The organism is Streptomyces sp. NBC_00286, assembly GCF_036173125.1.
Classification (GTDB): domain Bacteria; phylum Actinomycetota; class Actinomycetes; order Streptomycetales; family Streptomycetaceae; genus Streptomyces.
This window is the reverse complement of sequence record NZ_CP108054.1, coordinates 2,459,643-2,514,899: the sequence shown is the minus strand read 5'-3', so window position 1 is coordinate 2,514,899 and position 55,257 is coordinate 2,459,643. Positions and strand designations below refer to the sequence as shown.

General features: G+C 69.9%; 58 protein-coding genes and 1 pseudogene (2 of these 59 running past the window's edge). 36 read left to right on the top strand and 23 right to left on the bottom strand.

What is annotated here, in order from left to right:
* Both OHT21_RS11390 and OHT21_RS11385 read left to right on the top strand, forming a co-directional pair.
* Positions 1-246, top strand: the end of a protein-coding gene (locus OHT21_RS11390) for an SPFH domain-containing protein (RefSeq protein WP_328768156.1). Its footprint begins 1,467 nt before the window's first position; the window shows 246 of its 1,713 coding nt (coding positions 1,468-1,713); its start codon lies off the left edge, out of view; it ends in the stop codon at positions 244-246.
* The gene (locus OHT21_RS11385) at positions 243-1,568 is read left to right on the top strand and encodes an SPFH domain-containing protein (protein WP_328768155.1); all 1,326 of its coding nucleotides are present in this window, start codon (positions 243-245) and stop codon (positions 1,566-1,568) included. The genes OHT21_RS11390 and OHT21_RS11385 overlap by 4 nt, the downstream gene beginning before the upstream one ends.
* A 566-nt stretch (positions 1,569-2,134) precedes the next feature.
* On the opposite strand, the gene OHT21_RS11380 is transcribed toward OHT21_RS11385, so the two are convergent.
* From OHT21_RS11380 to OHT21_RS44640, 4 genes are all read right to left on the bottom strand, one after another.
* Complete coding sequence (locus OHT21_RS11380) at positions 2,135-2,701, bottom strand: GNAT family N-acetyltransferase (RefSeq protein WP_328768154.1); 567 nt, start codon at positions 2,699-2,701, stop codon at positions 2,135-2,137.
* 74 nt (positions 2,702-2,775) lie between these two features.
* Positions 2,776-3,714: a MerR family transcriptional regulator gene (locus OHT21_RS11375; RefSeq protein WP_328768153.1), complete on the bottom strand. Its 939-nt coding sequence runs from the start codon at positions 3,712-3,714 to the stop codon at positions 2,776-2,778.
* A 33-nt stretch (positions 3,715-3,747) separates the two neighbouring features.
* Positions 3,748-4,638, bottom strand: a complete 891-nt coding sequence (locus OHT21_RS11370) for a class I SAM-dependent methyltransferase (RefSeq protein WP_443050344.1) — start codon at positions 4,636-4,638, stop codon at positions 3,748-3,750.
* On the bottom strand, positions 4,556-5,032 hold the full coding sequence (locus tag OHT21_RS44640) for a hypothetical protein (RefSeq protein ID WP_443050343.1): 477 nt from the start codon (positions 5,030-5,032) through the stop codon (positions 4,556-4,558). The genes OHT21_RS11370 and OHT21_RS44640 overlap by 83 nt, the downstream gene beginning before the upstream one ends.
* A 311-nt stretch (positions 5,033-5,343) precedes the next feature.
* Between OHT21_RS44640 and OHT21_RS11360 the strand changes: the two genes are divergently transcribed.
* Positions 5,344-6,138, top strand: coding sequence for an LppX_LprAFG lipoprotein (locus OHT21_RS11360; RefSeq protein WP_328768152.1), 795 nt, complete (start codon positions 5,344-5,346; stop codon positions 6,136-6,138).
* 283 nt (positions 6,139-6,421) lie between these two features.
* Here the strand turns inward: OHT21_RS11360 and OHT21_RS11355 are convergent, their stop codons facing one another.
* Positions 6,422-7,168 (bottom strand): SDR family NAD(P)-dependent oxidoreductase, encoded by a 747-nt coding sequence (locus OHT21_RS11355; RefSeq protein ID WP_328768151.1) that lies wholly within the window; start codon positions 7,166-7,168, stop codon positions 6,422-6,424.
* A 499-nt stretch (positions 7,169-7,667) separates the two neighbouring features.
* Between OHT21_RS11355 and OHT21_RS11350 the strand changes: the two are divergent.
* Positions 7,668-8,090 (top strand): annotated as a pseudogene (locus tag OHT21_RS11350) (MFS transporter); the annotation flags it as partial.
* Positions 8,091-8,151: 61 nt separating this feature from the next.
* Entirely contained in the window at positions 8,152-8,544 is a 393-nt protein-coding gene (locus tag OHT21_RS11345) for a thiamine pyrophosphate-dependent enzyme (protein WP_328768150.1), read from the top strand.
* A gap of 112 nt (positions 8,545-8,656) precedes the next feature.
* Here OHT21_RS11345 and OHT21_RS11340 read toward each other — a convergent pair whose 3' ends face one another.
* The 4 genes from OHT21_RS11340 to OHT21_RS11325 all read right to left on the bottom strand — a co-directional run bounded on the left by OHT21_RS11340 (position 8,657) and on the right by OHT21_RS11325 (position 12,301).
* Positions 8,657-9,724: a maleylacetate reductase gene (locus tag OHT21_RS11340; RefSeq protein WP_328768149.1), complete on the bottom strand. Its 1,068-nt coding sequence runs from the start codon at positions 9,722-9,724 to the stop codon at positions 8,657-8,659.
* Between the two features lie 72 nt (positions 9,725-9,796).
* The gene (locus tag OHT21_RS11335; protein ID WP_328768148.1) at positions 9,797-10,471 is read right to left on the bottom strand and encodes a nuclear transport factor 2 family protein; all 675 of its coding nucleotides are present in this window, start codon (positions 10,469-10,471) and stop codon (positions 9,797-9,799) included.
* Between the two features lie 63 nt (positions 10,472-10,534).
* Positions 10,535-11,329 (bottom strand): aldehyde dehydrogenase family protein, encoded by a 795-nt coding sequence (locus OHT21_RS11330; RefSeq protein ID WP_328774044.1) that lies wholly within the window; start codon positions 11,327-11,329, stop codon positions 10,535-10,537.
* Positions 11,330-11,413: 84 nt separating this feature from the next.
* Positions 11,414-12,301 carry a LysR family transcriptional regulator gene (locus OHT21_RS11325; RefSeq protein ID WP_328768146.1) on the bottom strand — a complete coding sequence of 296 codons (888 nt, stop codon included), beginning with the start codon at positions 12,299-12,301 and terminating at the stop codon, positions 11,414-11,416.
* 71 nt (positions 12,302-12,372) lie between these two features.
* Here OHT21_RS11325 and OHT21_RS11320 point away from each other — a divergent pair, with 71 nt between their 5' ends.
* The 3 genes from OHT21_RS11320 to OHT21_RS11310 are packed head-to-tail and all read left to right on the top strand — an operon-like array spanning position 12,373 to position 14,932.
* Positions 12,373-13,578, top strand: coding sequence for a thiolase family protein (locus tag OHT21_RS11320; RefSeq protein WP_328768145.1), 1,206 nt, complete (start codon positions 12,373-12,375; stop codon positions 13,576-13,578).
* Complete coding sequence (locus OHT21_RS11315) at positions 13,575-14,270, top strand: 3-oxoacid CoA-transferase subunit A (protein ID WP_328768144.1); 696 nt, start codon at positions 13,575-13,577, stop codon at positions 14,268-14,270. The genes OHT21_RS11320 and OHT21_RS11315 overlap by 4 nt, the downstream gene beginning before the upstream one ends.
* The gene (locus tag OHT21_RS11310; protein ID WP_328768143.1) at positions 14,267-14,932 is read left to right on the top strand and encodes a 3-oxoacid CoA-transferase subunit B; all 666 of its coding nucleotides are present in this window, start codon (positions 14,267-14,269) and stop codon (positions 14,930-14,932) included. Before OHT21_RS11315 ends, OHT21_RS11310 begins: the two co-directional genes overlap by 4 nt.
* On the opposite strand, the gene OHT21_RS11305 is transcribed toward OHT21_RS11310, so the two are convergent.
* Positions 14,926-15,720 (bottom strand): VOC family protein, encoded by a 795-nt coding sequence (locus OHT21_RS11305; RefSeq protein WP_328768142.1) that lies wholly within the window; start codon positions 15,718-15,720, stop codon positions 14,926-14,928. The two genes, OHT21_RS11310 and OHT21_RS11305, sit on opposite strands and share 7 nt — an antisense overlap.
* Positions 15,721-15,987: 267 nt before the next feature.
* Between OHT21_RS11305 and OHT21_RS11300 the strand changes: the two genes are divergently transcribed.
* Positions 15,988-16,815, top strand: a complete 828-nt coding sequence (locus OHT21_RS11300) for a sulfurtransferase (protein WP_328768141.1) — start codon at positions 15,988-15,990, stop codon at positions 16,813-16,815.
* 94 nt (positions 16,816-16,909) lie between these two features.
* On the opposite strand, the gene sepH is transcribed toward OHT21_RS11300, so the two are convergent.
* Both sepH and OHT21_RS11290 read right to left on the bottom strand, forming a co-directional pair.
* Positions 16,910-17,977 carry a septation protein SepH gene (gene sepH / locus OHT21_RS11295; protein WP_328768140.1) on the bottom strand — a complete coding sequence of 356 codons (1,068 nt, stop codon included), beginning with the start codon at positions 17,975-17,977 and terminating at the stop codon, positions 16,910-16,912.
* A gap of 486 nt (positions 17,978-18,463) precedes the next feature.
* Positions 18,464-19,783: a D-arabinono-1,4-lactone oxidase gene (locus OHT21_RS11290; protein ID WP_328768139.1), complete on the bottom strand. Its 1,320-nt coding sequence runs from the start codon at positions 19,781-19,783 to the stop codon at positions 18,464-18,466.
* A gap of 152 nt (positions 19,784-19,935) precedes the next feature.
* Between OHT21_RS11290 and OHT21_RS11285 the strand changes: the two genes are divergently transcribed.
* Positions 19,936-21,063, top strand: coding sequence for a ferrochelatase (locus OHT21_RS11285; protein WP_328768138.1), 1,128 nt, complete (start codon positions 19,936-19,938; stop codon positions 21,061-21,063).
* An 8-nt stretch (positions 21,064-21,071) separates the two neighbouring features.
* Entirely contained in the window at positions 21,072-21,884 is an 813-nt protein-coding gene (locus OHT21_RS11280; RefSeq protein WP_328768137.1) for an inositol monophosphatase family protein, read from the top strand.
* 292 nt (positions 21,885-22,176) lie between these two features.
* Here OHT21_RS11280 and OHT21_RS11275 read toward each other — a convergent pair whose 3' ends face one another.
* Positions 22,177-22,347 carry a hypothetical protein gene (locus tag OHT21_RS11275; RefSeq protein WP_328768136.1) on the bottom strand — a complete coding sequence of 57 codons (171 nt, stop codon included), beginning with the start codon at positions 22,345-22,347 and terminating at the stop codon, positions 22,177-22,179.
* 403 nt (positions 22,348-22,750) lie between these two features.
* Between OHT21_RS11275 and OHT21_RS11270 the strand changes: the two genes are divergently transcribed.
* From OHT21_RS11270 to OHT21_RS11255, 4 genes are all read left to right on the top strand, one after another.
* Positions 22,751-23,404, top strand: a complete 654-nt coding sequence (locus tag OHT21_RS11270) for a response regulator transcription factor (protein ID WP_010983842.1) — start codon at positions 22,751-22,753, stop codon at positions 23,402-23,404.
* A 6-nt stretch (positions 23,405-23,410) separates the two neighbouring features.
* Positions 23,411-24,664, top strand: a complete 1,254-nt coding sequence (locus OHT21_RS11265; RefSeq protein ID WP_328768135.1) for a sensor histidine kinase — start codon at positions 23,411-23,413, stop codon at positions 24,662-24,664.
* A 402-nt stretch (positions 24,665-25,066) separates the two neighbouring features.
* Positions 25,067-25,363: a DUF4193 domain-containing protein gene (locus OHT21_RS11260; RefSeq protein ID WP_005481602.1), complete on the top strand. Its 297-nt coding sequence runs from the start codon at positions 25,067-25,069 to the stop codon at positions 25,361-25,363.
* A gap of 13 nt (positions 25,364-25,376) precedes the next feature.
* Complete coding sequence (locus OHT21_RS11255) at positions 25,377-26,276, top strand: hypothetical protein (RefSeq protein WP_328768134.1); 900 nt, start codon at positions 25,377-25,379, stop codon at positions 26,274-26,276.
* Between the two features lie 78 nt (positions 26,277-26,354).
* On the opposite strand, the gene OHT21_RS11250 is transcribed toward OHT21_RS11255, so the two are convergent.
* Positions 26,355-26,813, bottom strand: a complete 459-nt coding sequence (locus OHT21_RS11250) for a DUF3093 domain-containing protein (RefSeq protein WP_328768133.1) — start codon at positions 26,811-26,813, stop codon at positions 26,355-26,357.
* 58 nt (positions 26,814-26,871) lie between these two features.
* Between OHT21_RS11250 and OHT21_RS11245 the strand changes: the two genes are divergently transcribed.
* From OHT21_RS11245 to OHT21_RS11210, 8 genes are all read left to right on the top strand, one after another.
* Entirely contained in the window at positions 26,872-27,456 is a 585-nt protein-coding gene (locus tag OHT21_RS11245) for a PaaI family thioesterase (protein WP_328768132.1), read from the top strand.
* On the top strand, positions 27,453-27,980 hold the full coding sequence (dut, locus tag OHT21_RS11240; RefSeq protein ID WP_328768131.1) for a dUTP diphosphatase: 528 nt from the start codon (positions 27,453-27,455) through the stop codon (positions 27,978-27,980). The genes OHT21_RS11245 and dut overlap by 4 nt, the downstream gene beginning before the upstream one ends.
* Before the next feature lies 1 nt (position 27,981).
* On the top strand, positions 27,982-28,752 hold the full coding sequence (locus OHT21_RS11235; protein WP_328768130.1) for a DUF3710 domain-containing protein: 771 nt from the start codon (positions 27,982-27,984) through the stop codon (positions 28,750-28,752).
* Between the two features lie 195 nt (positions 28,753-28,947).
* Complete coding sequence (locus OHT21_RS11230; RefSeq protein ID WP_328768129.1) at positions 28,948-29,649, top strand: ABC transporter ATP-binding protein; 702 nt, start codon at positions 28,948-28,950, stop codon at positions 29,647-29,649.
* Between the two features lie 111 nt (positions 29,650-29,760).
* Positions 29,761-30,621: an ATP-binding protein gene (locus tag OHT21_RS11225; protein WP_443050342.1), complete on the top strand. Its 861-nt coding sequence runs from the start codon at positions 29,761-29,763 to the stop codon at positions 30,619-30,621.
* Entirely contained in the window at positions 30,618-31,301 is a 684-nt protein-coding gene (locus OHT21_RS11220) for a response regulator (protein WP_189324733.1), read from the top strand. The genes OHT21_RS11225 and OHT21_RS11220 overlap by 4 nt, the downstream gene beginning before the upstream one ends.
* A 161-nt stretch (positions 31,302-31,462) precedes the next feature.
* Positions 31,463-31,861, top strand: coding sequence for an OB-fold nucleic acid binding domain-containing protein (locus OHT21_RS11215; protein ID WP_328768128.1), 399 nt, complete (start codon positions 31,463-31,465; stop codon positions 31,859-31,861).
* A 3-nt stretch (positions 31,862-31,864) separates the two neighbouring features.
* A complete protein-coding gene (locus OHT21_RS11210) occupies positions 31,865-32,590 on the top strand; it encodes a DUF3159 domain-containing protein (protein ID WP_165342140.1) in 726 nt (241 codons plus the stop codon).
* A 221-nt stretch (positions 32,591-32,811) separates the two neighbouring features.
* Here the strand turns inward: OHT21_RS11210 and OHT21_RS11205 are convergent, their stop codons facing one another.
* A complete protein-coding gene (locus OHT21_RS11205) occupies positions 32,812-33,489 on the bottom strand; it encodes a potassium channel family protein (protein WP_033318827.1) in 678 nt (225 codons plus the stop codon).
* The gene (locus tag OHT21_RS11200; RefSeq protein ID WP_328768127.1) at positions 33,489-34,160 is read right to left on the bottom strand and encodes a potassium channel family protein; all 672 of its coding nucleotides are present in this window, start codon (positions 34,158-34,160) and stop codon (positions 33,489-33,491) included. Before OHT21_RS11200 ends, OHT21_RS11205 begins: the two co-directional genes overlap by 1 nt.
* 410 nt (positions 34,161-34,570) lie before the next feature.
* Between OHT21_RS11200 and OHT21_RS11195 the strand changes: the two genes are divergently transcribed.
* On the top strand, positions 34,571-36,622 hold the full coding sequence (locus tag OHT21_RS11195) for an APC family permease (protein WP_328768126.1): 2,052 nt from the start codon (positions 34,571-34,573) through the stop codon (positions 36,620-36,622).
* A gap of 111 nt (positions 36,623-36,733) precedes the next feature.
* Positions 36,734-38,074 carry a class I SAM-dependent RNA methyltransferase gene (locus tag OHT21_RS11190; protein WP_328768125.1) on the top strand — a complete coding sequence of 447 codons (1,341 nt, stop codon included), beginning with the start codon at positions 36,734-36,736 and terminating at the stop codon, positions 38,072-38,074.
* A gap of 137 nt (positions 38,075-38,211) precedes the next feature.
* Here OHT21_RS11190 and OHT21_RS11185 read toward each other — a convergent pair whose 3' ends face one another.
* Together OHT21_RS11185 and OHT21_RS11180 are read right to left on the bottom strand one after the other, a co-directional pair.
* The gene (locus OHT21_RS11185) at positions 38,212-38,610 is read right to left on the bottom strand and encodes a PIN domain-containing protein (protein WP_328768124.1); all 399 of its coding nucleotides are present in this window, start codon (positions 38,608-38,610) and stop codon (positions 38,212-38,214) included.
* Positions 38,607-38,924 (bottom strand): hypothetical protein, encoded by a 318-nt coding sequence (locus OHT21_RS11180; RefSeq protein ID WP_328768123.1) that lies wholly within the window; start codon positions 38,922-38,924, stop codon positions 38,607-38,609. Before OHT21_RS11180 ends, OHT21_RS11185 begins: the two co-directional genes overlap by 4 nt.
* A gap of 172 nt (positions 38,925-39,096) precedes the next feature.
* Between OHT21_RS11180 and OHT21_RS11175 the strand changes: the two genes are divergently transcribed.
* Both OHT21_RS11175 and OHT21_RS11170 read left to right on the top strand, forming a co-directional pair.
* Positions 39,097-39,792, top strand: coding sequence for a type 1 glutamine amidotransferase domain-containing protein (locus tag OHT21_RS11175; RefSeq protein WP_328768122.1), 696 nt, complete (start codon positions 39,097-39,099; stop codon positions 39,790-39,792).
* Positions 39,793-39,856: 64 nt separating this feature from the next.
* On the top strand, positions 39,857-40,777 hold the full coding sequence (locus tag OHT21_RS11170) for an NAD(P)-dependent oxidoreductase (RefSeq protein WP_328768121.1): 921 nt from the start codon (positions 39,857-39,859) through the stop codon (positions 40,775-40,777).
* A 540-nt stretch (positions 40,778-41,317) separates the two neighbouring features.
* Here the strand turns inward: OHT21_RS11170 and OHT21_RS11165 are convergent.
* The 3 genes from OHT21_RS11165 to OHT21_RS11155 are packed head-to-tail and all read right to left on the bottom strand — an operon-like array spanning position 41,318 to position 43,836.
* Positions 41,318-42,043, bottom strand: coding sequence for an FAD:protein FMN transferase (locus OHT21_RS11165; RefSeq protein WP_328768120.1), 726 nt, complete (start codon positions 42,041-42,043; stop codon positions 41,318-41,320).
* A 10-nt stretch (positions 42,044-42,053) separates the two neighbouring features.
* Positions 42,054-42,485, bottom strand: a complete 432-nt coding sequence (locus tag OHT21_RS11160) for an FMN-binding protein (RefSeq protein WP_328768119.1) — start codon at positions 42,483-42,485, stop codon at positions 42,054-42,056.
* A gap of 13 nt (positions 42,486-42,498) precedes the next feature.
* Positions 42,499-43,836, bottom strand: a complete 1,338-nt coding sequence (locus tag OHT21_RS11155) for a ferredoxin reductase family protein (RefSeq protein WP_328768118.1) — start codon at positions 43,834-43,836, stop codon at positions 42,499-42,501.
* A gap of 155 nt (positions 43,837-43,991) precedes the next feature.
* Here OHT21_RS11155 and OHT21_RS11150 point away from each other — a divergent pair, with 155 nt between their 5' ends.
* From OHT21_RS11150 to OHT21_RS11130, 5 genes are all read left to right on the top strand, one after another.
* Positions 43,992-44,699 carry a response regulator transcription factor gene (locus OHT21_RS11150; protein WP_328768117.1) on the top strand — a complete coding sequence of 236 codons (708 nt, stop codon included), beginning with the start codon at positions 43,992-43,994 and terminating at the stop codon, positions 44,697-44,699.
* A complete protein-coding gene (locus OHT21_RS11145) occupies positions 44,696-46,144 on the top strand; it encodes a sensor histidine kinase (RefSeq protein ID WP_328768116.1) in 1,449 nt (482 codons plus the stop codon). Before OHT21_RS11150 ends, OHT21_RS11145 begins: the two co-directional genes overlap by 4 nt.
* 66 nt (positions 46,145-46,210) lie before the next feature.
* A complete protein-coding gene (locus tag OHT21_RS11140; RefSeq protein WP_165342390.1) occupies positions 46,211-46,867 on the top strand; it encodes a GntR family transcriptional regulator in 657 nt (218 codons plus the stop codon).
* Positions 46,868-46,872: 5 nt separating this feature from the next.
* Complete coding sequence (locus OHT21_RS11135) at positions 46,873-47,961, top strand: 4-oxalomesaconate tautomerase (RefSeq protein WP_328768115.1); 1,089 nt, start codon at positions 46,873-46,875, stop codon at positions 47,959-47,961.
* 25 nt (positions 47,962-47,986) lie between these two features.
* Positions 47,987-48,937 carry a catechol 2,3-dioxygenase gene (locus tag OHT21_RS11130; protein WP_328768114.1) on the top strand — a complete coding sequence of 317 codons (951 nt, stop codon included), beginning with the start codon at positions 47,987-47,989 and terminating at the stop codon, positions 48,935-48,937.
* 14 nt (positions 48,938-48,951) lie between these two features.
* On the opposite strand, the gene OHT21_RS11125 is transcribed toward OHT21_RS11130, so the two are convergent.
* The gene (locus OHT21_RS11125) at positions 48,952-49,887 is read right to left on the bottom strand and encodes an alpha/beta hydrolase fold domain-containing protein (RefSeq protein ID WP_328768113.1); all 936 of its coding nucleotides are present in this window, start codon (positions 49,885-49,887) and stop codon (positions 48,952-48,954) included.
* A gap of 230 nt (positions 49,888-50,117) precedes the next feature.
* Here OHT21_RS11125 and OHT21_RS11120 point away from each other — a divergent pair, with 230 nt between their 5' ends.
* The 4 genes from OHT21_RS11120 (at position 50,118) to OHT21_RS11105 (ending at position 54,215) form a co-directional block, all read left to right on the top strand.
* Complete coding sequence (locus OHT21_RS11120; protein WP_328768112.1) at positions 50,118-50,876, top strand: FHA domain-containing protein; 759 nt, start codon at positions 50,118-50,120, stop codon at positions 50,874-50,876.
* Positions 50,877-50,956: 80 nt separating this feature from the next.
* Positions 50,957-51,352 (top strand): TOBE domain-containing protein, encoded by a 396-nt coding sequence (locus OHT21_RS11115; RefSeq protein WP_328768111.1) that lies wholly within the window; start codon positions 50,957-50,959, stop codon positions 51,350-51,352.
* Between the two features lie 76 nt (positions 51,353-51,428).
* Positions 51,429-52,214, top strand: a complete 786-nt coding sequence (gene modA, locus OHT21_RS11110; protein ID WP_328774043.1) for a molybdate ABC transporter substrate-binding protein — start codon at positions 51,429-51,431, stop codon at positions 52,212-52,214.
* A gap of 24 nt (positions 52,215-52,238) precedes the next feature.
* Entirely contained in the window at positions 52,239-54,215 is a 1,977-nt protein-coding gene (locus OHT21_RS11105) for an ABC transporter permease (RefSeq protein WP_328768110.1), read from the top strand.
* A gap of 14 nt (positions 54,216-54,229) precedes the next feature.
* Here the strand turns inward: OHT21_RS11105 and OHT21_RS11100 are convergent, their stop codons facing one another.
* A protein-coding gene (locus OHT21_RS11100; RefSeq protein WP_328768109.1) for a molybdopterin oxidoreductase family protein crosses the window boundary here: on the bottom strand, positions 54,230-55,257 show its 3' end. The gene runs 1,132 nt beyond the window's last position; the window shows 1,028 of its 2,160 coding nt (coding positions 1,133-2,160); the start codon falls outside the window, past its right edge; its stop codon occupies positions 54,230-54,232.

Genomic DNA, 55,257 nt, shown 5'->3' with positions numbered 1-55,257 from the left:
GTCGGCGAGCGCGGCGAGGAACTGTTCAGCGAGGCGGACATGGCCGCCATGCGCGGGCAGCTCGCCGCGATCGGCGACCGTATCGCCGGCCGCGAGGACGAGATAGTGGTGCTGCTCCAGGCCGAGCGGCCCACCGTGCCGTCGGCCGACGGCGGAGCGCCGACGGGCTCTTCGACCGGCCAGGAGACCGCCGAGCAGGCGAAGGCGTCCGAGGTTCCCGATTTCTCCGAGGAGGCCGGTCAGTGAGTGCCGCACGTATGAACCGCAGGTCGGTCATCTCCGAGGCGGTCGCGCCCTGGAGCGATATCGCCCAGCTGCTGCGCGGCGGCGAGGCCGGCACGCTGATCCCGGTCATCATCCCCCGCCACCGGCGCAGGCTGTGGTGGATGCTGCCGCTGTGGCTCGGCCTGTTCGCGCTGCTCATGGGCGTGATGCTGTCGCTGCGCGAGGCAGACTCCGACGGCTCGGCGGACTTCGCCTACGGCGCACTCGCCGGGCTCGCCTACGCGGTCGGCGGCCTGCTCCTGATCATCGGCGCGCTGTGGTGGTGGCGCTCCTCGATCGTCGAGATCGAGCAAGGCACCAACGGTGTCCTGACCCGCTACGGCGCGGTCACCCGCACCCTGGACGCCGGCCGCCACTACCTCTGGCACCCCTGGTCGAGGGTGGACTTCGTGGTCGACACGGCCACCGAGATCCCGTACTCCGCCCCGGTGATGGCCTGCCCGACGCAGGAGAACGTCCCGCTGCGGTCGATCGAGTTCTTCCTGAAGTTCCGCATCACGGACGCGGTCCGGTTCGTCCGCACGATCGGCGCCGGCAACTTCGACCTGGTCCTGTCCAGCGCCGTCCAGGACGCCATCCGCCAGCGCGCCCGCAAGATGCGCACCGAGCGGGCGTACGACCTGCGCGGCTCGGACGTCGCGGACATGCAGGAGCTGCTCAACCGGCAGCTGGACCGCTACGGCGTGCGCATCACCGGCTCCAACATCCCGGACGTCCAGCTGCCGGCCCAGTACCAGCAGCACCTGGCGACCAGGGAGCGGGTGGCCAAGGAGCGCACCGCGTACGAGCAGGAGTGGGGGCTGACCCGCAAGCGCCGTATCGACAGCCTCGGTATGGACATCGAGCGGGCCAAGAAGGTGCGCGACGCGCGCATCGTCGAGGTGAAGGCCGCGCTCAACAACGCCCGCGAACAGGTCGCCCAGCTGTTGGAGGAGCAGGAGACCAACGCCCAGCGTGTGCGGTTCGAGATCGAGACCCGCGGTCGCAGCGGCCTGATCTCCGCCGAGAACGAGGCCCGCGCCCAGCGCGCCCTCGCCAAGGCCTACCGCGACAACCGCGCGGTGCTTCAGTACGAGCTGGCCCGCCGCCGCCTCGAAGTGGGCGCGGAGCTGGCATCGAAGGCACCGCAGCCGGTGGTCGTACGCACCGACGGCGGCAGCGGTGACACCTCGGCGCTCTCGACGCTGCTCGCCGCGCAGCTGCTGCCGCGGATGACGGCGCTGCCCGCGGCTCCGACGCGGTACTTCGAGGACGGGCAGCCGGACGGGGACGACGACGCCTGAGGCGAGCGTCACCCGCCACGCTCAACCCGGCGGCTCCCGGCTCCAGGCTGTCCTCGGAGCCGGGAGCCGCCGTTGCCGCCGTTGCCGCCGTTCTCTCGGGCCCGCCCCTGGACAGCTGTCGGCGGGCAGGGGACATCAAAGGATCCCAAGATGATTCGGCCGGGCCCTTCGTGACGTAACGCCGACCTGCGAGGGGGCGTACGCACCGAACGCGGCGGCCGCCGCGCCAAGGGCTGGTCGTTCCGCGGCCTCTGTGACCTGACCCTATGAGGGAGGGCTGGGGCTTCCCCTTCTGGTGTGTTCGGAGCACCCTCGTGAGGGGAGCCGAGTCCGGGTCAGGAGGCCCGCGATGCAGGCTTATGTGGCTATATGTGCACCGCCGCCGGTCGCAGATCGCCGTGATGGACGAGGGCGGCCGGACGACGGTGAACCGGAATGTGCCCAACGGGCGTGAGCCGGTGCTGGGGGTGATCGGCGATCTGCCGGTGGGCACGCCGGTGCGTTCGAGGCCGTGTTCGTCTGGGGCTGGCTGATCGAGCTGCTCCAGGATTACGTAATCGATGATCTCAGGCACTCGTGCGCCGTATGTGCAGGTGGCCATCGCGGGGGAAGGAGGGCGGTGCCGCGGGCAGGATGGTGTCGAAGTCGTAGCGGCTCTTCTGCGCAACCCGGCACGATGCCAGGTTGTCCACCTGGTGCAGGAGTTCGAGACGCTCCAGCCCGTCGGCTTCGAAGGTGTCGAAGGCCCAGCTGGTGAGTGCCTCCAGAGCGCGGGGGGCCACTCCCCGCCCGCGAGCGTGCGCCGCGGTCCAGTAGCCCACTTCGGCCGCCGGTTTGCCGGAGGTGACTTCCTTGAGGACCACGTTGCCCACCAACTGTTCGCGAACTGAACCGGGTTGTGCCTCAAGGACGGCGAAGCCGAACCGGTCCCCCGCTGCCCAGCCCCGCTGCTGGGCCTGCACCCACCGTGCCCCGTCGGCATCGTTGTCCACGACAGAGATCGCCCACTGGCGCAGTGCGGGATCCCGGCTTACCTCGACCAATGCGGCAACGTCCTCCATGCGCCAGGGGCGAAGAACGAGAGCGGGAGAGGCCGGCGACGCGGCCACCTGAAGTACGACGGGGGCACTCATCAACCGATCATATGCGGCGGCGTTTTCACCCGACGCCAGCCGCGTCCAGCCTATGCCGCCTTGCGACCGCCCCGTCACTGCTGTGTCCGGACGCGCAGAGCCTCGACGGACCAGTCGAACACCGGCGCCAGACTCTCCGGGGCCGGCCAGCCGTTGACCACTGCGAGCAGCTGGAGGTACCGCTCCCTGCGGGGGTCATTCACGCTCTCCAGCCGAGTCGCCAGCCGGCGGCGAAGCTCGACGTCGTCGGGGCGGCCGAGGAGGTACGCGTAGTGCGCCGTGAACGCCGCGACGATCGGATCGGCCTGGGGCGAGGCCGGGTCGATGCCTGCGGTCAGGGCCGGGCCGGCCTGGTCACGGACGGCTGCGGAAATGTCGCGGCGCGGGCCCATCATGTCGCTTCGGGCCTGCTCGGCTGCCTGGTCCTCGGCCATCCGCCGCATGACGGCGCGGAAATCCGGGTCCAGGGATATTTCGACCAACTCCACCCACGCCTGGACCTGTTCCGCCTCCAGGTTGTCGGGCAACTCGGGGGTCATCGAGCGCATGACCCCCGCGAATGCGGGGGCGGCGTCAAGACCGCCGAAGACGGCGTCGAGGAAATCGCCGATCAGACGTCGGCGTTCGTCCTCGGAAAGCTGGGCCAGCCGGTGCATGAGTTCCGTCTCCTCAGGTGTGGACCCGCGCTCGGCCACCGCCGTCAGCACCGCGCGCCGCAGGCGCAGGACGCGGATCTGCACTGCCAGTGCTTCGGCGTGCGCCGCGGCGACCTCGGGAAGCGAGAGCTCGCGGTCCAAAACCTTGCGGATCGTGGGAAGGTCCAGTCCCAGCTCGCGCAGGGTCCGCACGAGCTCCAGGCGTGCGACGGCGTCGATGCCGTAGAGGCGGTAGCCGGCCGGGCTACGGTCCGTCGGCGCCACGATTCCGCGATCGGAGTAGAACCGAATGGTCTTGACCGTGAGACCGGTCCGCCGAGCGAGCTCGCCGATCGAGTAAAGCGTGTCGCCGTCCATGCCCCCACCTTTGTGTCTCCCCCTACTGGAGACTCAAGTCCCTTCGCCTGCCAGCAGGCAACCACTCCTCATCCACAAGTCTTGACAATTCCTCGTTGTCCGCGCCCCCGGTCGGCATGCGCGCTTGTCTTTCGGCCGGCAACTGCGCCAGTTCCGGGGCCTGTTCGGCCTCTCGCCCCCAAGAGGCCCAGTCGGGGCGGCCCGGCACGCCGAGCGGCCCGGCACGCCGCGCCGCTCGGCCGCACGTCGGCCCACCTCGCCGGTGAGTGCGGACAGGGCGGCGTCTTCGGGCAGGAAGTGGTCCGCATTGACGAGTACGCCGCCGGGGCGCAGCAGTTGGTGCAGTTGTCCGTAGACCTCCAGGAGGCTCTTCTCCGGGAGGTAGTGCAGCGCCGTGCTGGACACCACGGCGTCCAGGGGACGGCTCAGCTCCAGCGCCTCGATCCAGCCGTCAGTCCCGATCACCGTCTCGACCAGTCGGATGGTGCTGCCGTAGGAGGCGCGGCCGAGGGCGAGCAGGAGTGGATCAGCATCCACCCCGACGACCTCCCAGTGCGGGTGCGTGACGGCGAGCCGTGCGGCCAGACTGCCCGGGCCGCAGCCCAGATCGGCGACGAGGGGGTTTGCCGCGCCCTGCCCGGCATGTGCGACTACGTCGGCGATCACTGTGAAGCGTTCTTCGCGCCCGATGGCGTAGTGCTCCTGCTGCGCGTCCCAGCTGTGGATCCATCGGTCGGCTGTCTCCGTGCTCATCTTCACCATCGTGGGGCGTCTGCTCCTTGCCGGTCGGTGGGAGTCGCGCAGGCCCGGGCACAGGTGCTCGATGTGGTGCACGGCCTGGTCAGGGGGTTGGGCGACGTGGTCGTCGTACAGGCTGTAGACGGTGCGGCGGTCGCCGCGGCGCCCGGTGACCAGACCGAGCATGCGCAGCGCCCGCGGAGACCGCGGCCTGCTCCATGCCGACGGTGGCGGCCAGTTCTCCGACCGGGTACGGGGAGTGCCGCAGGGCGGTGAGGGTCAGCAAGCGGGAGGGCGGGGCCAGCGCCTGCGGGGTGGCGGCGACGGAGGAGGCGGTGGCGTCGTCGGACTTCGAGACCTGTTGCTCGACGGGGTTGCCCGACCCTTCACTCCGGATCACCCCCTGAAGTCCGGCCGTCAGATAACGAAGAACGTAAATGTAAATGAAAACGATGTCCATCTGGCTTGGAGGCCAGGACGCCAAGTGAGCCAGCGCGACCTCGAGGGACCGCCGCTGTTGCGGCCAGTCCTCCTCCGGGCCCGCCGCCAGCACCGCGTACTGCGTGCCGGTCGCGGTCATGAAGGCGCGGTAGACGACCTGGCGTCGGGTGCCGTCCTGGCTGTGTAGGCGTACACCAGTTCGGCCGCGGGCGGAACCTGAAGGCGCCCATGTGCTGGGGGAGCTGTCCGAACTCGATCCCGGCTGACGACTGATGGCTGATGGTCCGACTCGGGTTCGGGAGAGCGTTCCGTCGCACCCGATGTCACGTCAGGACCGGGTAAGGACAGGGCGTCGAGGCCGAAATCCCGGGGCCCCTCACCGGTTTCGTGCGAAGATCTCCAGGCCCTCTCGGGCTCCACCTGCCGCTGTACCGATTCCTCGGAGAACCCATGCGCCGCGCCCGTCTCGTCTCCGCCGCTGTGCTCCTGTTATGCACCGCGTGTTCCAGCGGTGCGGACCGTGACTCGGGGGAGGGGGCGAAGAAGGCCGTGGATCATGGGGCGGCGGTGCGTGCTGCGATCGAGAGGACGAGCGCGGACAGCGCTCGCGTGGAGGAGAAGATCGAGCTGCGGTCCACCGACAGCCCCACGACGTACGTGCTCACGATCGCCGGTGCCTTCGATCTGGCGGGTGACCGGGGCCGGCTCACGGTGGAGATCGAGGACAGCGGCATGGACCCCGTCGAGGAGGTCTTCGTCGGCGACACCGTCTATGTGCGGGGCTCGCAGGCGGTGGACGAGGGCGAGTGGGCCTCGGCCGACCGGAGCGAGGCTCTGAGCCGCTACTTCCTGCGGGCGCCGCTGAACGACCCCGAGCACCTGCTCCGCCAGATGAAGGCGATGCGGCAGGTGTCGAACGAGGGCGAGGAGCAGGTGAACGGCGCCCCTGCGGTGCACTACCGGGGCACGATCGACCACGCCACCGCGACGTACCGGATGACGACGCAGACGAAACAGGGCATGGACAAGCTGCGCAAGAAGCTGGGCGACGACATGCCCGTCTACGCGGACGTGTGGGTCGACGGGAAGGGGCGCGCCGTCCAGGCCCGGCTGTCCTTCTTCGGCGGGATGAGGGCCATGACGACGATGACGCTGTCGGACTTTGGGACATCGGTGAAGGCCGAGGCGCCGCCGGCCAGGCTGGTCGTTCCCGTGACGGTGGGCGAGGACGTCCTGCTGGCCTGAGAGGGGCGAGGCCAGCGCGGGGGCCCCTGGATGACAGTCAGGTTGAAGGGGGCGGCGACGGGGACGACACCGCCAGCCTGCGGCTGCGCGGACCGGCTTGCCGCGTGCCTGAGTTCTCACAGCCGGGATCTGCGGTACGCCAAACCTGGCAGGGCCCGCTTGCGGGAGGTGCGTCGAGGGCGGGGACGCTGTCGCCGGACGTGCTGCCGGTCTCGTCCGCCTGAGTGCCTGCCGGTCGGAGGGCAGCCGACAAGCGATGGCAGCCCACATCCAATGGCTCGTCTCAGCGGCGCGTGCTGCCGCCGTCCGCGGCGATGATCTGCCCCGTGATGAACGCGGCGTCGTCTGAGGCGAGGAACGCCACGACGCCCGAGACGTCGGCCGGCAGCTGCACCCGCTTGATGTTCTGGATCCGTACGGTCTGCTCGAAGAAGGACTCGCTCGTGTTCTCCACGGCCGTGGCCGTCCGGACGAGGCTCGCCGCGACGCCCTTGACGGTGATGTGGTGCGCGGCGAGGTTGGCGGCCAGGACGGAGGTGAGTCCGTTCAGCGCGCCCTTGGAAGAGACGTACGAGACGAAGGGAGGCGGCGGAGTCCAGTAGCTCGAGGATGTGATGTTGACGATCCGTCCTGAGCCGGATGCCTTCAGGTCCGGCAGGAACGCCCTGGAGGTCAGGAAGGCGCCGTCCACGTTGACGGCGAAGGTGCGGCGCCACTCGTCGTAGGTCACGTGGTCGATGTCGGCCGGCAGAACAACGGCCGCGCTGTTCACCAGGATGTCGGCGGCGCCGAGTTCACTCCGGACCCGCGCGGCGAACTCATGGATCGCGTTTGCGTCCGAGATGTCGATCTTGTCGCTGAAGAACCTCCGGCCGGCTTCTGTGACGAGTTCTCGCGCCTCGTCGGCTGGATCGACGTCCGCGACCGCGATGTCCGCTCCCTCCGACGCGAGCCTGCGGGCGATCTCCTGCCCGATACCGGCGCTGCCCCCGGTCACGACCGCGGTCCTGCCCGTCAGTCTCCCAGCCATGGCTCATCTCTCCTTGGTCAGCGCTCGAACGGAACCGGAGCGGGTGCGCAGCCCATGCGGCGACCGGCGCCGGTAAGGCTGTCACTCATGGATGGTGCGCATCGAGGCCGCCGCTGACTGGTGGCTGTTCGTCTAATGAACATGCCCATTGAGCGTGACGGAGCTCACTCCCTAGCTTGTCGCTGCTCGGCAGGCCGGGGGTCACGAGGCCGAGCGTCCGGAATCAGATCCGGAATGAGTTGTGGTCGAAGAGCTACGCGGAGGCCACTCCGCAAGGGCTCCTGGGACGGTTCGGCAGCGGTGTTGCCGGGGTGGCCGAGACAGAAGCATCCGTACCGAGGTCCGGCGGCGAACGCCGGTGCCACAGCTGCGCGCTGCGCGCAAGGAGTCACCCATGGTTCAGATCGATTCACCCAGTGCGACATAGGGCGAGGGTGGGAGATACACCCTGAGCTCAGGCACGCTGGCCGCGGTGGTGCTCGCCGTGTGCCTCGCGCAGATGGCCCTTTCCGTCCCGGCCCTCATCAACGGGTTGATCCAGCAGGACCTCGCCCCGACCTCGGCCCAACTCACGTGGATCACCGACGCGTTCATGCTTCCCGTCGCCGCGCTGGGACTGGGCTTCGGCGTGTTCGGTGACCTGTTCGGCCGCAAGCGCTTGCTCGTCGGGGGCACCGCGCTCATCGTCGTGGGCTCGGCTCTCGCGGTCCTGGCGCCGGGCGCGGGCACCTCGAGCGACACCCGGGTGACGTGGCTGATCCTCGCCCAACTCCTCAACGGCATAGGGGCCGCGGCCGTCTTCCCGACGAGCCTCGCCATGGTGGCGGCCGGCACGCACACCACGGCAACCCGCGCGCGTGGCGTGGCGGTCTGGGCCGCCGCGCTCTCGGTCGGCGGCTTCCTCGGACCGCTGCTGGCAGGCGTCGCCGGCAAGATCGAACTCGGCTGGGCCGGGAACGCGAACTGGCGCTGGGCCTTCGTCGGTGGCGACGATCCTCGTCACCGGCGACGGCGCGGTCGGCTACAGCCTCGCCGAGTTCGACTCCCTCGTCCGGGCGGGACTCCCGGTGATCGTGATCGTCCTCAACAACCAGGCGTGGGGCGCCACTCTGCACACCCAGCAGTTCCTCTTCGGCCAGGACCGCGTCACCAACAACCGCCTGGAGAACGGCTCTTACAGCGGCGTGGCACGAGCGCTGGGAGCGGACGGCGTCGAAGTCCGTGAACTCGACCAGCTTCGCCCGGCGATCGAGGCCGCCCTCGCGGCCCGCCGGCCGGCCTGCATCGACGTACGAGTGAGCCTCGGGCCCATCCCTCCGGAGGAGCGCGTCCTGAACGGCGGAGCTCCGTTCGGCGGCGTCGAGATCGACGCATGAGCCACTACGCCCGCCGACCAGGCCCCGCCCCCTGATCGCAGCGCTTCCTCGGGCCCTCAGGGGCGGTCCCGCCGGACCGCCCCTCCAAGCGTGGAGCCACGTGGCAGTGGCTTCAGTTGACCGGTTCGCCGGCCCAGGCCGCCTTCAGCAGCGCGGTCAGGTTCTCGTCGGTGACGGGGGCCGGGTTGTTGGCCGGGATCGCCTTCATGATCGGCGTCAGCGCCTTGGCGATACCGTCCTCGGGCATGCCGTAGTGGCGCAGCGCCCGCGGCGCGTCCAGCACCTGGCGCAGGGCGGCCAGCCCGGCGCTCGCCGTCCGGGTGCGGAAGACCGCGCCGAAGGCCTCGGCGATACGTGCCTCCGCCTCGGGGGCGTACGGGGCGTTGAAGCCCAGTACGTAGGGCAGGACGGTCGCGTGGGTCTGGGCGTGCGGGAGGTTGAACATGCCGCCGAGGACGTGGCAGATCTTGTGATGCATCCCGGAGCCGGCCGAGGCGAACGCGACAGCGGCGAGGTAAGCGCCGTACAACGTCTGCTCGATGCCCTCGACGCTCGTCGAGTCGTCGGCCACCGTCGGCAGGCCGGTCGCCAGCCCGCGGATACCTTCCTGCGCCAGCGCCCGGTCGATCGGGTCGGTACGCGGCCCCCACATCGAGTCCACGCAGTGCGCCAACGCGTTCAGGCCGCTGGCCACGGTCATCTCGCCGGGCAGCGTGGTCAGCAGACCGGCGTCGTACACGACCGACGCGGGCAGCACCTTGCCGTCCACACCGGTGGTCTTGGTCTCGCCCTCGGTCAGGCCCCATACGTTGGTCGCCTCGGAGCCGGCGTACGTGGTGGGTACCGCGACGATCGGCAGCCCGGTGCTCATCGCAACGGCCTTGGCCAGACCCGTGGTCGAGCCGCCGCCGACGCTGACCAGGATGTCCGCGCCCGCGTCGGCCGCGGCCTGACGGGCTCGCCGGGCGACCTCGACCGGTACGTGCATCACGACCTCCTCGTGACGCAGCACGACCGGGATCTCCTTGGCGATCGGGTCGGCCAGTTCCTTCTCGCGGTCCGACGCGATCAGCATGACCCTGGAACCGCCGAGCGCCTCGACCTCCGCCGCCACGGCGACGGGCGACTCCCCGGCCGCGAACACCACCCGCTGGGGAAGCGTCTCGTGTGTGAACCTCATCGCCTGCTCCTTCGGTGGCTCTTCGGCCGGGTCGACTGCATGCGGATGACGGACTGCATCTGACGGACTGCATCAGTCTCCGGCCAGCCATTGCGCGCCTTCGGAGTAGAGCTGCTCGACCGCCGGGCCGGTGAGGCCGGGTAGTCCTTCCCGCACCGTGAAGCCCGCCTTGGTCTGCAGGTAGGCCAGGTGCCGGTAGCCGGTCGGGAAGCGGTTCAGCAGCTCGGGATCCAAGGTCAGAGAGGCAGCGGGGTCGACGACGTCGAGCCGGTCCTTCTCATAGATCGGCTGCCGGCGCACGAGGGTCCAGCGCCCCTCGTGGCGGGACAGGAAGTCGTAGAAGCGGCCGGTGCAGACGACATCGACCTCGACGCCGTCGATGTTCGCGCGCTGATTGATCGTCATCTTCGTCTGGGCGATGGCCCGGTCGCCGGCGATGTCCGCGGTGTGGCCACCGAGGAAGTGGAGGATGCTGACTCCGTTCTCGAAGCCTTCGCGGCTGGCCTTGATGAAGTCGGTGGCGCTTCCCTGGAACCAGGTGGCGCTCATCCGGCCGTCGCGCGGATGCCAGACCGTGGCGAAACGGCTCCACTCCCCGGCATCGCGCCACAGCACCCAGTTCTCGATGAGCTGCCGGATCTCGTGGCGGTCGTTGTCGGCCTGCGACACTGTTCGATCTCCGATCGGATCTTGTTCTGCGGGTTGCCCAGCTTCTGCGGATTGCGCTTCTGCGGTGTGCACAGCCATGCAAGCAAGGGCCGGGGTCCGGCGCACGCCGTGTCACGTGCGCCGTACGACCTCGTCGCCTCGTCAGATGGGGTAGTGGCGGGACCCGGACTGGATGGTGATCCAGCGCAACTCGGTGAACTCCTCCAGCGCGGCACGGGAGCCGAATCGGCCCCAGCCGCTGGCACCGACCCCGCCGAAGGGCATCTGGGGTTCGTCGTGCACGGTGGCGCCGTTGATGTGGCAGATGCCGGACTTGATGCGGCGGGCCACGTCGAGCGCCGCGGCCGCGTCCTTGCCGAAGACCGAGGCGGAGAGCCCGTACTCGGTGTCGTTGGCGACCGCGACGGCTTCGTTCGTCGAATCCACCTCGATGATCGAGACCACAGGTCCGAAGGTCTCCTCGCGGTAGATGCGCATGCCCGGCATGACTCCGCCCAGCACGGTCGGCCGCACGAAGAGGCCGTCGGCCGTGCCACCGGTCAGGACTTGCGCACCCTTGTCACGGGCGTCTTCGATCAGCGCGATCACATGGTCGCGGGCGTTGGCGTGGACCAGCGGACCGATCTGTGAGCTGGGGTCGCTCGGGGGGCCGACGACGAGCTTGGCGGCACGATCGGCGAGACGGGCGGAGAGTTCGTCGGCGACAGTCCGGTCGACGATGACCCGCTCGGTCGACATACAGATCTCGCCCTGGTTCATGAAGGCACCAAAGCTGGCCGCCGCCGCGGCCTCCTCCAGATCCGCGTCGGGAAGCACCAAGAAGGGCGCTTTGCCACCGAGTAATGCACCCGCACCCGCCCAACCGCCGGAGGCACCCCGCGGGGAACTGCGCGACCAGCCACGACGGACCGTCAGCCGCCCGACCGCCGGAGGCACCCCGCGGGGAACTGCGCGACCAGCCACCACGCACCCGCACCCGCCCAACCGCCGGAGGCACCCGCGCCACAGTCCAACCCCGCTTCAGAACATCGCCCGAATGATCCCCACGGTCCGCTCCAGATGCGGCTCGGAGCGATCGGCCCGGTGCGCGACGGCCAGCTCCACGCGCGCGTCGGCCCCCGCCAGCGGCAGGTAGGCAACCCCGTCAAGCGCCAGCGCGGTCACCGGCTCAGGCACGACGGCAACGCCGAGCCCCCCGGCCACAAGCGTGACCAGCGTCGAGGTCTCGCCGACCTCATGGCGGATGTGCGGCTCGACGCCCGCATCCCGCAGAAGGCCCAGGACAACGTCGTACATCACCGACCGCCGGTCAGCAGAGTGCACGATCAGATCGGCACCCGCCAGGTCCACGACCCGCAACCGTTTCCGGCGAGCGCGAGCGAGGGAATGGTCGACCGGCACAGCCACGACGAGCCGGTCCCGTCGCAGCGTATGCACGGTGAGGGAGAGGTCCGCCGCCACAGGCCGCAACAGCGCGACATCGATCGCACCGGTCCGCAGCGCCTCGACCTGGTCGGGCGCGAGCATCTCGCCGCGAAACGAGAAGTCGACGCCGGGCAGCTCCTCCGTGAGCTGACGCGAGAGCGCAGGCAGGACGCTGTACGTCGCCGAGCCCACGCACCCGATCGCGAGGTGCCCCACCGAGCCGGCGGCGACGAGCCGCGCGTGATGGGCGGCCTCGTCGACGTCGGCGAGGACCGCGCGCGCCCGCTCGAGGTAGGCCCGCCCGGCCTCGGTGAGGTCGACGCGGCGTGTGGTCCGGTGGAGCAACTCGACGCCGAGCTCGGCCTCGAGCTGGCGGATCTGCTGGGACAGCGGTGGCTGGGCCATGTGCAGCCGCTCGGCGGCACGGCCGAAGTGGCGCTCCTCGGCCACCGCCACGAAGTACCGCAGGTGGCGCAGATCCATATCTCATCCATATCAATCAGCCCGGATATGCGTACTTCAGAATATCGCCACCCAGGACTAACGTCGCTGCCATGAGCGCATTCATCTACGCCGCGACGCGGACACCCTTCGGCCGCTTCAACGGCGCGCTGGCCGGCGTCCGCCCCGACGACCTCGCCGCCGCCGCGATCGCCTCGACGCTCGCCAAGGTGCCGGGCCTCGACCCCGCCGCGATCGGCGACGTGGTGTGGGGCAACGCCAACGGCGCCGGTGAGGAGAACCGCAACGTCGGCCGCATGGCGGCGCTGCTCGCCGGCCTCCCGGTGAGCGTGCCCGGCACCACCATCAACCGCCTCTGCGGCTCGAGCCTCGACGCGGCCATGACGGCCAGCAGGACCATCGAGTCCGGCGACGCCGACGTGATGCTGACCGGCGGCGTGGAATCGATGACGCGCGCGCCGTGGGTGCTGCCCAAGTCGGCGAAACCGTTCCCTGCCGGCGACGTCACCGCGGTCTCCACCACGCTCGGCTGGCGCCTGGTCAACCCGCGGATGCCGAAGGAGTGGACGGTCAGCCTCGGCGAGGCCAACGAGCAGCTCCAGGAGCGCTTCGGCATCTCCCGCGAACGGCAGGACGAGTTCGCCGCCCGCTCCCACCAACTCGCTCACCAGGCATGGGAGTCGGGCTTCTACGACGACCTGGTCGTAACAATCGAAGGCACCGACCTGACCCGCGACGAGGGCATCCGAGCCGGATCCACCCCGGAAGTACTGGCCGGGCTCAAGCCGGTCTTCCGCACACCGGAACAAGGCGGCACCATCACCGCGGGCAACGCCAGCCCCCTCAACGACGGCGCCTCCGCGGTGCTGCTGGGCAGCGAGAAGGCCGCGGCCACGATCGGCGCCGACCCCATCGCCCGTATCGCCGGCCGCGGCGTGATGGCGCTGGAGCCGCAGGCCTTCGGCTACGCCCCGGTCGAAGCCGCCAACCGCGCGCTGGCCCGGGCCGGAATCGGCTGGGACCAGGTCGGCGCGGTCGAACTCAACGAAGCCTTCGCCGTACAGTCGCTCGCCTGCCTCGACGCCTGGAAGATCGACCCCGCCCTCATCAACCAGAAGGGCGGCGCCATCGCGATCGGCCACCCGCTGGGCGCCTCGGGCGGCCGCATCCTCGCCACGCTCGCCAAGGTCCTGCGCGAGACGAGGCAGCGCTACGGCGTCGCCGCGATCTGCATCGGCGTCGGCCAGGGCCTGGCCGTCGTACTCGAGAACTGCGACACGACGGAGGCGGCGAAGTGAGCCGGGCGGAGATAGTCGAATGCGCAGACGCCGCGGTCGCCGGCATCGAGGACGGATCCACCATTCTCGTCGGCGGCTTCGGCCTGGCCGGAATGCCGTTCGACCTGATCGACGCCCTGATCCGGCAGGGCGCGAAGGACCTCACCATCGTGTCCAACAACGCCGGCAACGGCGACGTAGGACTGGCCGCGCTGCTGGCCGCCGGCCGCGTGCGCAAAGTGCTCTGCTCCTTCCCCCGCCAGGCCGACTCCTGGGTCTTCGACGGCCTCTACCGCGAGGGCAATATCGAGCTCGAGGTGGTGCCGCAGGGCAACCTCGCCGAGCGGATGCGCGCGGCCGGTGCCGGCATCGGCGCCTTCTACTGCCCGACCGCGGTCGGCACACCGCTGGCCGAGGGCAAGGAGGTTCGCGAGATCGACGGCCGTATGTACCTGCTGGAGTACCCCATCAAGGGCGACTACGCGCTGATCGGCGCACACATCGCGGACACGATGGGCAACCTCGTCTACCGCAAGACCGCCCGCAACTTCGGACCGGTCATGGCCACGGCCGCGACCACAACGATCGTCCAGGTCGACCAGGTCGTCGAACCCGGGAAACTCGACCCCGAGGCCATCGTCACCCCGTCCATCTACGTCGACCGCATCGTCCAGGTGACGGCCCGTCACTACACCGTCCAGGGGGCACGATGACCACCACATCAAGCGATCAGGCGCGCACCGACCACCGGCTCTCCATGGACGAACTGGCCGCCGTCATCGCCCGCGACATCCCGGCCGGCTCCTTCGTCAACCTCGGCATCGGACAGCCCACCAAGATCGCCGACCACCTCCCGGCCGACTCCGGTGTGGTCCTGCACACCGAGAACGGCATGCTCAACATGGGCCCGAAGGCCGAGGGCGACGCGGTCGACCCCGACCTGACCAACGCCGGCAAGGTCCCGGTGACCGAGCTGCCGGGGACGGCGTACTTCCATCACGCCGACTCCTTCGCCATGATGCGCGGCGGTCACCTCGACGTCTGCGTCCTCGGCGCCTACCAGGTCGCCTTCAACGGCGACCTCGCCAACTGGACCACCGGCAAGCCCGACGACATCCCCGCCGTCGGCGGCGCCATGGACCTCGCGATCGGCGCCAAGGACGTCTACGTGATGATGACGCTCTTCACCCGCTCCGGAGAGCCCAAGCTCGTACCGAAGTGCACCTACCCGCTCACCGGCGTCGGCTGCGTCAGCCGCGTCTACACCGACCACGGCGTCTTCGACGTCGGCCCCGAGGGCGTACGAATCCGCGAGACGTACGGCATCAGCGCCCCCGAACTCGCGGAGCGGCTCGGCATCACGCGGTCTCAGTAGTTCGTGCGTACGAGGGAGAACGTCGCCCCCTCCGGGTCCGCGACCGTGGCGATGCGCCCGTGCGGAGTGTCGCGCGGCGTTTTCAGGACGTGGCCGCCCAGGTCGATGACATCGGTCAAGGAGGCGTCCACGTCGGCGACTTCGAAGTACGTCATCCAGTGCGGGCCCCGGTCGCGCGGCAGGGCGTGGCCCACGCCGTGGATGCCGGCCACCGGGCGGCCCTCGACGTGCAGCGTGATGTAGTCGAAGTCCGGGGAGACGACCGGCTCTTCCTCGTAGCCGAAGACCGTGTCGTAGAACTTGGCGACGCTCGCGGAGTCGCGCGTGACCAGCTCGTTCCAGGCGGGCGTGCCGGGCACCTCGGTGATGCCCGTACCGAGGTGGCCCGCGGTCTGCCAGATGCCGAACACGGCGCCCGTGGGATCGGAGGCGATGGCCATACGGCCGGCGTCCCCGAGGTCCAGGGGGCCGACGCCGACCGTGCCGCCGCAGTGCCGAACCGATTCCGCCGTCAGATCCACGTCGGCCGAGGCCAAGTAGGGCGTCCAGGCGAGCGGCGGATGACGGTCGGGCGGCAACTGCCCGATCCCGGCCACCTCATGGCCGTCGAGCACGGCACGTACGTACGGGCCGAGCTGCTGGGGCCCGGGCTGGAACTTCCAGCCGAACAGTGCTCCGTAGAACTCCTGGGTCGCGGCCATCCCGTGCACCATCAGACTCACCCAGCACGGTGTGCCGGGTGCGTGTGCGGTGGCGTTCAGGCCGGACGGCCCCCGTGACTCGGTCATCGTCACTCTTTCCTCGGCGCCTGAGGGCGCCGGCAGCTTCACTTCCGCTTCCGAACGCGCGAACCCCCGCCGCGCCCCGAGCCTGCGGCGCATGGCTGGAGGATGCCTGATGTGCTGTGTCCCATCCGTATCCCCGCGGTTGCCTGGTGGTGTCGATCGGCTGTACAGCCTGTGTCCAGGCCCGTACGCCGTGTGCTCGGGCCGGTCCGGCGGGCAGAGTAACCGGACCTGGACGATGCGGCCACCCCGTACGCAAGGATGGTGGCCATGAACGCCATCATCTCCGCAGCCGAACTCGCGAACGCCCTGGCCGGACCGCAGCCGCCGGTGGTGCTCGACATCCGCTATCAACTGGGCGGCCCGAACCTGCGTTCCGCATACGAGGAGGGGCACATTCCGGGTGCCGTCTTTATCGACCTGGACTCGGAACTCGCAGCTCCGGCAGGGAAGGGCGGCCGCCATCCGCTGCCGGACATGGAGGTCTTCGGGGCGGCCATGCGGGCGGCCGGTGTCAGTGCGGACCGCGACGTCGTCGCGTACGACGGCGGGCTCGGCTGGGCCGCCGCGCGCGCCTGGTGGCTGCTGCGCTGGACGGGTCACCCGTCGGTGCGTGCCCTTGACGGCGGACTCGCGGCCTGGGACGGCCCCGTCGAGGCCGGTGTCCCGTCTCCGGTCGCCGGTACGTTCCTGCCGTCGCCCGGCGCGCTGCCGCTGCTCGACGCGGACGGAGCCGCCGCCCTGGCCCGCACCGGCCTGCTCCTGGACGCACGTGCCGCCGAACGCTACCGGGGCGAGGTCGAGCCGATCGATCCGGTCGCCGGCCATATCCCCGGCGCCGTCTCGGCACCGACCACGGAGAACGTGACGGAATCCGGCCACTTCCGCCCGGCCGCCGAACTCGCCGAGCGCTTCAAGTCCCTGGGCGCGACCGGCACTTGCGAAGTCGGCGTCTACTGCGGCTCGGGGGTCTCCGCCGCCCACGAGATCCTCGCCCTGGAGATCGCGGGCATTCCGGCAGCGCTGTACGCGGGCTCCTGGTCGCACTGGTCGTCGGACCCGAGCCGCCCGGTCGCGACGGGCCCCGACCCGCAGTAGACCGGCTTCGGCCCGCAAGAGGCGCACGGCAGCGAAAAGGGCTCGCCCGTAACCGGTGCGAGCCCCAGCCGCGTACATCGTCTGCTTTCTACCCCTACTCCTGCTTCTTGCGACGCGTCCCGAAGACGATCTCGTCCCAGCTCGGCACCGCCGCTCTTCGGCCCGGGCGGACGCCGTCCGCCTCGGCCTGACGGTCGGTGGAACCGACGAGCCGTTCGCGGTGGCTGGCCACCGAGCGTGGCATGAGGACATCGGCGTATGCCGAACCGGCCGAGGCCGCGGGAGCCGGGGGCTCCTCCTCCTCGGGCTCCGGGGTGGGCTCCTCCTCCGCCGCCGGCATCTCCGTGGGCGTGGCGGGGCGTTCGGGCACCACCATGTCGCCGCGGAAGCTGGGCACCGCCTCCAGGAGGCTGGTGAGCGAGTCCCGCTCGCCGTTGGTGCTCTCCTCCGGAGGCTCCGACGACTGGGCCGGCAGGACGGGACGTTCCGTCTGACGTTCCAGGGCGCGGTCCATCGGGTGCTCGCGGTCGCGCGGCAGCCGGGCGATCCGCGGCACGAACGGGAAGCTGGGCTCGGGCGAGGCGAGGTCGTCGTCGGACTCGCCGATCAGCGAGCGCGCCTCCTCGTCCACGGCCTGTACGAGCCGCCGTGGCGGGTCGTACGTCCAGCTCGCCGAGTGCGGCTCACCCGCGACGCGGTAGACGAGCAGGACCTCCCAGGTGCCGTCGTCACGGCGCCACGAGTCCCACTGCACGGTCTCCTTGTCGGCGCCGCGCAGCAGCAGCCGCTCCTGCACCGCCTCGCCGAGCTGGGGCCCGGCGGTCTCGCCGGGCCGACGGACCGGGGTCTTACGCGCCCGCTCCGCCATGAAGGCGCGCTCCGCGAGCACGGGGCCCTCGAAGCGGCGGACGCGATCGACGGGGATGCCGGCGAGTTGGGCGACCTCTTCGGCGGAGGCGCCTGCGCGTATACGCGCCTGGATGTCTCGGGGGCGGAGATGGCTCTCCACCTCGATCTCGATCTGGCCGAGGCGGGGACGGTCGCCGCGAACGGCGGCGCGCAGACGCTCGTCGATCGGAAGCGTGTACTCCGTCGCGTCGGCAGCCTTCAGCACCAGCCGTGTGCCGTCATTTGAGACGGCCACGACACGCAGTTCGGGCATGGGGACCTCCCGGGTGGTGCCTGCCGACGTCACGTGCGTCGCTGCTTCCGCTAGTCGAGTGTGGCCTGCCCGGGTGCAGCCTGCCACAACCTTGCCTGTTTGCCCGGCGTGTCGGGTGCTGGCCCTGGATCGCCGTTATGGCACGGTTACCTATTCGCAACGCTAAGTGACAAACTCCGTCACCCTGTGCAACGAGCCCCCTCACGGCGGTCCTGGAAGGCCCCGGACGCCCTGGCGGGTGTCCGGACCCAGGGCTCGCAACAGTACTCCATTCGGGCCACCTGCGTGGATCGGCACGCCGCCCAACTTCTCGCAGGGGTCGGGACTTGGCCACGGGGGACGCCGTTCCGGCGACCACGGTGCGTGGCGGTCTTCGCGCGATCTTCACGACTGAAGTTGATCGTTCCGGCGCCGAGTTGCTCCTGAGATACCGCCAGAGCTCGCTCGTTCTCGCGAAGTTGGCGATGTTGCGCCTCCAGGGTCCGACTACGGCCCCAACACCCGCCGCAAGTAGTCGTTCCCGAACCGCCGGTCCGGGTCGAGCCGGTCCCTGAGGGTGGTGAACTCGTCGAAGCGCGGATAGATCCCGATGAAGTGCTCTGCCGTGCGCGTGTGCAGCTTGCCCCAGTGCGGGCGCCCCTCGTGCGCGGTGAAGATCCGCTCGGCGGCCGTGAAGTAGGCCCGGTGCGGGGTGCCTTTGTACATGTGGATCGCGATGTACGCGCTGTCGCGGCCGGACGCCGTGGAGAGCGTGATGTCGTCCGCGGGCGCGGTGCGCACCTCTACCGGGAAGCTGATCCGCAGGTGAGAGCGGTCGATCATGGCCCTCAGTTCGCGCAGCGTCTCGACGAGGGCCGCGCGCGGGACGGCGTACTCCATCTCTGTGAAGCGCACCCGGCGCGGGGAAGTGAAGACCTTGTGGGGAATGTCCGTGTATGTGCGCGCCGAAAGGGCCCGGCTGGCGATCTTCGCGATCGCCGGGATGGTCGCGGGCACGGCACGGCCCACCGTATTGGCCACCTGGAAGACGCCGTTGGAAAGGAACTCGTCCTCGAAGAGGGCACTGATTTTGCCGACCGGCTTCTCCGGGCCCGCACTTCGGTTGTTGCGCTTGGTGTTGCAGTTCCCGGTGTGCGGGAACCAGTAGAACTCGAAGTGCTCGTTCTCCGCGTGGAGTTCATCGAAGGTGCTGGTGACCTCGTCGAAGGTCATCGGCTCTTCACGGGCCGTGAGCAGAAAAAGGGGCTCTACGGAGAAGGTGATCGCGGTGACGACACCCAGGGCGCCGAGTCCGATCCGGGCAGCCGCGAAAACCTCCGGGTTCTCCTTCTCGGAGCAGGTGAGGACCGAGCCGTCGGCCGTCACCAGTTCAAGTGCCGTGATCTGGGCGGCGATCGACGCTGAGTCACGACCGGTGCCGTGGGTGCCGGTGCTGGTCGCGCCGGAAACCGTCTGCTCCATGATGTCGCCCATGTTCGTGAGCGACAGTCCCTCGCGGGCCAGAGCCACGTTCAGCCGCTTCAGCGGGGTGCCCGCCTCCACGGTGACGGTGCCCGCCGCGCGGTCGATCCTGCGGATGCCGGTGAGCAGGTCGGGCCGTATCAGCAGACCGTCGGTCGCGGCGACGGCGGTGAAGGAGTGACCGGCGCCGACGGCCTTCACCCTCAGCCCGTCCTCGGCGGCCTGGCGCACAGCGGCGGCGAGCTCGTCGACGGAGGCGGGCGTGACGTCCCGTACGGGACGGGCCGAGACATTGCCCGCCCAGTTGCGCCACGTGCCGCTCTTCCCGCTCGCTGTGCTGCTCATGGGTCCCTCCCCGCTGCGGAACCGGCCTGCCGAGCCGCCCAGCTGGCCACGGACAGGAACGGCAAGTTTCCGACCAGTAGGAAGGGGATCATACTGCCCGCCCTTCATACCGCCGTTTCCGGCTGTCAGTGGCGAGTGGCAGGATCAAAGACATGCCAGTCGCGCTCGATGCCCATCCTTACGACGCCCTCCTCCTGCTCTCCTTCGGCGGCCCCGAAGGCCCCGACGACGTGGTCCCGTTCCTGGAGAACGTGACGCGGGGGCGCGGCATCCCCAAGGAACGCCTCAAGGAGGTGGGGCAGCACTACTTCCTGTTCGGCGGGGTCAGCCCCATCAACGACCAGAACCGCGCCCTGCTGGACGCCCTCCGCAAGGACTTCGCCGAACACGGCCTGGACCTGCCGGTCTACTGGGGCAATCGCAACTGGGCGCCGTATCTGACGGACACCCTGCGCGAGATGGTCGCCGACGGCCGCCGGCGCATCCTGGTCCTCGCCACCAGCGCGTACGCCTCGTACTCGGGCTGCCGCCAGTACCGCGAGAACCTCGCCGAATCGCTCGCGATCCTTCAGGCCGAGGGACTGGAGCTGCCGAGGGTCGACAAGCTGCGGCACTACTTCAACCACCCGGGCTTCCTCCAGCCCATGATCGACGGCGTCCTGAAGTCCCTCGCCGACCTCCCCGAGGACGTCCGCGCGGGCGCGCACCTGGCCTTCACGACCCACTCGATCCCAAACGCCTCCGCGGACACCTCCGGACCCGTCGAGGAGCACGGCGACGGGGGTGCGTACGTGAAGCAGCACCTGGACGCCGCGCGGCTGATCGCCGACGCGGTGCGCGAGGAGACCGGGACCGACCACCCCTGGCAGCTCGTCTACCAGTCCCGCTCCGGTGCCCCGCACATCCCCTGGCTGGAGCCGGACATCTGCGATCACCTGGAGGAGCTGCACGGCGCCGGGGTGCTGGCGGTCGTGATGGCACCCATCGGGTTCGTCTCGGACCACATGGAGGTCATGTACGACCTCGACACGGAAGCGAAGGCCAAGGCCGAGGAGCTGGGCCTGCCGGTGCGCCGCTCGGCCACCGTGGGCGCCGACCCGCGGTTCGCGGCCGCGATACGCGAGCTCGTCGTGGAGCGGGCCGCCACAGAGAGCGGCCGCGATGTGCGGCTCTGCGCCCTCGGTGAGCTGGGGCCGAGCCATGACGTATGCCCCGTGGGCTGCTGCCCCGCCCGCGCCCCGAAGCCCGCCGCCGCGGGCGCCGACAGCCCGTACGCCTGAGGAGCACCGTGACCGACACCGCGAGCGACCCGCTCAAGGCCGAACTCCTGCAGATCGCGCTCGACGCGGCGCACCACGCGGGCGCCTTCCTGCGCGACGGCCGCCCCGACGATCTCGGCGTGGCCGCGACCAAGTCCAGTGCCGCCGATGTCGTCACCGAGATGGACATCGCCTCCGAGAAGCTGATCACCGGCCTGATCGCCGACCTCAGGCCCGACGACGGGGTCGTCGGCGAGGAGGGCGCCAGCGTCGAGGGCAGCAGCGGGATCCAGTGGGTCATCGACCCCATCGACGGAACGGTCAACTACCTGTACGGACTACCCAGTTGGGCCGTCAGCATCGCGGCCCGCAAGGACGGCGAGACGGTCGTCGGCGTGGTGCACGCCCCGATGCGCGGTGAGACCTGCCGGGCCGTCCTGGGCGAGGGCGCCTACGTCAACGACCGTCCCGCGCGCGTGCGGCCCGCCCCCGCCTTCGGTCTGGCCCTCGTCGGCACCGGCTTCGGCTATCTCGCCGAGCGCCGGGCCCGGCAGGCCGAGGTGGTCCGGCAGCTCATCCCTCAGGTGCGGGACATCCGCCGCGGCGGCTCGGCCGCGATCGACCTGTGCGATGTGGCGACGGGCCGCCTGGACGCGTACTACGAGCGCGGGCTGAACCCCTGGGATTACGCGGCCGGTGACCTGATAGCCCGGGAGGCGGGCGCCCTCACCGGTGGCCGCCCCGGAGAGCCCCTCTCACCGGACCTGACCATCGCGGCCCCACCCGGCCTCTTCGAGCCACTCCAGAGGCGCCTGGAGGAACTGGGCGCCTGGCACGACTGACGGTACGGACCACCGGCGAGCTCCCGCCGACTGACACCGCGTACAACAGCGGCAGCGAGTGAGCCGAAGGGGCGCGCCTGTGTCGAGAGCGCGTGGGGTCCCCCCGGACGAAGTCTGGGGGAGCGCGGAGTGCCCGACGAAGGAGGGTCGAGCACGGTGGGGTTCTCGACACAGCCACGCGCCGGTAGGCGCATATCGATACAGCTGCGCCCCGGAGGCGAACCGAGCCGCCCAAAAAAGGAGCGGGGCCCCGGTCTGGATCTGCCGGGGCCCCGCTTTCGTACGAGCTGAATCAGACGCGTGACGCGACCTCCACGCCGTGTTCGGCGGCGAGGCGGCGGAGGTCGTCGAGCTCGGCCTCCTCGACCTCCGCGAGGAAGTCGTCGCCGGTCTCGCGAGCCCGCGTCAGGTCGGACTCGGTCGCCTTTATGCGCTGCAGAAGTCCTGCGGTGAATGCGTCCATGCTGCGCCCCCTCGTCCTGGGTCGTGGGTCGGTGGCACGGGGGTGTGCCGTTCGGAAGGGGCGATCACGTCTCCTGTGGATGCCCAGCGCTGCCCGTGCTGGGCGGCGACGGTGCCGGACACCCACGTCCGCTCTGCGGAAGCGGCTGGTGGCGTACCACATGGTGGTGTGCCACATGCAGAGCGTGATCGCGGGGTGTAAAGCCGTCCTCCCCGCACTCCCTTCCGTGGAAACCTCAACCGGAAGAGAAAATCTCGCATTCCCGGGCCTCTCACCCCCCTCTCACCCGCCTTACAGCCGACTTATGGCCGAAAAGGGCAGGATGGAGGTCTCACCCCCCGACAGACCTGCCCGTGTGCGCCGAAAGCGCGCTACGCGGGTGGACAGAGGAAGGACAAGCGACGTGCGCGTACTCGTCGTCGAGGACGAGCAGCTGCTCGCCGATGCGGTGGCCACCGGACTGCGCCGGGAGGCCATGGCCGTCGACGTCGTGTACGACGGTGCGGCCGCCCTGGAACGCATCGGCGTGAACGACTACGACGTGGTCGTCCTCGACCGTGACCTCCCACTGGTGCACGGCGACGACGTCTGCCGCAAGATCGTCGAGCTGGGCATGCCCACGCGCGTGCTGATGCTCACGGCCTCCGGAGACGTCAGCGACCGTGTCGAGGGCCTGGAGATCGGCGCCGACGACTATCTCCCCAAGCCCTTCGCGTTCAGCGAACTGACGGCACGCGTGCGTGCCCTCGGTCGGCGTACGAGCGTGCCGCTGCCGCCCGTCCTGGAGCGCGCCGGGATCAAGCTGGACCCCAACCGCCGCGAGGTGTTCCGCGACGGCAAGGAGGTCCAGCTCGCCCCCAAGGAGTTCGCCGTCCTGGAGGTGCTGCTGCGCAGCGAGGGCGCCGTGGTCTCCGCCGAGCAGCTCCTGGAGAAGGCCTGGGACGAGAACACCGATCCGTTCACCAATGTCGTGCGCGTCACAGTGATGACTTTGCGCCGCAAGCTCGGCGAGCCGCCGGTCATCGTGACCGTTCCCGGCTCCGGTTACCGGATCTGATCTGTGGTGGCCACGAAGAATGCGCTGCCGACGGCGCCTCCGAAGCCCTCCTGGGACCCGCGGAGGCCGGAACCCCCGTTCCCCTGGCTGCGCCCGACCATCCGGATAAGGCTCACGCTGCTGTACGGCGGGATGTTCCTGATCGCCGGCATCATGCTGCTGTCGATCATCTATCTGCTGGCGGCACAGGCGCTGAACACGGGCAGTGATCCGCTCTTCAAGATCACCGGCGTCACAGGCGGCACGAACATAAGGGTGGCCAGCGAGAACTGCCCCGCGGTCAACTCCAAACAGACGCTCGACGAGTTCAACGCGGCGATCGCCACCTGCATCGACGTCCAGCGCCGGACCGCCCTGGACAACCTGCTCAGCCGCTCCCTCCTAGCCCTCCTAGGTCTCGCCGTGATCGCCTTCGCCTTCGGCTACGCGATGGCAGGCCGCGTCCTGGCGCCGCTCGGCCGCATCACCCGCACCGCACGCGCGGTGGCCGGCTCGGACCTCTCGCGCCGTATCGAGCTGGACGGTCCGGACGACGAGCTGAAGGAGCTGGCGGACACCTTCGACGACATGCTGGCGCGATTGCAGCGGGCGTTCACGGCCCAGCAGCGCTTCGTCGGAAACGCCTCGCACGAGCTGCGTACGCCCCTGGCGATCAACCGCACGCTCCTGGAGGTTCACCTTTCCGATCCGGGGGCACCCGTGGAGCTGCAACAGCTCGGCAAGACGCTGCTCGCCACCAATGAGCGCAGCGAGCAGCTCGTCGAAGGGCTGTTGCTGCTCGCCCGCAGTGACAACCAGATCATCGAGCGCAAGGCCGTCGATCTCGCCGAGGTCGCCTCCCAGGCCATCGACCAGGTACGCGCCGAGGCGGACACGAACGGCGTGGAGATCCGCGGGGAGCGGGCTCCCGTGGTCGTCCAGGGCAATGGCGTACTCCTGGAGCGGATCGCGCTGAACCTCGTCCAGAACGCCGTTCGGTACAACGTGCCGAAGGACGGGTGGGTCGAGGTGACGACCGAGGCTCAGCACGGCCAGGCGGTCTTCGTGGTGTCCAATACGGGGCCCGTGGTGCCGGCGTACGAGATCGACAACCTCTTCGAGCCGTTCCGGCGGCTCAGGACGGAACGCACGGGCAGCGACAAGGGCGTCGGGCTCGGGCTGTCGATCGCCAGGTCCGTGGCCCGTGCGCACGGCGGCCACATCAGCGCTGAGCCGCGGGAAGGGGGCGGGCTGGTGATGCGAGTCACCCTGCCCATCTGAGAACATGTCGCCGACACACGACGATGTTCGCTTTGCGCGGAATTTTCGGGGCCTCGGCCCAGGAGATTCATGTGTGATCGATCACACTGGCGAATTTCTGGCCATCCACTCTCCGTCCACTCTCCGTGATCAAGAAGGCTGGCGGAAAGCCGGGAAAGTCCGGGTTTTCGATGGTCTCCATGACGGGAAGTACTGGTGAGACGCCTTTGTAGTGCGGCGTGAGGACCGTGTACGGTCCCGTTCGCCATCCAAGCCGATCACTACTGCTGAGTTCGGTTGGGTGTCGATTGAGTAACAGACCTTGATGTGAGGCAAAATCTCCGCCTCAGGTCGGGCACAAGTCCGGCCTCTCACGCGTTACGTGCGCTGAGACACCACAGACACCCAGAGGGGGAGAGCGACATGGCAACGGATTACGACACCCCACGCAAGACCGACGACGACGTCGACTCCGACAGCCTTGAAGAACTGAAGGCCCGTCGGAACGACAAGTCGACTTCGGCGGTCGACGTGGATGAGTTCGAGGCCGCAGAGGGCCTGGAACTGCCCGGCGCGGACCTCTCGAACGAAGAGCTGGCCGTGCGCGTGCTGCCGAAGCAGCAGGACGAGTTCACTTGCATGAGCTGCTTCCTGGTCCACCACCGCAGCCAGCTGGCCCGCGAGAAGAACGGCCAGCCGATCTGCCGCGACTGCGACTGAGGCAGGGTCGGCCGTGCATGGCTCGACCCCGCCCTGGAAGCGCCGTTCTCACGACCAGGGAGCGGCCGGTCCGTCTGCGGACGGTGCACGTGACGACGAGCGGGGCCTCCCGGCCTCGCTCGAAGCAGCGGATGTGACAGGCGCCTCCGGTGCCCTTGAGGTGGCGGACAAGAAGGCGCCTGTCGCCAAGCGGCGGGCGGTCGCCGTCGGGCACGGGGTGAGGGAAAGCGTCCGCTGGGGCGGCAGCCGGGCCAGGGCGGGTCTGGCGTACCTCACGGACCGGATCATCGAGCTCGCCCCGCGGATCCCCGTACGGGACCTCGCCACGCTCCAGCGGCAGTTCCCCGGACTGGGCCCCGAGCAGCTCGCGGACAAGCTGGTCGCGGGCGCGTGTAAGGCGACGGCGACGGTGGGCGCGGGGGTGGGCGCCGCGGCGATGATGCCCGTACCACCGGCGATGCCCACGGAGCTGGCCGCCGAGATCACCGGCGTGGCCGCCATCGAGCTGAAGCTGATCGCCGAGCTGTACGAGGTCTACGGTCGGCGGCCGCCGGGCAATCTGAAGGAACGTACGACCACGTATCTGAACTCGTGGTCGGAGGAGCGCGGCATCGACGTGGCCAAGCCGTCGACGGTCAACGCTGCTCTCGGGGTCCAGATGAGGCGCGAGCTGCGCCAGCGGATCATGAAGCGGACGATCAGGAATCTGCCGAACCTGATGCCGTTCCTGGTGGGCGCCGCCGTCGGGGCGGTGATGAACCGCCGCGAGACCAGAAGACTCGCGGACCGCGTCCGCACGGACCTCCGCAAGACGCAGGTCCCCTGGGATGCTCTGCCCGCGTTGCCGCCCCTGGAGAAGCCCGCCGATCCCTTGGACATGGGCAATGGCACCCCCAAGGAACTGGGGCACTGAGCCCGCACGGCAGCCCGCGAAGCCGCACCGCAGCACGCGAAATGGCCGACCCCGGCAGGCAGTTCGCCGAAACGACCCCTATGCCGCCCGCGCTGCGTTCAGTGCCGCCGCCAGGCGCTCCGGCTCCCGCGTGGACAGATACAGATACGGCGTCGGGTCCGCCGGATCCGTGACCTCCACCCGCAGGGCCGTGGGGATGTAGGCGCGCAGCAGCAGGAAGGCGCGCGGGTCCGCCTTGTACGTGCGCCAGGCGCGCGCCTCCTCGGCGTCGAGTACATGGGCCTCGCCCAGGGCCGACACCGGGATCTTCGCGTCGCCCGCGATCAGCGAGTCGCCCACCACACGGATACGGACCGAGCCGTACGAACTCGCCACCACCGCCGCGACAGCCGTACCGCCTGCCAGGCCGCCCAGCAGGGGCAGCACGCCGAACGGCAGCAGGATCAGGGCCATCGAGACGCCGACCAGAAAGCAGACGAGCCACCAGGTGCGGGGCGCGGTCAGGCGTTCTTCGTAGGGCGAGGCGGAGAGCTGCATGAAGCCAAGCCTGCCACGGTGCTTACGGGCCGCTGACGCGGAGGTAAGGTCTGCGCCTGTGAGTGGTACCTCTTCGACCCTGCGACCCCCGGCCGACGCCGTGGCACCGGTGCGGCACCCGGACGCGCCCGCCCTCGGCGAACTGCTCGGCGCGCACTACGAGCACTGCTTCGGCTGCGGCGGCGGACAGGCGCACGGGCTGCACCTCGCGGCCCGCGCGGGCGAAGGAGTAAAGATCACCGCCGAGTTCACCGTGCAGACCGCCCACCAGGGTGCGCCCGGCCTCGCCCACGGTGGCGTCCTCGCGAGCGCGCTCGACGAGACGCTTGGCTCGCTGAACTGGCTGCTGCGGACGATCGCGGTGACCGGGCGCCTGGAGACCGACTTCGTACGGCCCGTCCCCGTGGACACGGTGCTGCATCTGGAGGCCGAGGTCACGGCGGTCGCCGGACGGAAGATCTACTCCACGGCCACCGGCCGGATAGGCGGCCCCGACGGCCCGGTCGCGGTCCGTGCGGACGCCCTGTTCATCGAGGTCAAGGTCGACCACTTCGTCGACAACGGCCGCCAGGAGGAGATCCAGGCGGCCATGAACGATCCGGACCAGGTCCGGCGAGCTCGCGCCTTCGAGGTGAACCCGTGACCCGACCCGAGCCCTCGAGCCCCGTCGACGTATTGATCAAGCGCGTCGATCCGGACGTACCGCTTCCGGAATACGCGCACCCCGGCGACGCCGGCGCGGATCTGCGGACGACCGAAAGCTGTGAACTCGCGCCCGGCGAGCGTGCCGTGCTGCCCACCGGAGTGTCCATCGCCCTCCCCGAGGGGTACGCGGCCTTCGTGCACCCCCGCTCCGGGCTGGCCGCCCGCTGCGGCGTCGCCCTCGTGAATGCCCCAGGGACCGTGGATGCCGGGTACCGTGGAGAGATCAAGGTGATCGTGGTGAATCTCGACCCGCGCGAGTCCGTGTGGTTCGAGCGCTTCGACCGGATTGCCCAACTCGTCGTCCAGCAGGTCGAGAAGGTGCGCTTCCAGGAGGTTGCGGACCTTCCCGACTCGACACGGGCCGCAGGGGGCTTCGGGTCCACCGGCGGGCATGCCGCCGTGGACGGCACAACGGGTGGGAATCGATACGCTTCGGTCGTATCCGACCGGGAAGGACAGTGACGTGTTCGGACGTCGCAAGAAGGGCAGTGCCGCCGAGGACGCGGCGAGCGAGGCCGAGCAGGTCGACGGCGTTGTTGAGGAAGTCGACACTGAGGCGGACGACGCAGAGCAGGAGCGCGTACGGCTCGAACCGAAGCCGCGCCCCGACGGTCCCTGGGACAGTTCCGAGGTCCGTGATCCGGCCGAGGGCCGGGTCGATCTGGGTGGCCTCTTCGTGCCGGGGGTCGACGGCATGGAGCTGCGTGTGGAGGTCGCGGGCGACGCCATCGTCGCGGCGACCGTGGTGCTGAAGGACAGCGCCGTACAGCTGCAGGCCTTCGCCGCACCCAAGCGCGAGGGCATCTGGGGCGAGGTGCGCGAGGAGATCGCCACCGGCATCACCCAGCAGGGCGGTGTCATCGACGAGGTCGAGGGCCCGCTGGGCTGGGAGCTGCGCGCCCAGGTGCCGGTGCAGCTGCCGGACGGGACCGGCGGTTTCCAGGTCGTACGGTTCGTCGGCGTGGACGGTCCCCGCTGGTTCCTGCGCGGAGTGATCTCCGGGCAGGGCGCGGTGCAGCCGCAGGCGGCCGGGCTGCTCGAACAGATCTTCCGGGACACGGTGGTGGTCCGCGGTGACGGCCCGATGGCCCCGCGCGACCCGATCGTGCTGAAGCTGCCGGAGGACGCGCAGATGGTCGCCGAGGGCGTCCAGCAGGAGGAGCAGGCGGGTTCCCGCTTCTCCGGGGGCATGGGGCAGTTGCAGCGCGGGCCGGAGATCACTGAGGTCCGGTAGACGCGGGCGCACGACGGGACCGATAGACACGGATTTACGGATCTACGACCAGGGGTCGCACCTTCGCCGGGGTGCGGCCCGTCGTCGTACGCGGACATGAGGGCAATGGGGCGCTTATGGGCGAGCCGGGCCGCACCATTGCCCGACCGGGTGCCCGGTGACCATACTGGCGCCCGGCCGACGGGGGAGGAACGGATGAGCGGCAGTGGTGTGATCGCCACCGAGACCATGGTGCGCGTCGAGAACGTCCACCGGTCGTACGGGACGGGAGCCACCGCCGTACACGCCCTTCGCGGGGTTTCCTTCCATGTGCCGCGCGGCGAACTCGTCGCCCTCAAGGGCCGTTCGGGATCCGGCAAGACGACCTTGCTGAACCTCGTCGGCGGGCTCGATGAGCCGGACGAGGGGCGGATCACCGTGGACGGGCTCGACCTGTCCGGGCTCGGGGAGGAGGGGCTGCTCCGGCTGCGCCGCGATCGTATCGGCTTCGTCTTCCAGTCCTTCGGGCTCATCCCGATCTTGACGGCCGCCGAGAACGTCGGCGTCCCGCTGCGGCTGCGCCGGGCCCATCCGCGCGAGCGCGAGGAGCGCGTCGAGCTGCTGCTCGCCCTGGTCGGTCTGGCCGATCACGCGGCGCAGCGGCCCGGTGAGCTCTCCGGTGGTCAGCAGCAGCGGGTGGCCATCGCGCGTGCTCTCGCCAACCAGCCCTCGCTCCTCATCGCCGACGAACCCACCGGCCAGCTCGACGCGGAGACCGGCCTCGCCGTGATGGAGCTGCTGCGCGCGGTCGTGCGCAGCGAGCAGGTCACCGCGCTGGTCGCCACGCACGATGCCGCGCTGCTCGACCTGGCGGACCGGGTGCTGGAGCTGAGCGACGGCGAGATCGTCGAGCACTGAGCCTTGGTCCTGAGGCGCACAGGGCGGGCATCAGGGTTGCGTCAAAGACGTCTCCGGGCCCGCTTTCCGAGGCGTGGGCGCCGATGATTGGCCGTAAGGTCGACGCAGCGTGTGCGGCTGTTACGGGAAGACAATGGGACCATGGGACGCGGCAGGCTTCGGATCTATCTCGGTGCGGCGCCGGGCGTCGGCAAGACGTACCGCCTTCAGCAGGAGGCCGAACAGGCCCGCACGCTGGCGGAGGGCAACCGGATTCGTACGGCGCTGCTGGCCGCCGTAAGCCATGATCTGCGCACTCCGCTGGCCGCGATCAAGGCCGCCGTGTCGTCGCTGCGGTCCGATGACGTGGCCTGGTCCGAGGAGGACGAGGCCGAGCTCCTGGAAGGGATCGAGGCGGGCGCCGACCGGCTTGACCACCTGGTGGGCAATCTCCTGGACATGTCCCGGCTGCAGACCGGGACCGTCACGCCGTTGATCCGGGAGATCGACCTGGACGAGGTGGTCCCGATGGCGCTGGGCGGCGTACCCGAGGACAGCGTCCAACTGGAGATCCCCGAGACGCCGCCCATGGTCGCAGTCGATCCGGGGCTGTTGGAGCGGTCGGTCGCCAACATCGTTGAGAACGCCGTGAAGTACAGCCCCGACGGCGAGCCGGTGCTGGCGGCCGCCAGCACGCTCGGAGAGCGCGTCGAGGTGCGGGTGGTGGACCGCGGGCCCGGCGTTCCGGACGAGGCCAAGGAGCGGATCTTCGGGCCCTTCCAGCGCTATGGGGACGCTCCGCGCGGTGCCGGCGTGGGCCTCGGGCTCGCGGTCGCCCGTGGCTTCGCCGAGGCGATGGGCGGCACGCTCGACGCCGAGGACACTCCCGGTGGCGGCCTCACCATGGTGCTCACCGTCCGGGCGGGGCCGTCCCGTTCCGGACGACCCGCAGAACTCGCACAACCCGCAGAACCGGAAAGGCAGGCTTCATGACCCGCGTCCTCGTGGTCGACGACGAGCCGCAGATCACCCGAGCCCTCGTGATCAACCTCAAGGCGCGCAAGTACGAGGTCGACGCGGCCGCCGACGGCGCCACCGCGCTCCAGCTCGCGGCCGCCCGCCACCCCGACGTGATCGTGCTCGACCTGGGCCTGCCCGACATGGACGGCGTCGAGGTGATCAAGGGGCTGCGGGGCTGGACGCGCGTACCGATCCTGGTGCTGTCCGCCCGGCACTCCTCGGACGAGAAGGTCGAGGCCCTCGACGCAGGCGCCGACGACTACGTCACCAAGCCCTTCGGCATGGACGAGCTGCTCGCCCGGCTGCGGGCCGCCGTCCGCCGCGCGGAGCCGAACGGGGCGGGCGAGGACGAAGTGATCGTGGAGACCGAGGACTTCACCGTCGACCTGTCCGCCAAGAAGGTCAACCGGGCGGGGCGCGATGTGCGCCTGACCCCCACGGAGTGGCACCTCTTGGAGGTGCTCGTGCGCAATACGGGCCGCCTGGTCAGCCAGAAGCAGCTGCTCCAGGAGGTCTGGGGGCCCTCGTACGGGACGGAGACGAACTACCTGCGGGTGTACATGGCTCAGCTGCGCAGGAAGCTGGAGGGGGATCCTTCGCATCCGCGGCACTTCATTACCGAGCCGGGCATGGGTTACCGGTTCGAAAGGTGAGCTGCAAGGCGGCCGGGGGTCTGGGGGTTGCCCCCGGGGGATGCAGCATCACGGAGCCGGGGATGGGGTACCGGTTCGAGAGGTGAGTCGATTCGAGCGTTAGTTCTATGGGTAAGTCCAGGGGGTACGAAGCTGTCAGCGGCCCCCGGTACGCTTCAGACATGAGTGCTGTTCCCCGTTCCGAAAGGCCGCCGGGCCGGTTCCGGCGGATGCTCGACCGGCTCTCCTCGTCGCAGGAGGACCTCGAGTCGGAGGAGCTGCGCGAAGACACCGAGACCGCCGGCTGTACGCGTATCGGTGACGCACATGACCGACAGATAGTGACCGTTACTGGTACCTTGCGCACGGTCACGCTGCGCCCGAGGGCCGGTGTCCCGGCTCTGGAGGCCGAGCTGTTCGACGGTTCGGCCGCCCTGGACGTGGTGTGGCTCGGCAGGCGCTCCATCGTGGGAATCGAACCGGGGCGCAAGCTGATCGCATCGGGCCGGATCTCGATGAGCCGGGGCCGCCGGGTGCTGTTCAATCCGAAGTACGAACTCAGACCCCTCGGACGGGAGTAGCCGGTGACGTCGCTCGACAAGCCGACCGAAGACGACGCCCATGACTCGCGGGCGGTGACGGAGGCCGCGCTCTTCGAGGCGTTCGGCGGTCTGCGAGGCATGATCGAGACGGTCTTGCCCGGCCTGCTCTTCGTCACGATCTACACGGTCAACAAGGATCTGCACTCCGCGGCCATCGCGGCCCTCGGGGTATCTGTGCTGCTCGTCGTGGTGCGGCTGGTCATGAAGGACACCGTCAAGCACGCCTTCAGTGGCGTTTTCGGGGTGGCCTTCGGCGTGGTCTTCGCGATGATGACCGGCAACGCCAAGGACTTTTATCTGCCGGGCATGCTCTACACGTTGGGGCTGGGGCTCGCGTACATCATCACGACGCTTGCGGGTGTGCCGCTGATCGGGCTGATCCTTGGGCCGGTGTTCAAGGAGAATCTGTCCTGGCGGACGCGTAATCCTGGGCGCAAGAAGGCGTACGCCAAGGCTAGTTACGCGTGGGGGGCGATTCTGCTTGCCAAGTGCGCGATTCTGTTTCCGCTGTACTGGTGGGCGGATACGACGCAACTGGGCTGGGTGCTCGTTGCGTTGAAGATTCCGCCGTTCCTGTTGGCGGTTTGGCTTACCTGGGTCTTCCTGGCGAAGGCGCCTGCGCCTATTGATGTGTTCGCCGAGATGGAGGCGGAGGAGCGGGCGGAGAAGGAACGCCAGGCTGCGCAGCGGGCTGGCGTCGAGAAGTAGATCGCCCCCGCCGCCCCTACCCGTCCCATCCCCGGGGCTCCGCCCCTGGACCCCACTGGGGCTGCGCCCCAGACCCCCATCGGCCTGAACGGCCTCGTCCTCAAACTCCCCCAGCTACCTCCCCCAGCTACCGCTGGGGGTACCCCCAGAGGTGCCCCCAGACGGGCTGAAAAAAGAAAGACGGCGCCCCGACTTGCCGGGGCGCCGTCTTTCTCAGGCAATCAGCCGACCGCATCCTCCCGCCGCACCGACAGCAGATCCTCCAGCTGCTCCTCCCTGGCCTGGGCCGCCACGAACAGCAGCTCGTCGCCCGCCTCCAGGGAGTCCTCCCTTGTGGGGGTCAGGACTCGGGTGCCGCGGATGATGGTGACCAGGGAGGTGTCCTCGGGCCATTCCACGTCGCCTACCCGGGTGCCTGCCAGGGCCGATTCCGGGGGGAGCGTCAGCTCTACGAGGTTGGCGTCGCCGTGGCTGAAGCGGAGGAGGCGGACCAGGTCGCCTACGCTGACCGCCTCCTCTACCAGGGCCGACATCAGGCGGGGGGTCGAGACGGCTACGTCGACGCCCCAGGACTCGTTGAACAGCCACTCGTTCTTGGGGTTGTTGACGCGGGCGACAACGCGTGGAACGCCGTATTCCGTCTTTGCCAGCAGGGAGACGACGAGGTTGACCTTGTCGTCTCCCGTGGCGGCGATGACGACGTTGCAGCGCTGAAGCGCTGCCTCGTCCAGCGAAGTGATCTCGCAGGCATCGGCCAGCAGCCACTCCGCCTGCGGTACGCGCTCGACCGAGATCGCGGTCGGCGCCTTGTCGATCAGCAGGATCTCGTGCCCGTTCTCCAGCAGTTCGCCCGCGATCGAGCGGCCCACCGCACCGGCACCGGCAATGGCGACCCTCATCAGTGACCGCCCTCCTCGTCAGGGCCCTTGGCGAACGCCGCCTCGACCTTGTCCACGTCGTCCGTACGCATCATCACGTGCACCAGATCGCCCTCCTGCAGCACCGTCTGCGAGCTCGGCAGGATCGCCTCGCCGAGGCGGGTCAGGAAGGCGACGCGTACGCCGGTCTCATCCTGGAGCTTGCTGATCCGCTGGCCCACCCAGGCTGTCGAGGCGTGCACCTCGGCGAGCTGTACGCCGCCGGTGGGGTCGCGCCACAGCGGCTCGGCCCCCGCAGGCAGCAGCCGGCGCAGCATCTGGTCGGCGGTCCAGCGGACGGTGGCGACGGTCGGGATGCCCAGGCGCTGGTAGACCTCGGCGCGGCGAGGGTCGTAGATGCGCGCCGCGACGTTCTCGATGCCGAACGTCTCGCGGGCCACCCGGGCGGCGATGATGTTCGAGTTGTCGCCGCTGGAGACGGCGGCGAAGGCGCCCGCCTCCTCGATGCCCGCCTCGCGCAGGGTGTCCTGGTCGAAGCCGACGCCGGTGACACGACGGCCGCCGAACCCGGAGCCCAGTCGTCGGAAGGCGGTGGGGTCCTGGTCGACCACGGCGACCGTGTGCCCCTGTTGCTCCAGGGTCTGGGCGAGAGCGGAACCGACTCTCCCGCAGCCCATGATGACGATGTGCACGACCGTCCTTCCGATGTCAATTGTTACTGCTCACGGAGTTACTGCTCAGGCTGAACAAGGTCTCCAACAGGGTCTCAGACCGATGCCCAAGCTACACACGCGCGGTCCGCGGAGGGCACCCCTGTGCACGCTCGCCCATGGCCCGTCGTGATCAGCGGCGGCCGATGCTGCGGATGCTGACGACGGTCAGGACACCGAGGCCGAGGAGCGCGGCGGCGGCACCGATGAATTCCGCGGTGGCTGGCGTCATGAGGTCTCCAGGAGGGCTGGTAGGCGAGGTTTTGTCATATAGACATGGGGATGCCGTCGGTGCCGGAACCCGCTGCATCACTCGTACCTCAATTCACTCGTAGGGCAGACGTCGGGTGGCGGGTGGGCGCCCCATACCCCGACGGCTTACGATCCTCAGCGTGTCCAAACTGACCGACCTGCCCAAACGGATCCTCATCGGGCGCGCACTGCGCAGCGACCGGCTCGGAGAAACGCTCCTGCCGAAGCGCATCGCCCTCCCGGTGTTCGCCTCCGATCCGCTCTCCTCCGTGGCGTACGCGCCGGGCGAGGTGCTGCTGGTCCTGTCCATCGCGGGCGTGTCGGCTTACCACTTCAGCCCCTGGATCGCGGTCGCGGTCGTGGTGCTGATGTTCACGGTGGTCGCTTCGTACCGGCAGAACGTGCACGCGTACCCGAGCGGCGGCGGCGACTACGAGGTGGCCAACACCAACCTCGGCCCCAAGGCCGGTCTCACCGTCGCCAGCGCACTGCTCGTCGACTATGTGCTCACCGTCGCCGTGTCGATCTCCTCCGGCATCGAGAACCTCGGCTCCGCGATCCCCTTCGTGGTCGAGAACAAGGTGCCGTGCGCGATCGCCGTCATCGTGCTCCTCACGCTGATGAACCTGCGCGGGGTCAAGGAGTCCGGGAGGCTCTTCGCGATTCCGACGTACGTCTTCGTCACGGGCGTCTTCGCGATGATCGCCTGGGGCGCGTACCGCGGTCTCGTCCTCGACGACACCATGAGGGCGCCGACCGCCGGCTTCGAGATCGAGGCGGAGCAGCAAGGGCTCGCGGGATTCGCGCTCGTCTTCTTGCTGCTGCGGGCCTTCTCCTCCGGCTGCGCGGCGCTCACCGGCGTCGAGGCGATCAGCAACGGCGTCCCGGCGTTCCGTAAACCCAAGTCCAAGAACGCCGGGAACACGCTGGCGATGATGGGTCTGCTCGCGGTCACCATGTTCTGCGGAATCATCGGCCTGGCCATGGCGTCGAACGTACGCATGGCCGAGCACCCGGCGACCGACCTGCTGGAGAACGGCGTCGCGGTGGGCGCCGACTACGTCCAGAACCCGGTGATCTCGCAGGTCGCCGAGGCCGTCTTCGGTGACGGCAGCTTCATGTTCATCCTGCTCGCCGCGGCCACCGCGCTGGTGCTCTTCCTCGCGGCCAACACCGCGTACAACGGCTTCCCGCTGCTCGGCTCGATCCTCGCGCAGGACCGCTACCTGCCCCGCCAGCTGCACACCCGCGGCGACCGCCTCGCCTTCTCGAACGGCATCGTGCTGCTCGCCGGCGCCGCCGGACTGCTGGTGTGGATCTACGGCGCCGACTCGACCAAGCTGATCCAGCTCTACATCGTCGGCGTCTTCGTCTCCTTCACGCTCAGCCAGACCGGCATGGTCCGGCACTGGAACCGCCACCTGGCCACCGAGCGCGACCCGGCCGTACGCCGCCGCATGTACCGCTCCAGGGCGATCAACACCTTCGGCGCCTTCTTCACCGGCCTCGTGCTGGTCGTCGTACTCAGCACCAAGTTCACGCACGGCGCCTGGGTGGCGCTGCTCGGCATGGTGATCTTCTACGTGACCATGTCCGCGATCCGCAGGCACTATGACCGCGTCGCCGAAGAGATCGCCGCCCCGGAAGGGCCGAGCGACGACGTCGTACGCCCCTCGCGCGTCCACTCGGTGGTCCTGATCTCCAAGATCCACCGCCCGACGCTGCGGGCCATCGCCTACGCCAAGCTGATGCGCTCGCACACCCTGGAGGCGCTCAGCGTCAACGTCGACCCGGCCGAGACCAAGGCACTGCGGGAGGAGTGGGAACGGCGCGGCATCGACGTACCGCTGAAGGTCCTCGACTCCCCGTACCGCGAGATCACGCGGCCGGTCATCGAGTACGTGAAGAACCTGCGCAAGGAGTCCCCGCGCGACGCGGTCAGCGTGATCATCCCGGAGTACGTGGTCGGCCACTGGTACGAGCAGTTGCTGCACAACCAGAGCGCGCTCAGGCTCAAGGGGCGGCTGCTGTTCACGCCGGGCGTGATGGTGACGTCCGTGCCGTACCAGCTGGAGTCCTCCGAGGTGGCCAAGCGACGGGCCCGGAAGCAGCAGGAGTGGAACGCGCCGGGTGCCGTGCGGCGCGGTCCCGCGGAGGAACGGCCCAAGGAGCCCAGCACTCCCAAGGGCTGATGGAGGCGTATGGAGTCGTACGGACTCGTGTCGAACGGCCGGGCGGGGCCCACGTAGACTGGTGGGCTGTTGTCCGGCCGTTCCCCTTTTCGCATCTGGAGTCACCCCGCCATGCAGGCAGAACCGAAGAAAACGCCGGCGGGGTCGCTCGTGGGGCAGGAGTACGAGGTCGAGATCGGGCCCGTCGCCCATGGCGGGCACTGCATCGCCCGTACGTCAGAGGGGCGGGTCCTCTTCGTCCGGCACGCGCTGCCCGGTGAGCGGGTCGTCGCGCGGGTGACGGAGGGCGAGGAGGACTCGCGCTTCCTGCGCGCGGACGCCGTGACGATCCTGGAGGCGTCCAAGGACCGGGTCGAGGCGCCCTGCCCGTACGCCGGTCCCGGCCGCTGCGGCGGCTGCGACTGGCAGCACGCCAAGCCGGGTGCCCAGCGGCGCCTGAAGGGCGAGGTGATCGCCGAGCAGCTGCAGCGGCTCGCGGGCCTGACGCCCGAGGAGGCCGGCTGGGACGGCACGGTGATGCCCGCCGAGGGCGACAAGGTGCCCGCCGGCGAGGTGCCCGCCTGGCGTACGCGCGTGCAGTACGCGGTGGACGACTCCGGGCACGCCGGTCTGCGGCGGCACCGTTCGCACGAGGTCGAGCCGATCGAGCACTGCATGATCGCGGCGCCGGGTGTCAGCGAGCTGGGCATCGAGCGGCGCGACTGGTCAGGCATGGAGTCGATCGAGGCGATCGCTGCGACGGGCTCCCAGGACCGGCAGGTGATCCTGACGCCACGGCCCGGCGCCCGGCTGCCGATCGTGGAACTGGACCGGCCGGTGTCGGTCATGCGGGTGGAGGAGAAGGACGGGGGCGTGCACCGCGTCCATGGCCGCCCCTTTGTGCGCGAGCGCGCGGACGACCGTACGTACCGGGTCGGCAGCGGCGGCTTCTGGCAGGTCCACCCGAAGTCCGCGGACACACTGGTCAAGGCGGTCATGCAGGGCCTCCTGCCACGCAAGGGCGAGACGGCCCTCGACCTGTACTGCGGCGTAGGCCTCTTCGCGGGCGCCCTCGCCGACCGCCTCGGCGACAAGGGCGCGGTGCTCGGCATCGAGTCCGGCAAGCGCGCGGTGGAGGACGCTCGCCACAACCTCGCCGCCTTCGACCGCGTCCGCATCGAACAGGGCAAGGTCGACACGGTACTGCCGCGCACAGGCATCACCGAGGCCGACCTGATCGTCCTGGACCCGCCGCGTGCGGGCGCCGGAAAGAAGACGGTCGGGCTTCTTACGGGGCTGGGGGCGCGGCGTATTGCGTATGTGGCGTGCGATCCGGCGGCGTTGGCTCGGGACTTGGGGTACTTCCGGGAGGGCGGGTATCGGGTGCGGACGCTTCGGGCGTTTGATTTGTTTCCGATGACGCATCACGTGGAGTGCGTGGCGATTCTTGAACCCGCCGGAAAGGGCCGCTGACCTGCGGTTCAACGAGTGCGCAAGATGCTCGTTGTGTGCGCTACGGGCGACATCTTGACGCTGACAGCGCTGAGTGGGCTTACCGCGACGGGCGGGCACGTGGTGCGTCGCGACACGTGACACGTGCCCGCCGTTGGCTACAGGCTTCTCACCACCACACGGTCGCCGCAGAGCTTGCGCAGGTCGTCCTCGTCGGAGGTGAAGACGGTGACCGGCCCCGGCTGTCGCAGGGCGACGGCGGCCAGAGCGGCGTCGATGGCGTACTTGTGTCCGTGGAGACCGGCCTCCCTGAGGAGAACGATGGCCTCCTGGGCGATTTCCTCGGTGACCGGCTCGACACGGATGCGGGAGAGCGCCCAATGCCATGCCGGGACGTACGTGCGCACGTCGTACGCCTCGATCAGCGTCATGGAGGTCGTCATGACGCGGATGCCGAGCTGACGGGCCTCCTTGAACCGGACGCCCATGCGGCGCTCGCCGCGCACCCACCGGGACAGGCCCTCGCAGTCCAGCAGGTGGACAGCATCTCCCTTCACACTGCGGCTCCGTGCTGCTCGTGCTCGGGTGCTGACTCGACCGGCTCGCCTGCGGCCACTCGCCGGGCGCGGGCGAGTTCGGCATGTTGCCGCTCGATCTCCCGCTGTTCGGCCTGGGCCTCGGCGAGCTCCTCCTCGGTGATCTCGCCGTACTCTTTCTCCCACCATTCGACCGCTTCCCCCAGCCGGTCCTGCTCCCGCTGACGCTCTATGGCGTGCGTGACGTATCGGCTGAAAGCACCGGGGCCCACCTCGGCACGGATCGCCTCGGCCAGCTCTTCCGGGAGCGTGACGGTGTACTTCTTTGTTGCCATACCACTGACCATACCGATGGCTTGGGGTGGCGACCAACCTGTTTGGGACGGTTTCACGCGATCGAGGGCGCGCCGCGTCCGCGAGTGCCCCCCGGAGTCGCAGGCGCCGGATGGGGACTAGCGTCGTGGCTGTCGTCAGCAATAACCGGCAGCAACATCCAGGGAGTAACGCATGGCGAAGATACTTTTCGTGATGACCGGCGCCGATCAGTGGACGCTGGCCGACGGGAGCACGCATCCCACCGGCTTCTGGGCCGAGGAGGCCACCGTCCCCTACGAGGCCTTCAAGGCTGCCGGGCACGAGGTCACCGTGGCCACGCCCGGTGGTGTCGTGCCGCCTGTCGATCGTGCCAGCCTGAGCCCCGAGGCCAACGGGGGTGCGGAGAACGCGGCGGCGGTTCGGGGTGTTGTGGAGGGCGTCGCCGAGTTCCGTAGTCCGATCGCGGTGGCCGATGTGCGTCTCGATGACTTCGACGCGGTGTACGTTCCCGGCGGGCACGGGCCGATGGAGGATCTGGCGGTCGACGTCGACTCCGGGCGTCTGCTCGCCCGGGCGGTGGAGAGCGGCATGCTGGTGGGTGTGGTGTGCCACGGGCCTGCCGCGTTGTTGGCCGCGACGAAGGATGACGGTGCCAACGCATACGCCGGTTACCGGGTCACCGCCTTCACCAACGCCGAGGAGCGGCTGGCCGGCACCGCGGAGAAGGCCAAGTGGCTGCTCCAGGACCGGCTCATCGAGGCCGGGCTGAAGGTCGAGGTCGGGGAGCCTTGGGCGCCGCACATCGAGGCCGACCGGAACGTCGTCACCGGGCAGAACCCCGCCTCCTCCGGCCCGCTCGCGGCCGAGTTGCTCAAGAGGCTCGGCTGAGCCGAACAGGGCCGGCCCAGGCCGACCGCGACCAACGCACCGTATATACAGGGAAGTTGACGTCATGACCGACCAGCTCACCGTGGGCGTTCTGGGCACCGGGATCATGGGTGCCGCGATGGCCCGTAACCTCGTCAAAGCCGGGCACACCGTACGTGCCTGGAATCGCACCCGTGCCAAGGCCGAGCCCCTGGCGGGCGACGGGGTGCAGATCGCCGGTACTCCCGCCGAGGCGGTGTCCGGTGCCGATGTCGTGCTGACCATGCTGTACGACGGGCCGGCCGCCCTGGAGGTCATGCGCGAGGCGGCGCCCGCGCTGCGTCCTGGCATGGCCTGGGTGCAGTCCACCACCGCCGGGATCGAGGGCGTCGGTGAGCTGGCCGGTTTCGCACGCGCCCACGAGCTGGTCTTCTACGACGCGCCCGTGCTGGGCACCCGGCAGCCCGCCGAGGCCGGCCGGCTGCAGGTCCTGGCCGCGGGGCCGGTCGAGGGCCGGGACGCGGTGACACCCGTCTTCGACGCGGTGGGCGCCCGTACGTTGTGGACCGGTGAGGACGGCGCGGCCGGCAGCGCGACCCGGCTGAAGCTGGTGGCGAACAGCTGGGTTCTCGCGGCGACGGCGGCGACCGGTGAGGTGCTTGCGCTGTCCCGGGCGCTGGGTGTGGACCCGCAGAGCTTCTTCGACGTCATCGACGGTGGCCCGCTCGACATGGGGTACCTGCGGGCCAAGGCCGGGCTCATCCTGGGCGGTCAGCTCTCCCCGGCCGCGTTCGCGGTGGCGACCGCCGCCAAGGACGCCCGACTGATCGTCGAGGCGGGCGAGCAGCACGGCGTACGCCTCGACGTCGCCGCCGCAAGCGCCGCCCGCATGCAACGCGCCGCCGCCCAGGGCCACGCCGACGAGGACATGGCCGCCGCGTACTTCGCCAGCTTCGACGCCGACTCCGAACCCGCTCTTGCACCCGGCGAGGGCCTGTCTACCTGAGGCCGCGAGCTGCCGCGTGCGGCGCCGGGTCCGATCCCGGTTTCGCACGCGATGCAGCGCCCGGCGAGGACGGTCCACTTGAGGCCGCGTACTGCCGCGCGCGGCGTCGGCTCTGAACCCGGTCTTGCACCCGGCGAGGGCCTGTCTACCTGAGGCCGCGAGCTGCCGCGTGCGTCGCCGGGTCCGATCCCGGTTTCGCACGCGATGCAGCGCCCGGCGAGGACGGTCCACTTGAGGCCGCGTACTGCCGCGCGCGGCGTCGGCTCTGAACCCGCTCTTGCACCCGGCGAGGGCCTGTCTACCTGAGGCCGCGTACCGCCGCGTGCGCCGCCGGCTCAGCACCCGATCCCGATCCCGACGAGGACGCGTCCACCTGAGGCCGCGAGCTGCCGCGTGCGGCGCCGGATCCGAACCCCCTCTCGCACCCGACGCCGCACCCGACGAGGTCCCTTCCACCCGAGTCCGCGTACAGCCGCGCACTCAGGGCCCGGCGTCGTACTCAGGCTCCCGGGTCGTACCCAATCCCCGTCACGCCCCCCGTCACCCCGCCACCGGAAACCCCTTCGTCCGGAACACCTTCCGATCCGCGTCCACCGCGAACACCTCGCAACCCTCCCGGGCGGCGGCCCAGTCGATGCCCTCCGGGCCCATCGCGAAGGCCGCCGTTGCCGTGGCGTCCGCCTCCGTTAGGGAGGGGGCCACGACCGTGACACTCAGGAGGCCCGTGGCCGGGAGGCCGGTGCGGCCGTCGATGATGTGGTCGCCTCGTTCGTAGCGGGCGGAGGTGGCCACGGCGTGGTCTGTTACGTCCAGGATCGTGCAGAGCTTGTCGGGCTGTTCGGGGTGCCGTACGCCCACTCGCCATGGACCGCCGGCCGCTACCACGTCGCCGCCGGCGTTCAGGCAGAACCGGGACGCGCCGGTCGCCGTCACCAGGTTCGCCGCCCGGTGTACCGCCCAGCCCTTGACCATGGCGCAGGGGTCGAGGCCGCGACCGGGCAGCCGTACGTCGAAGGCGCCCCCGGTCGCGACCCGGTACCGCTCGCACAGGTCGAGGATCTCCCTCAACTCCGGGCTGACTTCGTCGAGTTCGAGCTCACCGCGGTCGAGCCGCGACACCTCGCTGCCGGGCTTGAAGGGGCTGAACCGTTCGTCGACCTCGCGCAGCCAGTCGAAGGCCCGGTCCGCGGCCTCGGCGGCGTCCCCTTCTCCCTCGTCCATCCGTACGGAGATCGGGAACCCCATGATGTGCTCGACCCGGCGCACGCTCAGCCCCTCAGCCCTTCGCGTCGATCGCGGCCTGGAGGGACTTGACGTAGCCCTCGCTGGTGATCGTGGCGCCGGACACCGTGTCGATGTCGGCGCTCTGCGCCTCGAGCGTCGACTCGATCAGCTTCGGCACGGCGGCTTCGGTCTGCGGGTGGTTCGGCTGCTGCAGCATCCGTACGGAGCTGATCGTGTGGCCCTCGAAGGTCACCTCGACCTGCACAGGGCCCTTCTCGGTGTTGAGCGTCGACCCCGCGATGACCTGGTTCGACGTGCCCGAGCCGGAGGACCCCGAAGAGCCCGAGCCTGACGAAGCAGACGCGGAAGGCGCCGGTGCCGCGACCTCGGTGCTCGACGACGCGGTGTCGGTCGACGGTGCGTAACGCCAGACCGGGATCAGGGCCGCGGCGCTCAGGACCAGGACAGGTAGTGCTCGCTTCATGGTGTGGTCCCCCTTATCCGGCCAGGCTGAAGCGTTCGAAGTGGATCTGCTGCTTGGGCACGTCCAGGTCGCGCAGGGTGCGCAGGACGGCGCCGGTCATGCCGGGAGGGCCGCAGACGTAGACGTCCCGGTCGGCGATGTCCGGGACGAGCCGGGTCAGTTCGGTCGCCGACAGCTTGTCCGGGGTGGCCGGGCCGCTGACCAGGAACAGATGGGCGCCCTTGGCGTGGGCCAGTTCGCGCAGCTCGTCGTAGAGCACCGCGTCCTGGTCCGTGGCCACCCGGTAGATGACGGCGGCGTGGCCGTGCAGGTCCTCCAGCAGGGCCCGGATCGGGGTGACGCCGACGCCGCCGGCGATGAGCAGGGCGTCGGGCCGGGTCCGGTGCATCGTGGTGAAGGCGCCGTACGGGCCCTCGGCGAACACCCGCGTGCCGACCTTCAGATGCCGCAGCGCCTTCGTGCCGTCGCCGGCCGCCTTCGCGGTCAGCCTCAGGCTCCGGCCGTCGGGGGCGGCGGACAGCGAGAAGGGGTTGGCCTGCCACCAGCGGCCCTTGGTCATGAACCGCCACAGGAAGAACTGGCCGGCCCGCGCGGGCAGCCGGTCCAGATCGCGGCCGGTGATGTAGACCGACACGACGTTGTCGGACTCGGGGACGACGGCCGAGACGCGCAGCTGGTGCCGCCAGTTGCGCCACAGCGGCAGTACGAGCCGGCCCACGAAGACCGAGCCGAGCGCGACACCCCACAGCGCGTACCAGTACGCCGTGGCCGTCGAGTTCGTCGCGAAGGTCGTGCCGGCCGCGACCTGGTGCGTGAACGCCAGCACCACCGCGACGTATGTGTAGAGGTGGATGAAGTGCCAGGTCTCGTATGCCAGCCGACGCCGGGCCCAGCGTGCCGAGACCGCGCCGATGACGATGATCAGCCCCAGGGCGACGACGGCGCGCAGCACGCCCTCGACGGTCTCGGCGAGGTCCACGAGCTGGCTCACCGGGTCCAGCGACGAGGACTGGGCGTAGCCGAAGGTGATGAACACGCCGTGCCCCAGCAGCGACCACAGCAGGCCGAAACCGACCCAGCGGTGCCAGGAGGTCAGCCGGTCCATGCCGATCCGGTGGTCGAGCCACGGCAGCCGGGCGACGAGCAGCAGCTGGAAGGCCATCAGGAGGGCGGCGTACAGGCCGGTCAGCCGCCCCAGGACGATGAGGGCGTTCGAGTTGAAGCCGGCCTGGATGAAGAAGGCGGTCACCACCGCGAGGTTCGCGGCCAGCAGGGCGTAAAGGCCGGTGCGGGCCACCACCTTGGGGCGTATCGCCGGTGTGGGGGGTCTGACGTGTTGGACAGTCGTCACGGGACGGCAACTCCTCGATCAATGATCCGGGGATACCGAGCCTGCCTGGTGGGAGCTGTCGTTTAGCTGTCTGACAACTTTCAAGTTTTTATCGATGTGAGTCTTGGAGAGCGGACGGCTATGGCGTCAGGAGCCATGTGAAGCACTATGAGCGAGTGGAAAAAGTACGTCTTCTCGTGGTGGACGACGATCCGCCCATCGCCGACCTGGTCGCCACCGTTGCCCGCTATGAGGGCTGGGACGCGGTCACCGCGTACTCCGGTGAGGAGGCGCTGCGGCAGGCCACGGAGTTCCACCCCGACATCGTGGTGCTCGACCTGATGCTCCCCGACCTGGACGGATTCGGTGTCCTGGACCGGCTGCGGCTGTCCGGGACGATGGTGCCCGTCGTGTTCCTCACCGCCCGCGACGGCGTCGCCGACCGGATCGCGGGCCTCACCCGGGGCGGCGACGACTACCTGGTCAAACCGTTCGCGGTGGAGGAGCTCATGGCCCGGCTGCGCACCGTACTGCGCCGCAGCGCGGGTCCCGGCTTCCAGCGCTCCGTGCTCCAGGTCGCCGACCTGACGATGGACGAGGACACCCGCGAGGTGCGGCGGGGCGAGAAGCTGCTGACGCTCACCCCGACCGAGTACGAGGTGCTCCGCTATCTGATGCGCAAGTCGCCGACCGTGCTGACCAAGGCGCAGATACTCGACCACGTCTGGGAGTACGGCTTCGGAGGCCGCTCCAACGTCGTGGAGCTGGTCGTCAGCAGGCTGCGCCGCAAGCTCGACGGGCCTGAGGAGGGCGCCGACGGCCGGACGCCGCTGATCCACACCGTGCGGGGCGTCGGGTACGTGGTGCGGCAGGTCGCCGAGTGATCGGCCGGCTGAAGGGCGCCTATCGCAAGATGCGCCTGGGCACCCGGCTCGCGCTGGGTCTGGGTGTGCTGTCCCTGATGGTGTTCGCGGTCGTCGGTACCGGGCTGACGACATATATGCGGGACTACCTGTCGACGCAGCTCGACGAACAGCTGGCGCAGGGGCAGATCGCCCAGTCCAAGAACATCGAGGAACACGGCACGCTCACGGGAAAGAAGTACTACAGCTGGTTCTACGCCGTGTACGACGTGTCGGGCGGCAAGCCCGTCCTCCGCAAGCCCGAGGACCCCGGCGACCTGCCGAAGGACGTCGGCAGCTTCACCGCGGTGGCCCGCGCGCAGATGTCCTCGGACACGGAAGTCCTGCGCACCGACGATCTCACGGGCAAAGGCAGCTACCGGCTGCGCGCCTGCGAGTTCGAGCCCGGCACCATCCTGGTCAGCGCCGCACCCATGCACGGCATCGACGCCACGGTGGGCCGGCTGGTCCTGATCCAGGCGGTCGCCTTCGGGCTCGCTCTTCTCGCGCTCGTGGTGTCGGGCCGGGGGATGCTGCGGCGCGGTCTGAAGCCGCTGAGCGACATAGCGCACACGGCCCGCGGCATCACCTCGCACGACCTGACGGACTCGGCACGGCTGCCGGTACGACACGACGGGCGCAGCGGCGGCCCCGAGGTCGAGGAGCTGCGCACCGCGTTCAACACCATGCTGGAGCACATCGACGACTCGCTCGCCGTCCGCACGGAGGCCGAAAAGCGGCTGCGCCGCTTCGTAGCCGACGCCTCGCACGAGCTGCGTACGCCCCTGATGTCGGTGCGCGGCTACGCCGACCTGTTCCAGTACGCGGCGGCCAACGATCCCGAGGAGCGGGACAAGCACCTGGCCCGGCTGCGAACCGAGGCCGCGCGGATGGGCGTACTGCTGGACGACCTGCTGCTGCTCGCACGCCTGGACGCCGCCGATGTGGAGGCACCGCTGCGGCTGGAGGAGGTGGACCTGGTGGAGCTGGTGCAGCAGGCGGCCGACGCCTTCCGCGCGGGCCGGACGGACCACCCGCTGACCGTCACGGCCGGTCCCGACCCGGTCAGGCTGCGGCTCGACCCGCTGCGCATCCGGCAGGTGCTGGACAACCTGCTCTCCAACGCCGCCGTGCACACCCCGGCCGGTACGAAGGTGTCGGCCGAGGTGTGCGTCGAGTCGGGCATGGCGGTCGTACGGGTCACCGACGCCGGACCCGGCATCCCGGCCGCCGACCAGCACCGTGTCTTCGACCGCTTCTACCGCGTCGACAAGGCCCGCAGCCGCGACCGGGGCGGCAGCGGCCTCGGACTCGCGGTCGCGCGCTCACTGGCCCGCGCCCACGGCGGCACCCTCGATCTGATCAGCTGCCCGGGCTCGACGACGTTCACGATCAGGCTTCCGCTCGGACGGAAGACCGAAGAGTAAACGAAATCGTTGACAATCTTGTTCGCCTAGATTTACGGTCGACAGGCACTCACTCAGGGAGAGACCGTGGCGAACGAGGCCAGGCCGAGCAGCGGAGAGCAAGCCAAGCAGCACGCGCTGGCGCGGCTGCGGCAGGCGATCCTGCGCGGTGAGATGTCACCGGCCCAGCGGCTGGTGGAGAACGAACTCGCCGAGCAGTTCGGTGTGACACGGGCCAGTGTGCGCGCCGCCCTGATCGATCTGGCGGCCGAGGGCCTGGTCGAGCGGATCCCCAACCGCGGCTCACGGGTCCGCCTGGTCACGGTCGAGGAAGCGGTCGCCATCACCGAGTGCCGCATGGTCCTCGAAGGGCTGTGCGCGGCCAAGGCCGCCGTCGAGGCCACCGACGACCAGCTGACCGAACTGGCCGACCTCGGCACGGCGATGAGCAAGGCCGTCGCCGACGGCGAACCGATGACCTACTCCGGCCTCAACCAGGAACTGCACGCCAAGATCCGCCAGTTCTCCGGCCAGCAGGTCGCCGGAGAGCTCCTGGACCGGCTCAACGCCCAACTGGTCCGCCACCGTTTCCAGTTGGCGCTGCGCCCCGGCCGCCCCCAGCAGTCCGTGAACGAACACCTGGCCATGATCGAGGCGATCAGGTCCCGGGACCCCCAGGCCGCCGACGCGGCCGCCCGCGCCCACCTCGCGAGCGTGATCGACGCGCTGCGCGAGGGGGATTGACGGCGATGACGACCGGCGGGCCGGAGGAGGTGCGCTGCATGCTGATGCGCGGCGGCACCTCCAAGGGCGCGTACTTCCTCGCTGGTGACCTGCCCGCCCAACCCGCCGTACGAGACGAGCTGTTGCTGCGCGTCATGGGCAGTCCCGATCCGCGCCAGATCGACGGGCTCGGCGGTGCCCGCCCCCTGACCAGCAAGGTGGCCGTGGTGTCTGCCTCGGCAGACCCCGCCGTGGACGTCGACTACCTGTTCCTCCAAGTCGGCGTCGAGACCAGCGAGGTGTCCGACCGTCAGAACTGCGGCAACCTGCTCGCCGGAGTCGGCCCCTTCGCCGTGGAGCGCGGGCTCGTCGCCCCAGCGGACGGCGAGACGTCCGTACGGATCCGCATGCTCAACACCGGGGGACTCGCCACCGCGACCTTCCCCACCCCTCGTGGACGTGTCGCCTACACCGGCTCCGCCGAGATCTCCGGCGTGCCGGGCACCGCCGCTCCCGTGGCCATCGAGTTCCCGCCGGACGGCAGCCCGTTGCTGCCCACCGGCAAGGTGCGCGACACCCTCACCGGCATCCCTGTGACCTGCGTGGACAACGGCATGCCGACCGTACTGATCGCCGCCTCCTCCCTGAAGATCACCGGCTACGAGGACCCGGAGGACCTGGAGAAGGACCCGGCCCTCGCCGACCGGCTCCGTGAAATCCGCCTGGCGGCGGGCCCGTTGATGGGCCTCGGCGAGGTCGAGGGCACCACCGTTCCCAAGCTCAGCCTGCTGGCCCCGCCCGTACACGGTGGCGCGGTGATGACGCGCACCTTCCTCCCGGTCCGCTGCCACACATCCATCGGCGTCCTGGCCGCCGCGAGCGTCGCCGCCGGGCTGCGGATCGAGGGCGGCGTCGGCCAGGACGTGGCCGAACTCCCGGCGGCGGGGGAGCGGTTGCGGATCGAGCACCCCACCGGGTTCCTCGACATCGAGGCCGGCGTCGACGTCAGGGGCCCTCACCCGGTGGCCCGCCGGACCGCTGTCGTACGCACCGCACGCAAGATCTTCGACGGCACCGTATTCGCCCGCCCGGCCGGCACCGCGTCCCGTCCCTGAACAACTCCCTTTCCAAGGAGCCCCGATGACACCGCCCCTCGGCGACATCGCCCACCTAGGCCACGTCGAACTCCTCACCCCCGACCTGGACCGCAGCCTCGCCTTCTTCACCGACTACCTCGGCCTCACGGTCAACGGCGAACGCGGCGACTCCGTCTACCTGCGCACCTGGGACGACTACGAGCACCACAGTCTGGTCCTCACCGCGCACCAGACCTCCGGCATCCGCCGCACCGCGCTCCGCACCTCCAGCGAGGAGGCCCTGCAACGCAGGGTCAAGGAGCTGGCGTCCGCGGGCCACGAGGGCCGCTGGACGGAGGACGAGCCCGGCCTCGGTCCGCTCTACGTCACCACCGACCCGGACGGCCACGAGATCGCCCTGTACTGGGAGTCCGAGTGGTACCAGGCCCCGGAGGCCCTCAAGCCGGGCCTGAAGAACCAGCCCCAGGCCAAGCCGGGCCACGGCGTGGCCGTACGCCGCCTGGACCACGTCAACTATCTCGCCGCCGACGTCGCCGTGAACGCCGACTTCCAGCAACACGTCCTCGGCGCCCGCCCGACCGAGCAGATCCGGCTCGACAGCGGCAGGATCGCCGCGAAGTGGCTGACGTTCACCAACAAGTCGTACGACGTCGTCTACACCGAGGACTGGACCGGCTCACGCGGCCGGCTGCACCACATCGCGTTCGCCACCGACACCCGCGAGGACATCCTCCGCGCCGCCGATCTCGCCCTGGACACGGGCGTGTTCATCGAGACGGGCCCGCACAAGCACGCCATCCAGCAGACGTTCTTCCTGTACGTCTACGAGCCGGGCGGCAACCGCGTCGAACTGTGCAACCCGCTCACCAGGCTCGTCCTCGCCCCGGACTGGCCCCTGATCAGCTGGAGCGAGGAAGAGCGCAAGAAGGGCCAGGCCTGGGGCCTGAAGACCATCGAGTCCTTCCATACGCACGGCACGCCACCGGTCGAGTAACTCCCCACGGGCTGCTATGCGTTGACGGCCCGCCGCACATGGTCCGCCATCAGCGCGTAGACCGGCCGGGCGGCCTCGGCGTCCCTGAGGTCGTAGCCGTGGTCGGCCTTGAGTACGACGTGGTGCTCGGCCAGCGCCCCGGCCTTGTACAGGCGTCCGGCGTACCGCTCGCTCTCGGCTCGCAGGAGGTCGTACTCCGCGGTGATGACGAGCGCCGGGGCGATACCGGTGAGGTCCGCGGTGTCCGCCGGGTTGGCCGGAGAGACCAGGCGGTCGGTGCGTTGGCTCACGTCCGGCACGTACGCGTTGTCGAAGATCGCGGCCATCCACGGGCGCAAGGCAGGCTTGGGGATGTGGGCCTTCTTGTCCTTGGCGCTCGTCGCGAGGTCGAGCGGCGGATAGTGGAGGACCTGGAGCGCGATCGCCGGCCCGCCCGCGCCGAGGGCCTGACGTGCCACCGCCGCCGCGAGACCGCCGCCGGCGCTCTGCCCGCCCACGGTGAGACGACTGCCGTCCCAGCCGTGTTCGGCGCCGTGCGCGGCCACCCAGCGGACGACCTCGTACGCCTGCTTCGGCGCGGCGGGGAACGGATGCTGCGGGGCGACGACGTAGTCGACGTTGATTACGACCACGCCCGCCTCCGCGGCCAGGAAACGGCACAGCGCGTCGTCCATCTCCGCCCCCGGCAGCACGTATCCGCCGCCGTGGAAGTTGACGTGAACCGGCGGGAGTACGCCACCCTCGATCTTGGGCATGTACACCACGACCGGGGCCGGAGCCATGGACGTCGGTACCGTCAACTCGCGGACGGCGCGCGGAAACTCGGGCAGCCGCGCACGCCACGAGGCCACGGAACCCCGTCCGCTGGACCGCCGGCTCGCGAGGCCGAGCAGACGCTGCATGAGCTTCGCGGCGAAGGAGGCCACCGCCGGCCTGGCCAAGAGGGACATACGGCTCCGTTCCAGGACTGTTTGTTGTCGAGTTCTTGTCGGGGCCAATCAACAGGTTTCCTGGTGATCGAGCGATGGGGGCGATAGTAGCCGCGCATCCCGTGGAACGACCCCGCCGGGGACCGGTCCCGTATGCCCGCGGGCACACTGGCGCCGGGGTGCGCGGCGGAGGGGGGCGCGCACCCCACCCGACCGACTCCCCGACACCGAGAAGACAGATGGAGGCCACCATGGACCAGCTCGCGAGTCTGGCGCGCGGTGTCGCCGAGGCCAGTCCAGGCACCCTGCACGCGCGCTCACTGACCGGCGGCATCAGGGTCCCGCCCCGACCGGGCCTGACGATCCGCTTCGGCCGCGGTGAGGAAACGGACGTGGACCTCGCGGTGGGCGAGGACGACCTGCGGGTCAGCCGTCGGCACGGCGAACTCACGTACCGGGCGAGCCAATGGTGGCTGCGCAACACCGGACAGCAACTCGTCCGCCTGCCACACGGCCGCCTGATGCACACCAGCACCGAACCCATCCCGCTCACCCCCGGCTACACCCCGCTGTTCGTGCGGGGCTCGGGCTACCGGGAACACCTGGTCGAGCTGTATGTCACGGGCCACGACGCCCCCGGCCTCGTACCGCGCCGCCAGGCGAGCACCCTGAAGCCGCACATCTGGCCGCTCTCCGAGCAGGAACGGCTGCTGCTGGTCGTGATCGGCCAGCACTACCTGCTGTACGAGGACGGCCCGCGCCCCTTGTCCTACCGGCGGGCCGCCCGCCTGCTGGAGTGCCTGCGCCCGGACGACCACTGGACCGACCGCCGCATCGAGCACAAGATCACGGAGGTCCGCAAGCGACTCCACGACGGCGGCTTCCCCTACCCGCTGATACACGACAAGGACTCCGGAGCACCCACCGACAACAACCTCCTGCACAACCTCCTCAGGGGCCTGGTCGAGTCCACCACCCTCGTCCCGCCGGACCTGGAGATGATCGACTAGACGTACGAAGCTGGCACTTGCTGGGCTTATGCCCAGCCCGCCATTGCAGATGCGAGGCAGCACCGCTTAATCTGGCGCACATGCAGTCCTACACCATCGGTCAGGCGGCCCGGCTGCTCGGTGTCAGTGCCGACACCGCGCGCCGCTGGGCGGACGCCGGCCGTATCGCGACGCACCGCGACGAAGGCGGCCGTCGCCTCGTCGACGGGCGTGATCTGGCCGCGTTCTCCGTCGAGCTCGCGCAGAGCGGCACCGGTGAGGAAGAGCACCCGTACACCTCGGCGCGCAACGCGTTCCCCGGCATCGTCACCGCCGTCAAGCTGGGCGATGTCGCGGCCCAGGTCGAGATACAGGCGGGCCCGCACCGCCTGGTCTCCCTGCTGACCCGAGAGGCCGTCGAGGAACTGGGCCTGGAGGTCGGTATGCAGGCCACCGCCCGCGTGAAGTCGACCAATGTGCACATCGACCGTGCCTGATCAAGCGCGGGGCACGGCCCCCGGCGCCTCCCCTCGCCCTCGCCCTCTCAAGGAGCACCACGGCATGTCCCTCCTCATGTCCCTCCTCCGCCCAGGGCGCCGCGCCGCAGCCGTAATCACCGCCGCCGCGCTGTTCGGCTCGCTCGCCGCCTGCGGCGACGACGCCAACGCCGAGCAGACAGGCGGTAGTTCGGACACGGCCAGCCTCACCGTGCTGGCCGCCTCCTCCCTGACCGACGTCTTCAAGGGCGCGGGCGCGGCGTACGAGAAGGAACACCGGGGTACGAAGCTGACCTTCTCCTTCGCCGGATCGCAGGAACTGGCCGCGCAGGTGAAGCAGGGCGCCCCCGCCGACGTACTCGTCACGGCCGACACCCAGACGATGAACGGGCTGAAGGCCGACACCGGCACGCCGACGGTCATCGCCAAGAACCGCCTGGTCATCGCCGTAGGCGCGGGAAACCCGAAGAACATCAAGGGCCTTGAGGACCTCGCGGACAGCGAGGTGAAGGTCGTACTCGCGGCTCCCGAGGTGCCCGTCGGCCGCTACAGCAGGCAGGTCCTGGCCGACCGGAACATCACGGTGAAACCGGTCTCAGAGGAGCCCAATGTCCGCGCCGTGCTCAGCAAGGTCGAACTCGGCGAGGCGGACGCGGGCATCGTCTACAAGACCGACGCGGCCACGGCCCCCGACAAGACCGCCGCGATCACCATCCCCGACGACCAGAACGCCATCGCCTCCTACCCCGCCGCCACCCTCAAGGAGTCCCAGCACTCCGAGGCGGCCACGGCCTTCGTGAAGTGGCTGTCCTCGCCGCAGGCCCAGCAGATCCTCCGCACCGCGGGCTTCGAGAAGCCCTGACGATTCGATGAGCCGTAGCCAGTCATGAAAGTCGTACGCCGCGCCGAGCCGGGCCCCGGGGCCGGCCGCGCCCGCTTCTCCCGTAAGCCCCGTACGCCCCTCACTCTCGCCCTCCCCGCCCTGCTCGCCATCGCCTTCCTGGTCCTCCCGCTGGCCGGCGTCCTCGCCCGTACCGACTGGGGCGAGCTGGGCGGGCATCTGACAAGCCCGGGCACCAGTGAGGCGCTGAAGCTCTCCCTCGTCGTCTCGTTCTGGTCGCTGGGCCTGTCCCTAGTGCTCGGTGTCCCGCTGGCCTGGCTGCTGGCGCGCGTACCGTTCCCCGGCAAGGCGCTCGTCCGCTCGCTCGTCCTGCTGCCGATGGTGCTGCCGCCCACGGTTGGCGGTGTCGCGCTGCTGCTCGCCTTCGGGCGGCGCGGGCTGCTCGGGCCCTGGCTGGAGGACGTCTTCGGCATCACGCTGCCGTTCCACACCTCGGGCGCGGTCGTCGCCGCCACGTTCGTCTCGATGCCCTTCCTGGTGATCAGCCTCGAAGGGGCGATCGCCGGACTTCGTCGGGGTTACGAGGAGACCGCCGCGTCCCTGGGCGCCTCGCCGCTCCGGGTGTTCGGCACGGTGACGCTGCCGATGGTGGCCCCCGGCCTGGTCGCCGGAGCCGCGCTGACCTGGGCGCGTGCCCTCGGCGAGTTCGGCGCCACCATCACCTTCGCGGGCAACCTTCCGGGCTCGACGCAGACCCTGCCCCTCCAGGTGTACCTGCTGCTCCAGGACAACCCGGAGGCCGCGACCTCCCTCTCGCTGCTCCTGCTCGCCATCGCCATGGCGGTCCTCGTCGCCCTGCGCGGCCGCTTCACGGGCACGCCGGGCAGCGCTCGCCCGCATCCGCCCAAGCCGCCGGCGGACGAGGGGAGTTCACCCACCGACATCGCTGAACCCCCAGCTTCATACAACGAAGTGGGCCAGGAACGCTGGTCCCTGCACGCCGAAGTCACCGGCTTCACCCAGCTCGTCCTGGACGCGGACCCCGGCACCACCATCGCCGTGGTCGGCCCCAACGGCGCGGGCAAGACCACCCTGCTGCGGGCCCTGCTCGGCCTGACCCCCCGCGCCCACGCCGCACTGCGCCTCGGCGACACCGACGTCACCCCACTGCCCTCGCATCGCAGGGCAGTCGCCTGGGTCCCCCAGGACGGCGCGCTCTTCCCGCACCTGACCGCACTCGCCAACACGGCGTACGGCCCGCGCGCCCACGGCGTACCGCGCACCGAGGCCCGCCGCCTCGCGCAGGACTGGCTCGACCGGCTCGCGGTGGGCCACCTCGCGCACCGTAAACCCGCCCAGCTCTCCGGCGGCCAGGCCCAACGCGTCGCCCTGGCAAGGGCGTTGGCCGTACGTCCCCGGCTCCTCCTCCTCGACGAACCGCTCGCCGCGCTCGATCAGACCACCCGCGCCCAGGTACGGCACACCCTGCGACGCCACCTCGAAGGCTTCGGCGGAGTCTGCCTGATCGTCACCCACGACCCCGTCGAGGCGGTGTCGCTCGCGGACCGCGTGCTCGTGCTCGACGAGGGCCGCGCCGTCCAGGACGCCCCGCCCGCCGAGGTCACCCGGCATCCGCGCTCACCGTGGGTGGCCCGCATGCTCGGCCGCAACGCCTGGCCCGGCACGGCGACCGCCGACGGCCTCCAACTCGCCGACGGGGGAGGGAGGTTGGTGATCGCGGACCCGCTGGCCACCGGCACCGAAGCCCTCGCGATCATCGCCCCCGAAGCGGTCGCCGTCCACCGGGACAAACCCAGCGGCAGCCCCCGCAACGTCTGGCCCGGAACCGTCCGCGAGATCACCGCCACCGGCAGCAGACTCCGCATCCTCATCACCTCGGACCGTGCCCCGGACGTGATCGCGGAGATCACCCCCCAGGCGGCCACCGAACTCGGCCTCGCGGACGGGGTGTCGGTATGGACGAGTATCAAGGCGACGGAGACGACGGTCGTCGCCCTGTGACCCCGGCCAAGGGATCACGGCAGGGGCGAGGAAACCCTCGTCAACCTCACCGCGCACACCTTCAACTCCGGCTGGAACGACACCGGATCGACCGCGTCACTGGTCACCGCGTTGATGCTCAGGTGGTCCCCGAAGAGATCGTTCCAGTGAAAGGGCGCGAAGCAGCACCCCGGCCGGACCCGGTCCGTCACCACGGCGGGCAGCACGGCCCGCCCACGCCGTGAGGCCACTTCGACCGCGTCACCGTCGGCGATGCCCAACTCCCGCGCGTCCTGCGGATGCAGCTCCACGAACGGCCCGGGGTTGAGCTTGTTGAGCTTGGCCACCTTCCCCGTCTTGGTCAGGGTGTGCCACTGGTGCTGCAGCCGCCCGGTGTTCAGTACGAAGGGGAAGTCGTCGTCGGGCATCTCGGCGGCCGGGATGTGCGGCCGCGCGTGGAACACCGCCCGTCCGCTCGCCGTGGGAAAGGAGAGCTTCCCGTCCCCGTCCACGTACCGGATCGGATTCCGGTCCGGTCCCTCCTCCCGCGCGGCCGGCCACTGCACGGACCCCGCCCGCAGCCGCTCGTAGGTCACACCGCGCAGATCCCACCCGGTCCTCGGGTTCCAGGCGCGCTTGATCTCCTCGAAGACGTCCTCCGCGCTCTCGTACGAGAACCCCTTCTCGTACCCCATCTCGCAGGCCACCCGCGCGATGATCCGCCAGTCCGCGAGCGCCTCGCCGGGCGGGTCCGCGGCGGGCGAGGCGAGGGTGAGATTGCGTTCGCTGTTGATGAGGACGCCCTCGGTCTCCGTCCACAGGGCGCCGGGGAGTACGACATCGGCGTACGCGTTGGTCTCGGTCTCGGCGAAGACGTCCTGCGTGACGACGAACTCGGCGGCCTCCAGCCCTTCGATGACGGTCCCGCGACGGGCGACCGAGGCGACGGGGTTGGTGCAGATGATCCAGCAGGCCTTGATCGCGCCGTCCGCCATCCTCCGGAACATCTCGACGGTGCCCCGCCCGACGCCGTCCTTCCGGAGCGTGTCCCGGGGCAGCTCCC

Excerpts from the sequence above, each read along its gene's own strand:
- OHT21_RS11300 (WP_328768141.1), top strand. The coding sequence starts at position 15,988 with ATGAACGCCATCATCTCCGCAGCCGAACTCGCGAACGCCCTGGCCGGA.
- OHT21_RS11230 (WP_328768129.1), top strand. The coding sequence starts at position 28,948 with ATGAGCGGCAGTGGTGTGATCGCCACCGAGACCATGGTGCGCGTCGAG.
- OHT21_RS44640 (WP_443050343.1), bottom strand. The coding sequence starts at position 5,032 with ATGACCGCGACCGGCACGCAGTACGCGGTGCTGGCGGCGGGCCCGGAG.
- OHT21_RS11335 (WP_328768148.1), bottom strand. The coding sequence starts at position 10,471 with ATGGCTGTGCACACCGCAGAAGCGCAATCCGCAGAAGCTGGGCAACCC.
- OHT21_RS11380 (WP_328768154.1), bottom strand. The coding sequence starts at position 2,701 with ATGAGTGCCCCCGTCGTACTTCAGGTGGCCGCGTCGCCGGCCTCTCCC.
- OHT21_RS11370 (WP_443050344.1), bottom strand. The coding sequence starts at position 4,638 with ATGCTCGGTCTGGTCACCGGGCGCCGCGGCGACCGCCGCACCGTCTAC.
- OHT21_RS11360 (WP_328768152.1), top strand. The coding sequence starts at position 5,344 with ATGCGCCGCGCCCGTCTCGTCTCCGCCGCTGTGCTCCTGTTATGCACC.
- OHT21_RS11115 (WP_328768111.1), top strand. The coding sequence starts at position 50,957 with ATGCAGTCCTACACCATCGGTCAGGCGGCCCGGCTGCTCGGTGTCAGT.
- OHT21_RS11325 (WP_328768146.1), bottom strand. The coding sequence starts at position 12,301 with ATGGATCTGCGCCACCTGCGGTACTTCGTGGCGGTGGCCGAGGAGCGC.
- OHT21_RS11305 (WP_328768142.1), bottom strand. The coding sequence starts at position 15,720 with ATGACCGAGTCACGGGGGCCGTCCGGCCTGAACGCCACCGCACACGCA.
- OHT21_RS11375 (WP_328768153.1), bottom strand. The coding sequence starts at position 3,714 with ATGGACGGCGACACGCTTTACTCGATCGGCGAGCTCGCTCGGCGGACC.
- OHT21_RS11285 (WP_328768138.1), top strand. The coding sequence starts at position 19,936 with ATGCCAGTCGCGCTCGATGCCCATCCTTACGACGCCCTCCTCCTGCTC.
- OHT21_RS11250 (WP_328768133.1), bottom strand. The coding sequence starts at position 26,813 with ATGCAGCTCTCCGCCTCGCCCTACGAAGAACGCCTGACCGCGCCCCGC.
- OHT21_RS11105 (WP_328768110.1), top strand. The coding sequence starts at position 52,239 with ATGAAAGTCGTACGCCGCGCCGAGCCGGGCCCCGGGGCCGGCCGCGCC.
- OHT21_RS11190 (WP_328768125.1), top strand. The coding sequence starts at position 36,734 with ATGCAGGCAGAACCGAAGAAAACGCCGGCGGGGTCGCTCGTGGGGCAG.
- OHT21_RS11125 (WP_328768113.1), bottom strand. The coding sequence starts at position 49,887 with ATGTCCCTCTTGGCCAGGCCGGCGGTGGCCTCCTTCGCCGCGAAGCTC.
- OHT21_RS11170 (WP_328768121.1), top strand. The coding sequence starts at position 39,857 with ATGACCGACCAGCTCACCGTGGGCGTTCTGGGCACCGGGATCATGGGT.
- modA (WP_328774043.1), top strand. The coding sequence starts at position 51,429 with ATGTCCCTCCTCCGCCCAGGGCGCCGCGCCGCAGCCGTAATCACCGCC.
- OHT21_RS11340 (WP_328768149.1), bottom strand. The coding sequence starts at position 9,724 with ATGAGGTTCACACACGAGACGCTTCCCCAGCGGGTGGTGTTCGCGGCC.
- OHT21_RS11320 (WP_328768145.1), top strand. The coding sequence starts at position 12,373 with ATGAGCGCATTCATCTACGCCGCGACGCGGACACCCTTCGGCCGCTTC.
- OHT21_RS11130 (WP_328768114.1), top strand. The coding sequence starts at position 47,987 with ATGACACCGCCCCTCGGCGACATCGCCCACCTAGGCCACGTCGAACTC.
- OHT21_RS11220 (WP_189324733.1), top strand. The coding sequence starts at position 30,618 with ATGACCCGCGTCCTCGTGGTCGACGACGAGCCGCAGATCACCCGAGCC.
- OHT21_RS11175 (WP_328768122.1), top strand. The coding sequence starts at position 39,097 with ATGGCGAAGATACTTTTCGTGATGACCGGCGCCGATCAGTGGACGCTG.
- OHT21_RS11205 (WP_033318827.1), bottom strand. The coding sequence starts at position 33,489 with ATGAGGGTCGCCATTGCCGGTGCCGGTGCGGTGGGCCGCTCGATCGCG.
- OHT21_RS11290 (WP_328768139.1), bottom strand. The coding sequence starts at position 19,783 with ATGAGCAGCACAGCGAGCGGGAAGAGCGGCACGTGGCGCAACTGGGCG.
- OHT21_RS11215 (WP_328768128.1), top strand. The coding sequence starts at position 31,463 with ATGAGTGCTGTTCCCCGTTCCGAAAGGCCGCCGGGCCGGTTCCGGCGG.
- OHT21_RS11355 (WP_328768151.1), bottom strand. The coding sequence starts at position 7,168 with ATGGCTGGGAGACTGACGGGCAGGACCGCGGTCGTGACCGGGGGCAGC.
- OHT21_RS11120 (WP_328768112.1), top strand. The coding sequence starts at position 50,118 with ATGGACCAGCTCGCGAGTCTGGCGCGCGGTGTCGCCGAGGCCAGTCCA.
- OHT21_RS11260 (WP_005481602.1), top strand. The coding sequence starts at position 25,067 with ATGGCAACGGATTACGACACCCCACGCAAGACCGACGACGACGTCGAC.
- OHT21_RS11160 (WP_328768119.1), bottom strand. The coding sequence starts at position 42,485 with ATGAAGCGAGCACTACCTGTCCTGGTCCTGAGCGCCGCGGCCCTGATC.
- OHT21_RS11310 (WP_328768143.1), top strand. The coding sequence starts at position 14,267 with ATGACCACCACATCAAGCGATCAGGCGCGCACCGACCACCGGCTCTCC.
- sepH (WP_328768140.1), bottom strand. The coding sequence starts at position 17,977 with ATGCCCGAACTGCGTGTCGTGGCCGTCTCAAATGACGGCACACGGCTG.
- OHT21_RS11180 (WP_328768123.1), bottom strand. The coding sequence starts at position 38,924 with ATGGCAACAAAGAAGTACACCGTCACGCTCCCGGAAGAGCTGGCCGAG.
- OHT21_RS11275 (WP_328768136.1), bottom strand. The coding sequence starts at position 22,347 with ATGGACGCATTCACCGCAGGACTTCTGCAGCGCATAAAGGCGACCGAG.
- OHT21_RS11135 (WP_328768115.1), top strand. The coding sequence starts at position 46,873 with ATGACGACCGGCGGGCCGGAGGAGGTGCGCTGCATGCTGATGCGCGGC.